At 67.5% G+C, this 57,671-nt stretch carries 44 protein-coding genes and 1 tRNA gene (2 of these 45 only partly in view); 22 read left to right on the plus strand and 23 right to left on the minus strand.

The features are described from left to right. From U743_RS05245 to U743_RS05270, 6 genes are all read left to right on the plus strand, one after another. Positions 1–7,139 carry the 3' portion of a type I polyketide synthase gene (locus U743_RS05245; RefSeq protein ID WP_043766107.1) on the plus strand. The gene continues 1,513 nt to the left of window position 1, outside the view, so 7,139 of the gene's 8,652 nt are visible here — the last part of the coding sequence; its start codon lies beyond the left edge, outside the window; it ends in the stop codon at positions 7,137–7,139. Between the two features lie 4 nt (positions 7,140–7,143). After that, positions 7,144–12,009, plus strand: coding sequence for a type I polyketide synthase (locus U743_RS05250; RefSeq protein WP_052367557.1), 4,866 nt, complete (start codon positions 7,144–7,146; stop codon positions 12,007–12,009). Positions 12,010–12,045: 36 nt separating this feature from the next. After that, entirely contained in the window at positions 12,046–13,650 is a 1,605-nt protein-coding gene (locus U743_RS05255; RefSeq protein ID WP_043766109.1) for an alkaline phosphatase family protein, read from the plus strand. 9 nt (positions 13,651–13,659) lie between these two features. Continuing rightward, positions 13,660–13,962 (plus strand): acyl carrier protein, encoded by a 303-nt coding sequence (locus U743_RS05260; protein ID WP_052367558.1) that lies wholly within the window; start codon positions 13,660–13,662, stop codon positions 13,960–13,962. Further along, entirely contained in the window at positions 13,959–14,825 is an 867-nt protein-coding gene (locus tag U743_RS17955; RefSeq protein ID WP_052367559.1) for an alpha/beta fold hydrolase, read from the plus strand. Before U743_RS05260 ends, U743_RS17955 begins: the two co-directional genes overlap by 4 nt. A gap of 68 nt (positions 14,826–14,893) precedes the next feature. After that, the gene (locus U743_RS05270; protein ID WP_052367560.1) at positions 14,894–15,733 is read left to right on the plus strand and encodes an extracellular catalytic domain type 1 short-chain-length polyhydroxyalkanoate depolymerase; all 840 of its coding nucleotides are present in this window, start codon (positions 14,894–14,896) and stop codon (positions 15,731–15,733) included. A gap of 64 nt (positions 15,734–15,797) precedes the next feature. Here U743_RS05270 and U743_RS19635 read toward each other — a convergent pair whose 3' ends face one another. The 15 genes from U743_RS19635 to U743_RS05345 form a co-directional block, all read right to left on the minus strand. Next, entirely contained in the window at positions 15,798–16,640 is an 843-nt protein-coding gene (locus U743_RS19635) for a CatB-related O-acetyltransferase (protein ID WP_084191379.1), read from the minus strand. Between the two features lie 133 nt (positions 16,641–16,773). Beyond that, complete coding sequence (locus tag U743_RS05280) at positions 16,774–17,667, minus strand: sulfotransferase (protein ID WP_043766111.1); 894 nt, start codon at positions 17,665–17,667, stop codon at positions 16,774–16,776. Further along, complete coding sequence (locus tag U743_RS05285) at positions 17,664–19,118, minus strand: hypothetical protein (protein WP_043766113.1); 1,455 nt, start codon at positions 19,116–19,118, stop codon at positions 17,664–17,666. The genes U743_RS05280 and U743_RS05285 overlap by 4 nt, the downstream gene beginning before the upstream one ends. A gap of 44 nt (positions 19,119–19,162) precedes the next feature. Then, positions 19,163–21,493, minus strand: coding sequence for an HlyD family secretion protein (locus U743_RS05290; RefSeq protein ID WP_043766116.1), 2,331 nt, complete (start codon positions 21,491–21,493; stop codon positions 19,163–19,165). Between the two features lie 97 nt (positions 21,494–21,590). Further along, a complete protein-coding gene (locus U743_RS05295; RefSeq protein WP_043766119.1) occupies positions 21,591–22,964 on the minus strand; it encodes a TolC family outer membrane protein in 1,374 nt (457 codons plus the stop codon). A gap of 112 nt (positions 22,965–23,076) precedes the next feature. Beyond that, on the minus strand, positions 23,077–25,335 hold the full coding sequence (locus U743_RS05300) for a CaiB/BaiF CoA-transferase family protein (protein WP_043766123.1): 2,259 nt from the start codon (positions 25,333–25,335) through the stop codon (positions 23,077–23,079). 29 nt (positions 25,336–25,364) lie between these two features. Beyond that, entirely contained in the window at positions 25,365–26,558 is a 1,194-nt protein-coding gene (locus U743_RS05305) for an SAM-dependent methyltransferase (RefSeq protein ID WP_052367562.1), read from the minus strand. A 73-nt stretch (positions 26,559–26,631) separates the two neighbouring features. Beyond that, entirely contained in the window at positions 26,632–27,726 is a 1,095-nt protein-coding gene (gene ychF, locus U743_RS05310) for a redox-regulated ATPase YchF (RefSeq protein WP_043766126.1), read from the minus strand. A gap of 24 nt (positions 27,727–27,750) precedes the next feature. Beyond that, positions 27,751–28,341 (minus strand): aminoacyl-tRNA hydrolase, encoded by a 591-nt coding sequence (gene pth / locus U743_RS05315; protein WP_043766129.1) that lies wholly within the window; start codon positions 28,339–28,341, stop codon positions 27,751–27,753. 18 nt (positions 28,342–28,359) lie between these two features. Then, a complete protein-coding gene (locus U743_RS05320) occupies positions 28,360–29,055 on the minus strand; it encodes a 50S ribosomal protein L25/general stress protein Ctc (protein ID WP_043766131.1) in 696 nt (231 codons plus the stop codon). A 681-nt stretch (positions 29,056–29,736) separates the two neighbouring features. Next, a complete protein-coding gene (locus U743_RS05325; RefSeq protein WP_052367563.1) occupies positions 29,737–30,690 on the minus strand; it encodes a ribose-phosphate diphosphokinase in 954 nt (317 codons plus the stop codon). Positions 30,691–30,777: 87 nt separating this feature from the next. Then, a tRNA-Gln gene (locus U743_RS05330) sits at positions 30,778–30,852 on the minus strand. Between the two features lie 22 nt (positions 30,853–30,874). Beyond that, positions 30,875–31,774 (minus strand): 4-(cytidine 5'-diphospho)-2-C-methyl-D-erythritol kinase, encoded by a 900-nt coding sequence (gene ispE, locus U743_RS05335; RefSeq protein ID WP_052367564.1) that lies wholly within the window; start codon positions 31,772–31,774, stop codon positions 30,875–30,877. Continuing rightward, on the minus strand, positions 31,771–32,385 hold the full coding sequence (gene lolB / locus U743_RS05340) for a lipoprotein insertase outer membrane protein LolB (protein ID WP_043766135.1): 615 nt from the start codon (positions 32,383–32,385) through the stop codon (positions 31,771–31,773). Before lolB ends, ispE begins: the two co-directional genes overlap by 4 nt. Continuing rightward, positions 32,382–34,178 (minus strand): tetratricopeptide repeat protein, encoded by a 1,797-nt coding sequence (locus U743_RS05345; RefSeq protein ID WP_043766137.1) that lies wholly within the window; start codon positions 34,176–34,178, stop codon positions 32,382–32,384. Before U743_RS05345 ends, lolB begins: the two co-directional genes overlap by 4 nt. 127 nt (positions 34,179–34,305) lie before the next feature. Here U743_RS05345 and hemA point away from each other — a divergent pair, with 127 nt between their 5' ends. The 10 genes from hemA to U743_RS05395 all read left to right on the plus strand — a co-directional run bounded on the left by hemA (position 34,306) and on the right by U743_RS05395 (position 44,594). After that, positions 34,306–35,565, plus strand: coding sequence for a glutamyl-tRNA reductase (gene hemA, locus U743_RS05350; protein ID WP_043766139.1), 1,260 nt, complete (start codon positions 34,306–34,308; stop codon positions 35,563–35,565). Between the two features lie 30 nt (positions 35,566–35,595). Further along, positions 35,596–36,687, plus strand: a complete 1,092-nt coding sequence (prfA, locus tag U743_RS05355) for a peptide chain release factor 1 (protein WP_043766141.1) — start codon at positions 35,596–35,598, stop codon at positions 36,685–36,687. A gap of 12 nt (positions 36,688–36,699) precedes the next feature. Continuing rightward, positions 36,700–37,539, plus strand: coding sequence for a peptide chain release factor N(5)-glutamine methyltransferase (prmC, locus tag U743_RS05360; RefSeq protein ID WP_043766143.1), 840 nt, complete (start codon positions 36,700–36,702; stop codon positions 37,537–37,539). 31 nt (positions 37,540–37,570) lie between these two features. After that, positions 37,571–37,984: a M67 family metallopeptidase gene (locus U743_RS05365; protein ID WP_043766146.1), complete on the plus strand. Its 414-nt coding sequence runs from the start codon at positions 37,571–37,573 to the stop codon at positions 37,982–37,984. A 57-nt stretch (positions 37,985–38,041) separates the two neighbouring features. Further along, on the plus strand, positions 38,042–39,745 hold the full coding sequence (locus U743_RS05370; protein WP_043771268.1) for a proline--tRNA ligase: 1,704 nt from the start codon (positions 38,042–38,044) through the stop codon (positions 39,743–39,745). Further along, complete coding sequence (locus tag U743_RS05375) at positions 39,711–40,310, plus strand: transglycosylase SLT domain-containing protein (protein WP_043766148.1); 600 nt, start codon at positions 39,711–39,713, stop codon at positions 40,308–40,310. Before U743_RS05370 ends, U743_RS05375 begins: the two co-directional genes overlap by 35 nt. A 154-nt stretch (positions 40,311–40,464) precedes the next feature. Beyond that, a complete protein-coding gene (locus U743_RS05380) occupies positions 40,465–42,777 on the plus strand; it encodes a penicillin acylase family protein (RefSeq protein WP_043766151.1) in 2,313 nt (770 codons plus the stop codon). A 164-nt stretch (positions 42,778–42,941) separates the two neighbouring features. Next, a complete protein-coding gene (locus tag U743_RS05385) occupies positions 42,942–43,658 on the plus strand; it encodes an outer membrane beta-barrel protein (protein ID WP_043766153.1) in 717 nt (238 codons plus the stop codon). Then, complete coding sequence (wrbA, locus tag U743_RS05390; protein ID WP_052367565.1) at positions 43,627–44,265, plus strand: NAD(P)H:quinone oxidoreductase; 639 nt, start codon at positions 43,627–43,629, stop codon at positions 44,263–44,265. The genes U743_RS05385 and wrbA overlap by 32 nt, the downstream gene beginning before the upstream one ends. Next, positions 44,262–44,594: a DUF2069 domain-containing protein gene (locus tag U743_RS05395; protein ID WP_043766159.1), complete on the plus strand. Its 333-nt coding sequence runs from the start codon at positions 44,262–44,264 to the stop codon at positions 44,592–44,594. Before wrbA ends, U743_RS05395 begins: the two co-directional genes overlap by 4 nt. Positions 44,595–44,862: 268 nt before the next feature. On the opposite strand, the gene U743_RS05400 is transcribed toward U743_RS05395, so the two are convergent. Both U743_RS05400 and U743_RS05405 read right to left on the minus strand, forming a co-directional pair. Further along, positions 44,863–45,528 carry an HdaA/DnaA family protein gene (locus tag U743_RS05400; protein ID WP_043766162.1) on the minus strand — a complete coding sequence of 222 codons (666 nt, stop codon included), beginning with the start codon at positions 45,526–45,528 and terminating at the stop codon, positions 44,863–44,865. Further along, positions 45,525–46,610: an AI-2E family transporter gene (locus U743_RS05405; protein WP_043766163.1), complete on the minus strand. Its 1,086-nt coding sequence runs from the start codon at positions 46,608–46,610 to the stop codon at positions 45,525–45,527. The genes U743_RS05400 and U743_RS05405 overlap by 4 nt, the downstream gene beginning before the upstream one ends. A gap of 103 nt (positions 46,611–46,713) precedes the next feature. On the opposite strand from U743_RS05405, the gene purM reads away from it, so the two are divergent. The 3 genes from purM to U743_RS05420 are packed head-to-tail and all read left to right on the plus strand — an operon-like array spanning position 46,714 to position 49,133. Then, on the plus strand, positions 46,714–47,745 hold the full coding sequence (purM, locus tag U743_RS05410; protein WP_043766166.1) for a phosphoribosylformylglycinamidine cyclo-ligase: 1,032 nt from the start codon (positions 46,714–46,716) through the stop codon (positions 47,743–47,745). Continuing rightward, positions 47,742–48,401: a phosphoribosylglycinamide formyltransferase gene (purN, locus tag U743_RS05415; RefSeq protein WP_043766168.1), complete on the plus strand. Its 660-nt coding sequence runs from the start codon at positions 47,742–47,744 to the stop codon at positions 48,399–48,401. Before purM ends, purN begins: the two co-directional genes overlap by 4 nt. Positions 48,402–48,404: 3 nt before the next feature. Then, complete coding sequence (locus U743_RS05420; protein WP_043766170.1) at positions 48,405–49,133, plus strand: DUF3108 domain-containing protein; 729 nt, start codon at positions 48,405–48,407, stop codon at positions 49,131–49,133. Positions 49,134–49,142: 9 nt separating this feature from the next. Here the strand turns inward: U743_RS05420 and U743_RS05425 are convergent, their stop codons facing one another. From U743_RS05425 to U743_RS05440, 4 genes are all read right to left on the minus strand, one after another. After that, complete coding sequence (locus U743_RS05425) at positions 49,143–50,486, minus strand: NUDIX domain-containing protein (RefSeq protein WP_043766172.1); 1,344 nt, start codon at positions 50,484–50,486, stop codon at positions 49,143–49,145. Positions 50,487–50,546: 60 nt separating this feature from the next. Beyond that, positions 50,547–50,933 (minus strand): RNA-binding S4 domain-containing protein, encoded by a 387-nt coding sequence (locus U743_RS05430; RefSeq protein WP_043766174.1) that lies wholly within the window; start codon positions 50,931–50,933, stop codon positions 50,547–50,549. Between the two features lie 13 nt (positions 50,934–50,946). Continuing rightward, complete coding sequence (locus tag U743_RS05435; RefSeq protein ID WP_232226726.1) at positions 50,947–51,714, minus strand: phosphoadenylyl-sulfate reductase; 768 nt, start codon at positions 51,712–51,714, stop codon at positions 50,947–50,949. 67 nt (positions 51,715–51,781) lie between these two features. After that, positions 51,782–52,216: an FxsA family protein gene (locus U743_RS05440; protein ID WP_052367566.1), complete on the minus strand. Its 435-nt coding sequence runs from the start codon at positions 52,214–52,216 to the stop codon at positions 51,782–51,784. Between the two features lie 99 nt (positions 52,217–52,315). Here U743_RS05440 and mltF point away from each other — a divergent pair, with 99 nt between their 5' ends. Then, entirely contained in the window at positions 52,316–53,698 is a 1,383-nt protein-coding gene (gene mltF / locus U743_RS05445) for a membrane-bound lytic murein transglycosylase MltF (RefSeq protein WP_052367567.1), read from the plus strand. A 174-nt stretch (positions 53,699–53,872) separates the two neighbouring features. Then, positions 53,873–55,363, plus strand: a complete 1,491-nt coding sequence (locus tag U743_RS05450; RefSeq protein WP_052367568.1) for a metallophosphoesterase — start codon at positions 53,873–53,875, stop codon at positions 55,361–55,363. 30 nt (positions 55,364–55,393) lie between these two features. Here U743_RS05450 and U743_RS05455 read toward each other — a convergent pair whose 3' ends face one another. Beyond that, positions 55,394–56,725 carry an MFS transporter gene (locus tag U743_RS05455; protein WP_043766177.1) on the minus strand — a complete coding sequence of 444 codons (1,332 nt, stop codon included), beginning with the start codon at positions 56,723–56,725 and terminating at the stop codon, positions 55,394–55,396. A gap of 132 nt (positions 56,726–56,857) precedes the next feature. Between U743_RS05455 and U743_RS05460 the strand changes: the two genes are divergently transcribed. Continuing rightward, positions 56,858–57,094: a hypothetical protein gene (locus U743_RS05460; protein WP_043766179.1), complete on the plus strand. Its 237-nt coding sequence runs from the start codon at positions 56,858–56,860 to the stop codon at positions 57,092–57,094. On the opposite strand, the gene U743_RS05465 is transcribed toward U743_RS05460, so the two are convergent. Beyond that, a protein-coding gene (locus U743_RS05465; protein WP_232226727.1) for a PHP domain-containing protein crosses the window boundary here: on the minus strand, positions 57,088–57,671 show its 3' portion. It continues 313 nt past the right edge of the window; 584 of the gene's 897 nt are visible here — the last part of the coding sequence; its start codon lies beyond the right edge, outside the window; the stop codon is at positions 57,088–57,090. The genes U743_RS05460 and U743_RS05465 overlap by 7 nt on opposite strands.

Genomic DNA, 57,671 nt, shown 5'->3' on the forward strand with positions numbered 1-57,671 from the left:
CGGATGATGTCTCCGGCGCCATGCTGGCTGCGCTGACCGCGCCGCTGGCCGAGCGCGGCATTCGCGTCGGCGGGCTGATGGGCACGGCCTATCTGTTCACCAAGGAAATCGTTTCCAGCGGCGCCATCGTGCAGGGCTATCAGGACGAGGCGCTGGCCTGCCGGCACACGACCAGCCTGGAAACCGGCCCTGGGCATGCCACGCGCTGCGTGGATACCGCCTTCGCCCGCGAGTTCTTCGACAAGCGGCGCGAGCTGCTCGCGGCCGGGCAGCCCGCCGAGGAGATCCGCGACACGCTGGAGGACATGAATCTGGGCCGGCTGCGGCTGGCTTCGAAGGGCCGCACGCGCAACGATGCTGGCGAGATCATCACGATCGACGCCGAGCAGCAGAAGCGCGACGGCATGTACATGATCGGCCAGGTTGCGACTATGCGCGATCAGGTCGTGAGTTGCGCCGAATTACACGAGAATGTGTCGGCACACGGCACGCAGCGCCTGCTCGACCTCGAGTCCGACGTCGAGGCCCGCCGCGAGGCTGCTTCGCCATCGGATGTGGCGGTGGTCGGCATCGGCACGGTGCTGCCCGGTGCCGGCGATGCCGACAGCTTCTGGCACAACGTGGTGGAGAAGGTCAGCATCATTCGGGAGGTGCCGCGCGAGCGCTGGGACTGGCGGCTGTACTTCGACCCGGACATGAATGCGCGCGACAAGGTGTATTCGAAGTGGGGCGGCTTCCTCGACGAAATCACCTTCGATCCGCTGCGTTTCGGCATCCCGCCGCGTTCGATGAAATCCATCGACCCGATGCAGCTGCTGTCGCTGGAGTGCACGGCACGTGCGCTCGACGACGCCGGTTTCGATGACGATTTCGACCGCGAGAACACCTCGGTCATCCTCGGTGCCGGCGGCGGTGTTGGTGACCTGGGCATGCAGTACGGCGTGCGTGCGGAGCTTCCGCGCTTCGTCGAGATTCCGGACGACGGCGCCTGGGAGCGCCTGCCGGAGTGGACCAACGAATCCTTCGCCGGTGTGCTGCAGAACGTGGCGGCCGGTCGCGTCGCCAACCGCATGGACTTCGGCGGCCTCAACTTCACCGTGGACGCGGCCTGTGGTTCGTCGCTGGCGGCGGTGACGCTGGCCACCCAGGAGCTGGAGGCGGGGCGTTCGAGCATCGCCATCGCGGGTGGTGTCGATACCGTGCAGGGGCCGCACGGCTTCCTCTGTTTTTCGAAGACGCAGGCGCTCTCGCCCAAGGGCATACCGCGGACCTTCGACAAGAATGCGGACGGCATCGCCATCTCCGAGGGCGTGGCCCTGGTCGTCCTCAAGCGCCTGGCGGACGCCGAGGCGGATGGCGACCGAATCTACGCCGTGATCAAGGGTGCGGCCGGTTCTTCCGACGGCAAGGCGCTGGGTATGACGGCGCCGCGTCCCGAGGGGCAGATACGCGCATTGGACCGTGTCTACCGCAAGGCCGGATTCGGCCAGGAGACGGTGGAGCTGGTCGAGGCGCACGGCACGGGTACGGCCGTCGGCGATCGCGCCGAGGCCGAGACCATCACGCGCAGCTGGCGCGATAGCGGTGCACCGGCCAAGAGCGTCGCGCTGGGCTCGATCAAGACGATTCTCGGCCACACCAAGTGCGCGGCCGGTGTCAGCGGCCTCATCAAGGTAGCGCTGTCATTGCATCATCGTGTGCTGCCGGCGCATGTCGGTGTGGAAGATCCCATCGACGTCATCGCGGCCGACGACTCGCCGGCCTATCTGCTTGACGAGCCGCGGCCCTGGCTGCGCAGCGCGGATCATCCGCGGCGCGGTGCGGTCTCGGCTTTCGGCTTCGGCGGTACGAACTTCCACGCCGTGCTCGAGGAATACCGCGGCGGCTACGCCGTGGCCGAGCCGGTGGGCGCGCGTCGCTGGCCCTGGGAACTCTTCGTCTTCCGCGCCGCTGATGCAGCGGCCCTGCAGGCCCAGGTCGAGAAGCTGGGCACGGCGCTGGCCGCCGGCGATGCGCTCGGCATCGCCGAGATCGCACACACGCTGGCCGCCGAGGCCGAACAGGTGCCGGAGGCTTCCTGCGTGGCGGCCTTCGCTGCGGACAGCCATGACACGCTGCGCAAGCAGGTCGAAGCGCTGCGCGCGCATCTGGCCGAGAACAAGGCATTGCCACCGGGCGTGCGCTGTAATCTGCAGCGCCGCACCCGCCAGCGGGTAGGGCTGCTGTTCCCCGGCCAAGGCGCGCAGTCGGTTGGCATGGGGCGCGAAGTTGCGCTCTACCGCGGCGAGCTGCGTGAGGCGCTGGAGTATGCCGACGCCGTGCTGGGCGGCAGCCTGCATGCACCCTTGTCGAGCCTGATGTGGCCCGAGGCTGCCTTCAACGATGCCGCGCGCGAAGCGCAGCAGCAGGCCATCACCAATACCCGGCACGCGCAACCCGCCATCGGCGCGCTGTCGCTGGGTTATCTGGACTTGTTGCGACGGCTGGGTATCGCGCCGGATGCGGTTGCCGGCCACAGCTATGGCGAGTACACCGCGCTGCACGCCGCCGGCGTTATTGATCGCGACGCCTTCCTGCGGCTTTCGGCGGCGCGTGGCGCAGCCATGGCCGATGCGGCCGGCGACAACGCGGGCGCGATGGCGGCCGTGCAGGCCTCGCGCGAGCAGGTCGACGCGCTGCTGGCCGACGCCGGCCGTGTCTGGGTGGCGAATCACAACGCTCCGGAGCAGGTTGTCATCTCCGGCGAAGCCGATGCCGTGGATGCGGTGATCGAGAAGGCCAAGCAGCAGCAGCTTCGTGCGACAAGGTTGCCGGTCTCCGGTGCCTTCCATACCGAGCTCGTCGCGGCCGCACAGGCGCCGCTCAGCGCGGCCATCGACGCCACCCACTTCAGCGCCCCGCAGTGCAAGCTCTACGGCAATCACGGCAGCGCGCACTCGCAGGATCCGGCGGCGATCGTCGAGCAGCTCAAGGGCCATCTGCTGGCGCCGGTCGAATTCGTCAGCGAGCTGCAGGCGATGGCCGATGACGGCATCGACTGCTTCATCGAATGTGGCCCCAAGGCCATCTGCGCCGGCATGGCCGGCGCGACGCTGGCCGAGCAGGATGTCGCCGTGGTGAGCCTCGACGGGCAGGGCGGCGGTTTGCGCGGTCTGCTCAACGCCGTTGGCGATCTGCTTTGCGCCGGCGTCGACGTGCCGGTTACGCGCTTGATGGCTGACCGCGGTATCGCCCGGCATTCGCTGGCGGCACTGGCCGGCCTGCTCAAGCCGGCCGAGGTGCCCGCCACGGCCTTCTATCTCTCTGGTGGTTGTGCGCGGCCGAAGGACGATCCCGAGCGTCGCGCGGGCAGCGAGCCGCCGCTGACGCTGGAGCGCCAGCAGGCGGTGCGCGAACGCGCCAAGGCCGCCGCGGCGACGCCGGCAGCGCCTGCAGCCGCGGCCGCAGGCGAGCCGCAGGCTCCCGCAGCACGGCCCCAGGCACCGGCGATGCCAGCGACCCCGACCGCGGCCGATGCCTCCGGCTTCGGGCAGGAAGCGCTGGCTGCCTATCAGCAGACGATGCAGCAGTTCCTGCAGTTGCAGGAGCAGGTCATGAGCCGCGTGCTCGGCGGCCAGCCCGCGCAGCCCGCTGCCGGTCAACCCGCCATGCCGGCGCAGACGGTCGCCGCCGCGGCCGCGCCGCAGGCGGCGGTGCCAGAGGCTGCGCCGCAGCCGGCAGTGCAAGCGCCGCCGGTCGCGGAAAGCCCCGTGGCGCCGGCACCGAGTGCGCCGGCCGAGCCGGCTTTCGACGCCAAGGCCGCCTTGCTGGCCCTGGTCGCCGACCGTACTGGCTACCCCGAAGACATGATCGGCCTCGATGCCGATCTGGAAGCCGATCTCGGCATTGATTCGATCAAGCGGGTTGAGATCGTCGGCGCTTTCGCCAAGGAAGCACCGACCGCTATTGCCGGGGCCATGCAGGCGGATATGGAGCGCTATACCAGTGCGCGTTCGCTGACGGCGCTGCTGGCGCAGCTGCCCGAAGTGGCGAGTTCCCCGTCGGGCGCGGCTGCCCCGGCAGCAGCTCCGTCGGCGCCCAGCTTTGACGCCAAGGCGGCACTGCTGGCACTGATGGCGGATCGCACCGGCTATCCGGAAGACATGATCGGCCTCGACGCGGATCTGGAAGCCGATCTGGGCATTGACTCGATCAAGCGGGTCGAAATTGTCGGCGCCTTCGCCAAGGAAGCACCGGCCGCCATTGCGGACGCCATGCAGGCGGATATGGAGCGCTTCACCAGCGCGCGTTCGCTGACGGCGCTGCTGGCCGAACTGCCGGAGGTCGCGAGTGCTCCGGCAGCGACCGCGAGCGCGGCGACAGCAGCGGCCGCGGCCACGTCGAGCGACTTCGACGCCAAGTCCGTGCTGCTGGCGCTGGTGGCTGATCGCACCGGCTATCCGGAAGACATGATCGGTCTCGACGCGGATCTGGAAGCCGATCTGGGCATCGATTCGATCAAGCGGGTCGAGATCGTAGGCGCCTTCGCCAAGGAAGCGCCCACGCGCATGGCCGAAGCCATGCAGGCGGACATGGAGCGCTTCACTGCTGCGCGCTCGCTGACGGCGCTGCTCGACGAGCTGGCGGCGGCCGGCGCCGGTGCGGCGCCGGAGGGCGCTGCTGCGCAACCGGCGGCTACCACGGCGCCTGAAGCGACCCCAGCGCAAACCGAGGCTGGCAGCGACGGTGTCGCGCGCTATGTCATTCGCCCGCGCCAGATCGCGCCGGTGCAGGATGGCGTGACGCTGAGCGGCAATCTGCTCATCCTCGGCGAGGCCGAAGGCGGGCCGAATGTGCTGGCGTTGCGGGCACGCGCCGAGACAGCTGGCCTGACCGTCGTCGTCATAGACGCTGAAGACGAGGCGGGCATCGCCGAAGGGCTGGCCGTCCTTGATGGCCCAATCGCGGGCGTCGCGTTGCTGCACGGTTTGCAGCCGGCCCCGGCCGAGGGGATGGACGCGCAGCTGGATGCCGGACGTCACGCGGTGGGCGCCGCCTTTGCCTGCCTGCGCGCCTTCGGTGAGCGCGTCGCCGGCCTGCGGCTGGTCGCCGCCACGCGGCTGGGGGGCACGCTGGGGCGCGACGCCGTATCCGATGGCGCGCCGGTTGCCGGCGGTATCGTCGGCCTGCTGAACTGTGCGCGTCAGGAGTTCCCGGATGCGCATCTGCGTCCGGTCGATTTCAATGGCCAGACGCCCGAGAGCATTGCCAATCTGCTCATCACCGAGCTGGGCAGCACGGAGCAACTCCCCGAGGTCGGCTACGTCGGCGATGCGCGCTATACCTCCGCAACCGTGGCCGAGCCGCTGCAGGACACGCGCTTCGCGCCGCATCTGGAGCCACAGGGCGATTGGGTCGTGCTGGCAACCGGTGGTGCGCGCGGTATCACGGCGAGTATCCTGCAGTCGCTGGCCCTGCCGGGCATGACGATGGTGCTGGCAGGCCGCAGCGCCCGACCGGAACCCGAGTCGCCCGAGCTGGCGGCTGCCGGTGACGAGGCCGCGCTCAAGAAGTTGCTGCTGCAGCAGGCGCGCGCGGCCGGCGATATGCCGAAGCCGGCCGAGATTGACCGTGCCGTGGCGCGTGTTCTGGCCAATCGCGAGATCCGCTCCGCGCTGGAGGGGCTGGAGGCCGCCGGCGTCACCGTCGACTATCGCGCCATCGATGTTCGCGACGGCGAAGCGGTGCAGGCGCTGGTCGACGATGTTCATCAGCGCTACGGGCGTCTCGACGCCGTGCTGCACGGCGCCGGCATCATCGAAGACAAGCTGCTGGTCGACAAGACGCCGGAATCCTTCGAGCGCGTTTTCTCGACCAAGGTCGATTCGGCCGTCGCGCTGGCGAAGGCGCTGCATCCCGAGTCCTTGAAGCTGCTGGTCTTCTTCACTTCGGTGGCCGGTCGCTACGGCAACCGCGGGCAGTCCGACTACGCGGCCGCCAACGAGGCCCTCAATCGCCTCGCCTGGCAGCTCTCGCGCCGCTGGAAGCAGACGCGGGTCGTGTCTCTGAACTGGGGGCCGTGGGATGCCGGCATGGCGACCGAGGCCGTCAAGCAGGCATTCCGCAGCCGCGGGGTGATCCCGATCCCATTGGATGCCGGCTGCAAGTACTTCCTGCAGGAGATCAGCTACGGGCCACGGCACGAGGTCGAGGTCGTGGTCGGCGAGGGGCCCTGGAACGCTGCGGAAGGCGGCGTGCCGGCCGATGCGCGGCCGGCGCCGGGTTCGGCGCTGCTGCGCGGCGAGCTGCGCATGGGCAGCGGCGGTGCGCTGGAGCTGGAACAGACTGTCAGCCTGGAGAGCGACCCCTGGCTGGTCGATCATCAGCTCGACGGCATCGCCGTGGTGCCGGCCACCGCTGCAGCCGAATGGCTGGCCGCCGTGGCCGAGGCCGGCTGGCCTGGCTGGCAGTTGCACGAGTTGCGCGATCTGCGTGTGCTGTCCGGCATCCGACTGGATGACAACCAGCCCAAGCGCATTCTGCTGCGCGCCCGGGCTTCCAGTCACTCCGATGCCGGCGGGCAGATCGTCAAGCTCGAGATCCTGGATCCCGAGAACAAGAATCGCGCCTGCTACCGCGCCAATGCGCACATCGTCGAGCGCCTGCCGGAGCCGCCCGAGCTGCCAGCGGACATTGCGGCGCTGGGTGCCGATGCGCAGGCCAAGCCGGCCGGCGAGGCATACGCCGACTGGCTCTTCCACGGCCCGCGCTTCCAGCGCATGCAGGGCGAGCTGCAGCTGTCCCCGCAGGGGGTCGATGCAACGCTTGTTGCGAGCCACCCGGAGGAGTTCGGTCTGCCGGGATCGGGCTGGATTCTTGATCCGGCGCTGCTCGACTGCCTGCCGCAGTTGGCCTGGGTGTGGTCGCGGCACTGCCACGACACCTCGGCGCTGCCCACCGGTGTCGGCAGCATCCGCCGCTTCGCGGGTGCGTTGCCGGGCGAGGGGCTGCGCGTGATCTGGCGGGCGCGGGATGACAGCAGCGCCGAGTACACGCACTACGACGCCTGGGTCGTGGATGGTGGTGGACGGGTCCGGCTGGTCTTCGAGAACGCCGAGAGCAATGCCTCGAAGGCGCTGAATCGGTTGGCTGGCGCCTGACGCGATGAATCAGATCTCTGCCGACATCGCGATTGTCGGCGTCTCCGGCTGTTATGCCGGCGCCGCCGACGTGCGTACCTTCTGGCAGAACATTGTCGACAAGGTCGATGCCGTCGGCCCTGCCGATGCGGAATGGACGGGGCCCTATCTGGACCCGGATAGCAGCGAAAACGACCGGATCTATACCAATCAGGGCGGCTTCCTGCGCGATCTCGCGGAGTTCAATCCAGCCGAGTTCGGCATCATGCCGTCCTCGGTGGACGGCGGCGAGCCGGACCACTATCTGGCGCTGAAGCTCGCGCGCGACGCGCTGACGGATGCCGGTTATTCCCGTGGCGGTTACGACCCGGAGCGGGCCGGCGTCATCCTCGGCCGCGGCACTTACGTCAACCGCGGCTATTCCACGGTCATGCAGCACGGCATGGTCGTGGATCAGACCCTGGAAGCGCTGCGTGCTGCGCGCCCGGATATCGGCGAGGAGGAGCTGGCCACGGTGCGCAAGGCGCTGAAGGCGCAGCTGCCGGCCTTCAACGCCGAGATGGCGCCGGGCGTGGTGCCCAATGTCACCACCGGCATGATTGCCAATCGCCTCGATCTCATGGGGCCGAACTACATCATCGACGCCGCCTGCGCCTCCTCGCTGATCGCAGTGGAACTGGCGGCACGCGAGCTGCACTCGGGCCGCTGCGATGTGCTGCTGGCTGGTGGCGTGCAGGCGCACACGCCGCCGCAGCTCTTCATGATCTTCTGCCAGATCAACGCCCTGTCGCGCGGCAAGATCCGGCCCTTCTCCAGCGCGGCCGGCGGCACCCTGCTCGGCGAGGGCGCCGGCATGCTCGTGCTCAAGCGCCTGGCCGACGCCGAGGCCGATGGCGACCGCATCTACGCCGTGATCAAGGGCCTGGGCACAGCAAGCGACGGCCGCGCCAAGGGGCTGCTGGCGCCGCGCTTCGAAGGCGAGGTGCTGGCCCTGAAGCGCGCCTACGAAGCCTCCGGCGTCGATCCGAAGAGCGTCGGGCTGATCGAGGCGCACGGCACCGGCATTCCGCTGGGTGATCAGACCGAAATTGCCTCGCTGGGCGAGATCTTCGGCGCCCGCAGCGGCCACGCGCCGCGCATTGCGCTGGGCTCGGTCAAGTCGATGATCTCGCACTGCATTCCGGCGGCGGGCAGCGCCGCACTCATCAAGTCCGCGCTGGCGCTGCATCACAAGGTGTTGCCGCCGACGCTCTGCGACGAGGTGCACCCGGATCTGGGGCTGGAAGCCACGCCCTTCTACGTCAACAACGAGACGCGGCCCTGGGTGCACGGTCTGAGCACGCCCCGGCGTGCCGGCGTCAACGCCTTCGGCTTCGGCGGCATCAATGCCCACGCCGTGCTCGAGGAATACCGACCGAGCGCCAGGCCGGGTCAGGTCGCGGTGCCGGCGCCGGCGCAGTGGCATGGCGTATCGCCGGAGCTGCTGCTCTTCGCCGCTGCCGACAGCGAAGCACTCATCGCGCAGATCGACGCCGTCGTGACGCGCCTGCAGGGCGAGCCGCAACCCGTGCTCGGCGGGCTGGCACGCACGCTGGCCGCGCAGGCCGAGGCGGCCGCTGCCGAACACGGCGCCGACGCGCAGCGACTGGCCCTGACTGCCACAGATAACGCGGATGCGATCAAGCAGCTCGGCAAGGCCCGCGAGCGGCTGAGCGAGGGCAAGGCCAGCTTCCGCACGCGCGGTGGCCTCTGCGCCGGCAGCGGCGCCATGCCGGGCAAGCTGGCCTTCGTCTTTCCCGGCGAGGGGGCGCAGTATGCCGGCATGCTGGGCGATCTGGCGGTGGCCTATCCGCAGGTGCGCGAGTGGCTGGATTTCCTCGACCGCACCTTCGGCGACAGTCGTGGCTACCGGCCCAGCGACGCCATTCTGCCGCCGCCGACGGGCCTCAGTTCCCAGCAGCGCGAGGCGCTGGGCAAGCTTCTCTACGACATGGATCTGGCCTCCGAATCGGTCTTCGCCGCCAGCCAGGCCCTGCACGGGCTGCTGCGTCAGGTCGGGGTGACGCCGGCCGTGATGCTCGGGCACTCCACCGGCGAGAACAGCGCGCTGGTGGCGTCGAACACGGTGCGCGCCGGCGACATGGAAGCCCTGGCCGGCATCTCGCACGAACTCAACGGCATCTATCGCGATCTGGAGGCCGCCGGCAGCATCCACAGCGGCAGCCTGCTGACCGTGGGGGCGCTGGAAGCCGAGGCACGCAGCAAGGCGCTCGGCGATCTGGGCGAGCGCCTGATTCTCGCCATGGACAATTGCCCCAATCAGGCTGTCTATTTCGGCGCGCCGGAGGATGTGGCGGCCGCGCACGAGCAGCTCAGCGCCGCCGGCGGCATCTGCTCGGAGTTGCCCTTCGGTCGCGCCTATCACACCAGCTGGTTCGAGCCCGTGGAGACCGCCTTCCGCGCCTTCTACCAGAAGCTGGACATGGGCCCGGGCGAGGTGCCGCTCTACAGCTGCAGCACCGCTGCCCCCTTCCCGGAGACGCCGGACGCGATCCGCGACACGGCCTGTGGACAGTGGTCGCGGCGCGTGCGCTTCGTCGAGACCGTCGAGCGCCTCTACGCCGACGGCGTGCGCGTCTTCGTAGAGGTCGGTCCCAGCGCCAATCTCAGCGCCTTTGTCGGCGATATCCTCAAGGGCCGCGAGGATGTCGCGGCCATCGCCACCAACAGCCGGCGCCAGCCGGACTGCAAGCAGCTGCACGGCGCGCTGGCGCAACTCTGGGCGCTGGGTTGCCCGATGCAGCCGAGCGGGCTCTTCGCGCACCGCGACCTGCCCGAGGAGACCATCGCGCTGCCGAAGGTGGACAAGAAGCCGCGCCTGTTCCTCAAGCTCAGCATTCCGGCCGTGCAGCTCAAGCCGGAGATGCTGCCGGCACTGCCTGCGGCCGCACCGGCGCCGCCTGCCACGATTGCCGAAGGCGCTTCGCCTGTCGAGGCGCCCGCCGCGGAAGCGGCCGTGCCGTCGTCGGCTCCCGCGCCGGCGCCAGAAGATCCACGCTCGGCCTGGGTGCGCAGCCATTTCGATCTGATGCAGCAGTTCCTGGCGACGCAGCAGCGTGTCCTGGCCGCGGCCGGCGGTGATGCCGCGCCAGCGCCGACCGCTCCTGACGCCGCTGCGGCCGACGGCTTTCCGCTGCTCGGCGAGGTCGTCGAGCGCGACGCAGACCGGCTGGTCATGCGTCGTGTCTTCGACCTCGACTCGGATGGCTTCCTGCGCGACCACTGCCTGGGCGAGCCGCCGTCGCCGGCCGACCCGAGCCTGCTGCCGATTCCGGTGATGCCCTTCACCTTCTCGATGGAAATCCTGGCCGAGGCCGCCGCCGAACTGGCCGGCGCGGGCGAGCGCTTCATCAGCATGGAGGCTGCGCGCGGGCATCGCTGGCTGGCGCTGGAGGACGGGACACTGCCGCTGCGCATCGTCGTCGAGCGCGAGGAAGTCGGTAGCGTCTACGGGCGTGTCTTCCTTGATCGGCCGGACAGCGCCGTGCCCGGCGGCATCCTGGTCTTCGAGGGGCGCGTGCGCTTCGCGGCGGCCCCCGATGTGGCGCCGGCGCCGATGACATGGCAGGGCAGCGCCGAGAAGGCGGCCGTTGCCAATCCCGAGGGTGCGCTCTATGCCCACGGCATGTTCCACGGCCCGCGGCTGCAGGGCGTCAAGCGGCTGCTGCGCTGGGCGCCCGAGGCCATCGAAGCCGAGCTGGAAGTGTTGCCCACGGCCGACTACTTCGCGCATACGCAGGCGCCGCGCTTCTGCTTCGACGCCGCGCTGCTGGACGCCGCCGGTCAGCTCGCCGGCTACTGGCTGAGCGAGAACTATGGCTGGCGGCACAACTGCTTCCCCTTCCGGGTCGGCGCCTTCCACGTCTATGCGCCGGCGCCGGTGGCCGGCACGCGCATCATCTGCCGCGCTGCCATCGGCATGACCGGCGAGCAGTCGCTGTCCGCGCAGTTCGATCTGATCCTGCCCGACGGCGAGCTCTACGCGCGCGCCGAAGCCTGGGAGGACCGCACCTTCGCCATTCCGCAGCGGCTCTTCGACTACCGGATGGCGCCAACCACGGGCTTTCTTTCGGAGCCGGCGCCGATGCCGGCGCCGGATGGCTGGGTGATGCGCCAGGTGCCGGCTTTCGAGGACGACTTCCTCGACGGCGGCGGCGGTATCTGGAAACAGATGCTGGCGCATCTGGCGCTGGGCCGCGACGAGCGCGCCAACTTCTATGCGCTGCCGGCCAAGGGCAGCCGACGCACGGAATGGCTGCTCGGTCGCATCGCTGCAAAGGAGTCCGCACGGCTCTGGATCGGTGAGCACTACGGGATCGAGCTGGCCAGCGCCGATATTGCGGTAGGGACCGACGAGCTGGGCGCGCCGCGGCTGTCCTGCCCGCAGCTCGGCGAGCGGCCCGCGCCGACGATCAGCATTGCCCACTCACAGGGGCATGCCGCGGCCTGCGCGGCGCCGCCCGGTATCGCCCCCGGCATCGATTACCAGCGAGCCGAGCGTGTGCGCATCGACGATGTTGCCGGCGGTGGCCTGAGCCGGACGGACCTGCAGGCAGCGGGCCGCGATGACGAGCACGCCATTCTGGCACTCTGGACGGCCAAGGAAGCTGCGGCCAAGGCGTTGCGCAGTGGTTTTCAGGGCCGTCCCGGCGACTGGCGCGTAACGCGTGCCACGCTCGACTCGGATGGCAACGGCAGCGTGGAGATCGCCTACAGCGGTCAGACGGTGCCAGTGCTGGTGGCGCGGGTCGCGCCCGAGGCCGGCATGGCGCTTGCTGCTGTTGCAGCCGGTGCCGCGGAAGCTTTGCAGAAGGCGGGTGCTGCCCGCTGATACCCGACACATACTCAGGCAGAAGATCCCACTGACATGACGCAGACATCGACGCTATTCATCGGCCTGGACGGTTGCACCTATACCGTGCTCGACCATCTCACCAGCGAGCAGTCCGGCGTGGGGGTCGTCATGCCCTTCATGAAGAAGCTGATGGAGGAGGGCACGCGCGCCAAGCTACGCAGCACGCCGAACCCGCTCACGCCGCCCGCGTGGACGACGATGCAGACCGGGCGCGGCCCGGGCGTGCACGGCGTCTTCGACTTCATCCGCTCCGAGGATCACGGCGGCGAGGTCTACTGGACGCTCTACGACAGCCGCGATATCGATGCCGAAAGCATCTGGCAGATTGCGTCCCGGCAGGACAAGAAGGTCGCCTGCCTGAACTTTCCGCTGACCGCGCCGCCGCCGGAGAACATCAACGGCTGCAGCGTTCCCGGCTTCATCCCGGCCAAGCACATGCGCCGGAACACGCATCCGCGCGAGCTCTTCGAGCGCATGAAGCAGGAGATTCCGGGCTTCGACCCCAAAGAGCTGGCCTGGGACTTCGAGTCCGAGAAGCAGGCCATGGAATCGCTCGACGAGGACGCCACCGAGAACTGGGTGCGCTACCACCTGCCGCGCGAGGAGCAGTGGTATCGCGTCGCCGATTTCGTGCTGCGCAACGAGCAGCCGGATCTGCTGGCCGTGATGTTCGACGGCGTCGACAAGATCCAGCACCAGGCCTGGGAGTTCCTCGACCCGGCGCTGATTCCCGACAACCCGACGCCATGGCAGCAGCGCATGCGCGATGTCTGCGTCGAGTATTTCCGCAAGCTCGACGGCTTCATCCAGGGGCTGGTGGAGGCCGCCGGGCCCGAAGCGCGCGTCTTCTTCTGCTCCGATCACGGCTTCACGGCACAGTTCGATCAGTTGCGCATCAACACTTATCTGGGCGATCTCGGCTACCTGAAGTGGGCCGAGAACGACGGCAGTGAGCAGGCCAAGCGCCGCGAGGCCTCCGACTTCGCCAATCTCGACTGGGATCAGACGCTGGCCTACTGCCGCACGCCTAGCTCCAACGGCATTCATATCCGCGTGGCCGAGAAGGAGGGCGACCCGGGTATCAAGCCCGAGGAGTACACCGCCTTCCGCGACAAGCTGATCGAGGATCTCAAGGCCCTGAAGAATCCCGAGGGCGAGCCGATGATCATCGATGTGCTCAAGCGTGAGGAATGGTTCCCCGGGCCCTACATGAAGCAGGCGGCTGATCTGACGCTGGTGCTGCACGACTACGGTTTCGTTTCCATTCGCCATCGCGAGCCAGCCGTGGTCAAGCGCGACCGCCCGGCGGGCACGCATCACCCGGATGGCATCCTGATGGCCTGGGGGCAGGGCATCGCCGCCAAGGGCATGTCGCCGCGCCGCCAGATCGCGGACGTGCCCAGCATGCTGTTGCACAGCATGGGGCTGCCGGTTCCCGAGGATCTGGAAGGCAAGGTGCCCAAGCCCTTCTACGATCGCGACTGGCTGGCCTCGCATCCGGTGATCACGGGGCCGGCGACGGTCGCCGCGGCCGGTCAACGCGACATCGAGGAAATGGACGAGGGCGAGAAACAGCAGATCATCGAGCAGCTTCAGATGCTCGGATATATGGAGTAGGCTCGCGCCATGACGACAACCAGCGAAACTACGATCCCACCCGAAGCGATCCTGGCGCGGCTGAAGGATGTGCTCGAGGACTTCATCGAAGACTGGGACATCGAGCTCGACGAGCCCATCGGTCGCGACACGCTGCTGCTGGGAGATCTCGAATTCGAATCCATCGACATCATCCAGTTCGTGGTTGCTATCGAGGAAGCCTTCGGCAAGCGCAAGCTGCCTTTCGAGCAGGTGCTCATGAAGGACGGGCGCTACGTCGATGATCTTTCGGTGGGGCAGATCACGGACTTCCTGCACCAACACTTCTCGTGAGTTTCGTGCAGGCCGGCGATGCCCGGCTTGCCTGGCAGCAGATGGGCGAGGGGCCGGATGTCGTGCTGGTGCACGGGCTGGCGGCCAATCGTGCCTTCTGGTTCGCTACGCTGGCGCAGGCGCTGCGCGATCGCTATCGGGTGACGATCTTCGATCTTCGCGGGCACGGCTATTCCAGCCGGCCGGAGCGCGGATACACGGCTATCAATATGGCCGGTGATATCGGCGCCATCGTCGATCAGCTCGATCTGGCGCCGGCGGCCATCGTCGCACACAGCTACGGCGGCGGTGCAGCGCTGGAGTACGCCCTGGCCGCGCCCGAGCGTGTGCGGGCGCTGTCCCTGCTGGATGTGCGCATCAACAGCCTACAGCCGAAGCAGTGGCTCAGCGACGGCGCCAGACTCAGCGCCTTCGAGAAGGAAATGGCGCGCGCCGACGGCCGCGACTGGGAGGCCGAGCCGCAGCTCGGACTGACCTTCCTGGAGTCGATGGCGCGGCTGCGCGTGCAGGGCTATGAGGCCAGCAACCGCGACGCGTTCACGCCCTTCGGAGAAGGCAAGAGCGGTTTGCGCGGTGCGCGTGCCTTCTGCCGGCTGATGGACGAGACCACGATGCGCGACGATGCGCTGGTGCCGGGCTCCGAGCGCGAAGCCATTGTGGGCCTGCAACCGCCGTTGCAACTTCTGTACGGGGAGAACTCGCACAATCTGCCGAGTGGTCAGGCGCTCTCTGCATGTCTGCCTGGTGCGGCCTTCGAGTGCCTTCCCGACGCGGGACATTTCTTTCCGCTCAGTCATCCCGATATGGTTGCGGGGCTGGTAGGCTCGTTTCTCGACAGTCGCATTTCGGAGTCCGCCGCATGAACGCTATTACTTTCCTGACCCGTGGGATGCCCGCCCTGGTGCTCGCGCTTGTTGCTGGCGCTTGCGCAATGGGTAATAGCGCCCCGGCGGAAGCGGCCGATATCTGCTCCAAGCGCGGCGAGGCGCAGAACGCTGAGCTTCGTCACGATAAGGAGGACCGTAGCTATCGCGCTTTCGTGCCGGATTCGGATGAGCCTCTGCCGCTAGTGGTCGCTCTTCACGGCGGCTGGGGAACCGGCGAGGCCATGGCGGATCAGACCAATCTCGACGCTGCCGCTCAGCGCCATGGTTTCGCCGTGGTCTATCCCAATGGTATCTGGCGCTCCTGGAATGCCGGAGGCTGCTGCGGCAAGGCCGCTTCGGGGAATGTCGACGATGTCGGATTCCTGCGTAGTCTCGTCGCGGATCTCGGTAAGCAAGATTGCATCGATGGCGATCGCGTCTTCGGCACTGGCTTCTCCAACGGGGCGATGATGGTGCACCGTATGGCCTGTGACGCGCCGGATGTCTTCGACGCCATCGCGCCCATTTCCGGGGGGCCGATGCTGGACAACTGCAAGGCCGATCAGCCGGTGCCGACGCTGCTGATGGTTGGGCGGGCCGATAAGCGCATCCCCTGGGATGGCGGAACTGTCGACGAAAGCTACCGGCCCTCGATCGCAGAGCAGGTCAAGAAGCTGGCCGGGCGCAATCGCTGCGAGGAGAAGACGACCAAAGTCTCCGGCGGCGGTGACTACTGCGAGCAGCGCGCGGGTTGCGGTGGCGCTGCGCTGCGCTGGTGCATCATCGACGGCGTCGGTCACCAGTGGCCCGGTGGTTCGACCATTCTCAAGCGCCTGCTTGGTCCCAATCGGGACGTCATCGACGCTTCCGATACGATCCTGCGCTTCTTCAAGCAGCAGTCCTGAATCTCGCACGTCGCATCTGCCCCGGCGATGGCCGGGTGAGCGCTGGCCGAGCGCGCGCTTTCGCCTAGCTGGCCATCCGCCGCGGTTGATCGATGTATTCGCTGCAATGCATGGAGTCGCCGGAAGGCTGACTGCCGTAGAGGGGCGCATCCATGGCCTCGATGCGGAAACTGCCTTCGTGCGGCGTGACCCGATAGGTGTCCGGCGCTAGGGTCTCGAGACGTCCTTCGGAAGCTGCTGACTCGAAATACTCGAGCGTAGCCTCGACGTTTGAGAAATCCACCCGATGCTTGTGCGGTGCCAGATCGTATCGCCACCACTCCAGCGCCAGGAAGCGCTCGACAATCGCTTCCTCGAAGCGCAGGCGTATAACTCGCGCCGGCGAGCCGATTGCGATGCTGTAGGGTGGGACATCCTTTGTGACGACCGCGCGCGCGCCCACGACGGCACCGTCACCGATGGTGACGCCGCGTTTCACGAATGCGCCCGCGCCGATGTAGGCCTCGTGGCCGATGATGGTATCCCTGGGTGCATCGGCGGCGTAATGGACTTGCTCGCTGCCATCCGGGGCCAGCCGCCCGAAGTCCTCGAGCTGGTACATCTTCGGTAGCTCGTTGGGCCGCGTGAAAGCGAAGGGGTGGTTGCTGAACCAGTCCTGCGGGTGCTCAGGGGGGCCGAGAATCACCGATTCGCCGATCTGACCATAGCGGCCGATCCGACACCGATACATGCTCGTGGTGACGAGGCCGTTGACGAGGGTGAATGCGCCGACGGTGCAGTCCTTGATACGTCGGGGGTCGAAGACATAGGCGGGACGTTCATAGAGCAGCGAACCCGCTATCGTCCTGCCCTCGACCACCGCCAGCCCGTAGTGCTTCAGGAGCGCGGTTCCACCTTCGTTGAACATTCCCTGTTCCTTTATCTACGCATCTATTAGACGGTACCGCGCACGACAGACTGGGACGTAGGCACAGGCGCCCGATGTCCTGTAGGAAAACGCTGATTGGTGGCGCGCCGATTCGCGGCGGCAGCGGGAGTGCTCAGCTGTAACCGAGCTGTCGGGCGAGTTGACGGACCTCGGTCGCGAAGCCGCTGTCACGACTCCACGGTGCTCGCTGACGTTCCGAGAGCGGTACGACCAGACCGCGGCCGTGTTCTGCTGGCATTTCGAAGCCGCCAGGCGCGCTCCGGGGCCCGCGGGCGGCGAAAGGCCCTCTTGGTGGGCCCATCATGAGAGCGATGGTTTCGGAGTCGCAGTGCCATCCCGTCCACGCGCATAGCGTCGCGAGAGCATCTCCCGGCGCGGCGTAGAGATCCTCCAAACGCAGGCTCCGCGTGCGCATGCCGTTCGCGGAGCGCGCTTGCAGCTCGCGTGCGATGGTGTCGTGTACGCGATACCACATAAGCTGCGGATCAATGCGCGGATTGTGCCCGCCGTGGTCCTTGTAGTCGGGCGGGATGTCGAGGCGTGCGCTGAGATGTTCCCGCGCATCCCGCGAAAAATGCAGAGGATGGCGTTGCAGGTGCAGGAATGCCCCCCATGGAATGGCATCGAAACAGCGATCGAGATCGGTGACGCGCAACGGGGATGCAGTGTCGTGCAGGATGACGGTGCGTGGTGCGCAGCTCTCGATGATCTGATCGAGCAGAGCCGCCGTCGTCCAGTCGGCCCGGCGCTCCAGGTAGGTCCGTGCCTGGGCGATGCCATCCTCGGTCTGTCCGCCGCAGTACAGCTCCGCGATGCAGCGCAACAGGCCGTCCGCGATGCGGTCGCTGGTGTGTCCGAAGAGTTGCAGCAGATCCGCGATACGTTCCGTGTGCATGAGATGCAACTCGGGCAGCGCGATTGCGGCGGGGTGGTTGCCCAGGGCCGCAGCGACGGTGGCTGCCCCGGAGTGGGGCGCAGAGAGAATGGTGAGGGGAGCGGGCGTCATGCCGTGCCCGGCGCGCGGTAGATCTCCAGGCCGCCGCGCGGATTCGGAACGTAGCGCCACCGGCCGTCGCGCTTTTGCGCGATGGTCGGGCCGAAGGGGTTCGCGGTACCGACAAAGAAGCCCTGCGCCGTCGATGCCATCGTCCGTATGCCCCAGTTGTAGGGGTTGCCGAATCCATCGCGCGTGACGGGGGACCAGCGGACGCCGTCCGGGGAACGCCAGAGCTCGCAGCCGCCGTAGTCGTAGCAGAGCTTGTCGATGCCCCAGCGCTGAATGAGCGTCGCGACATCCTCCGGCCAGAAGTGCCGGGGCAGATAGGGGAGCGTCATGGCCCAGCTGAAGGTGCCGGCGTAGAGCCAGCCGTCGTGCTCGCACATGCGCCAGATGTAACCACCGAAGAGGTTGTCGAACCCGGCGGAGTATCCCGAGAGGGGATAGCGCAGGCCGTCCGGAGTCAACCGCGACTGACCGACCAGAAGCTCCCAGCTGTCGTCGGGCCAGACACGCATGAGCTCTGCGGCATAGGGGCCGATGCGCAGCTTGCGGTGATAGCCGCCATTGAGCACACCGGTGCTGACGTAGAGAGCGCCCTTGAACACGCAGAGGCCCACACCCACCTCGTTGGCCGGTCCGCGCCACGCGCCGCAGTCGAGCACCTTCTTCCAGCGGTAGGGGGGCGGGCGGTCGTCGACGGTGCGCCAGAGCTGCATCCCGTTCGGGTTCACCGTACCGGCATAGAGATGGCCGTTGAAGTTAGCCATTTCGAAGACGGTGAGATTCGCCGGGTCCCCGAAGCCCTCCTCGCAGGTTGCCGTCCACTGCCCCGACGCAATGTCATCGGTAGCGTAGATAGTCGAGTTGCCGCCGACGCTGTCCTGCGAACGGCGTTCCAGCATGCGCTGCAGATTGATAGCGCCGGAGCTGGTCGGTGTCGTATGGATGCGATCGTTGAAGGGCTGCAGCGTGCGGAAGGAGCGGACACTGGCGTCAAAGGGCGGGCGCGCGGCCGGCGCGAAATTGAGGCCGTCCTCGCTACGCAGAATGTCCGGCGGGTCGCAGAGCAGCGGCGACCAGGAAGAGACATAGAGACAGGGCTTGGGGTCGCCCTTGCCCTGAAACACGGCCATTCCGCGGAAGCTGATGTAGCGCGGCCAGGGATTGCCGTCGCGTCCCTGCACCATGGGCGCGCGATACACGCGTCGCCACTGATTAATACGCGGGTTGTACCGCCAGATCTCGGTACGGCGCTCGACATCGCGGATGTCATCGGGGCAATCGACCGGCCACGGCGAGAGATCCGGCTTCGGGATGTTGATCTTGTTGGCGTGCATGGTCGCGCGCGAGATCCCGATGTAGAGATTGTCCTCGAACCAGGCCATGCTATGGGCATAGTGGTTGATACCATCGCCAAAGCCCGCGCGGCTGATCAGACGGAAGTCCGGACGGCGCAACCCGTCCTTCGACCGCGATCGAGGCGCTTCCGTCTCCTCGCTGCTCAGGGGAGCCAGGACCATATCTCTACCATCACGAGACGGGTGATCGCGCGCGTGAAGACAACGATGGCCGGGTAGACATTGCCCTCCACCTTGCCGCGGCCCGTCATGCCGGGCCTGAGATGCGAGCTGGCCTCGTCCAGCTCGACGCGCACGCGCACGACCTTGCCATGCTCGCTGTCCTCCACGTTCGGCGCGATGTGCGTGACTCGACCCGGAACCGATGTGGTCGGAGCTGTCCAGCTGCGAACATGGGCCCGCGCGCCTTCCTCGACTTCGCTGATCGTCGATTCCGGCATGCGCAGCTCCGCTATCAGCTGATCCTGGTCCTCGACTGTGGCCAGGATCTCGCCGACCTGCAGATAGTCGCCGCGGGCGAAGATGAGCGCGTTCGAGACAATGCGGCCAGCCATCGGAGAGCGTACGCGCGTGTGCTCAAGCTCCTGGCGCAGGAATACGAGCCGGGCACGCTCGCCCTCGATTTCGGCTTCCAGCGTGGCGCGTTCGTCCTCGCGCGCCTCGCGCCTGACCACGGCGAGTTGCTGCTCGGCTTCCGCCAGTTCCTCGCGCCGGACGCTGGCATTCGACAGTGCGCGCTCGTGCTCCTGCGGCGAAATGGCGTTGCGCGAGAAGGCGCGCTGTGCGCGGTCGGCCTCCGATTCCGCGAGCTCCAGACGTTCCTTGGCGGTGGTGACACGCTGTTCGGCCAGCGCGATCTCTTCGTTAGTGGAACCGGAATCGAGTAGCCGGAGCTCGGCTTCCAGCCTCCGGATTCGGGCTTCGGAAATCTCGACCTGGCTCTGCTGCTGCTCGTCGCCGAGGCGCACGATCTCCTGTCCCGCCTCGACCATATCCCCTTCGCCGACGAAGACCTCACGGACGTCGCCGGCGACCAGCGTGCGAATATCCGCGCGCTCGGCGGGCAACACCTCGACCCGTCCACTGGGCTCGTAGGTATAGGGAAAGAGCGCCGCCAGCGCGAGCAATCCCAGCAGCAGCCACTGCGGCCGGGTAGGCGTCTGCAGCCGCACGCGCATGGGTTCGATGCGCCCGCGGTCGGAGCGCATGCGTCGCGTCTGCTCCCAAACGATCATGCCCATGAGCGCGAGGAAGACGAGAATGCCCGTGCCGCCGTACTGGGCGCCCAGCCAGCTCGCCGGATAGATCAGCAACAGGGCGATCACGGCGACCATGTAGGCCACGATGGCCAGCACGTAGAGCCGCAGCGCCGAAGCGGGTGGCGGCGCCAGCTCCTGCCAGGGCCGCTCGAGGCCGAGAATCGATATCCAGGCCTGATCGCGCAGGTCGGGAACATTCAGCCGGTGCGCGAGCAGGAAGTAGCCATCGCGCCGTGCCAGCGGGTTCAGGCGCAGGAGGAAGCTGGCTGCCGACAGCACCCCGAGCGCAAGCAGCAGGTTGGGCAGGAAGGTGCCGCTCTGGCGCACCATCAGCCAGCCACCGATGGCCAGCACGAAGACCAGGAGCCCGGCGTTCAGCGGGCTGGCGATGATGCGCAGGCGCCCGGTGAGGTCCGCGCGCTCGGCCGGCCCCTCTGTGGCGGTCTGCAGGCGCGGCAACACACCCAGCAGGAAGTCGATGCCGATGACCGGTGGCTCTTGCGTGTAGCGGGCGATGGCAGCGGCACGAGCAGCCTGTGCGGTCAGATTGACGATGATCGCCGACAGCAGGCCGAGGAAAATCAGCCGGTAGGGCGCGACCAGTTCCACAGCGTCGCGCGCCGCATCGAGGCGGTTGTGCCAGAGCCCGAAGAGGGCGGCCGCCACCAGCACCCAGAGCATCCATTGCAGTGGACGATAGTAGAGCGTGACGTTCAGTAGATGGCCGAGCCAGCGAAAGGGGGCCGAGGGCAGCGTCAGGCCCGGTGTGCTGCTGTCTCCGCGCGCGCGGTTGCCCGAGCCGCCGATCGGCCCCTGGCGACCGGCGTTGGCCAGAGACCCCGGCATGCTGGACGGAGGGAAGCTCTCGCCCTCGTCGCGCGGATCGCGGTCTGACGGCTGGTCGGCGAGCTGGCGCGGTGGTGGGAGCGGCTCCTCGGTGCCAGCTTCCAGGAGACCGGTTTCGATCAGATCGTCCGTGAAGCGGCTGACGGTGCGTGCGTCAACCGCTGCTCCGAGTTCCTCCGCGGCGGCGCGGATGCGTGCTTGGTCGTCGCGATTGCCGTCGTGCAGTCGTGCCAGCACGAATTCGTTCGGTGTCAGGCGGTAGACCTGTCCCGACGGGGACGTGACGAGCACATGCGCGCGCGAGCCTTCGCCGCGGCTTTCACTGGCAGCGGGGCAGAAACGGATATAGCGTGATTGTTCGGGATTCAAGCCTTCTTCCCCTCGTGGAGCGCCAGATGTGCCTGCTTCGTGGCGCTGGAGCGCGCGCTACGGCGCTGTTCTTGTGTTGATGGCGTCTTCATGACTGTCAGCGCAGACTGCGGTTGAGGTCTTCGAGATCGGCGACGGTCATCACGCCGGCGGCGCGGCGCAGCCGAAGTAGATCCAGAATGTAGTCGTAGCGCGCCTGCGAAAGGTCGCGCTCCGCGCGAAAGCGCTCGCGCACGGCCGTCAGATAGTCCGCTGCCGTGCGTGAGCCGACATCGAAGGCGACTTGCGCCGATTCCTCTGCGGCACGTGTGGATTCGACGACGCGCTTCAGCGCTTCGGCCCGCGCGCGCGCTGCCTTTGCGTTGAGGAAGGCTTCGCGCGTATTCAGCCGCGCCTGTTGCCGGGCGCCGTCGGCCGTATGTGCGACCGCAGCGGCGCGTGCGCGCGCCTGCCTTACCCGCGATGCCGTCATGCCGCCCTGGAAGAGCGGCACGCTCAGCATGACGCCGATGCGCGCATCGTGATCCTCACGGGCGCCCTCGAAGCCGCCGTCCGCATCGAAATAGGTATAGGAACCCACCAGATCGAGCGTCGGGTAGTGATCACTCTGGGCGATTCGGGTATCCATCTCCGCCAATCGCAGGCGCACGGTTTCGCTCAGCAGATCGAGGTTGTGGCGCATCGCCCGCTCCAGCCACTCGTCCAGCTGTTCGTGCTCCATATCCGGCAGCTGCGGATCGCGCGGGAAGCGCGCCAGTTCGTTCACCGGTTCGCCGATCAGCGTTTCCAGACGCGAGCGCACGATCTCGATGCGGTTTTCGACGGTGATCTTGCGGGCGCGCACGCGGTCGAGCTGTGCCTGCACCGCCTTCAAATCCGTCTCTGCGATCAGGCCAGCATCGAAGCTGCCCTCGGTCTGCTCGACCTGGCGCCGGATGGCGGACTCCTCGGCCAGCACGAATTCACGCTCGTCCTTGGCTGCGAGCAGCGCGAAGTAGCTTTGTGCAGCCGAAAGCATCAAGGCGTGCCGTTCGTCGGTGAGCAGCAAGCGGGCGCGACCGACCTCCAGCTCCGAGCGATCCAGGCCGAGGAAGGCATCGAAGCGGAACAACGGCTGGCGCAACGTCGCCCCGTAGGCGGAGCGATCGAAAACGTCGGTCTCGTCGATCTCGCTGACGCCGAAGAAATCGCCGTCGATCGATTGGCGGACACGGTTGTAGCTGCCTCGCGCCTGCAGCTCTGGCAGCAGTGCTGCAAGCGCCTGGGGCTCGGCTTCGGCGGCGGCGCGGAAGTTGTCGAGCGCGGCCTGGTAGTCGGGATCATTCGTCAGCGCGCTGCGATAGACGCTCGACAAATTCTGCATCCCGGGCCGGGCGTTGTCGGCCTGCGCCGCCACCGTCATTGCGGCCAGAGCGAGCGGCAGGGCGACGAGCAACTGGCGCAGCGATGCGCTTGGGCCGGCGCGCATCATCGAGGTGCGGACGAGGGCCGAAGGGCCTCGTCAATGCATCGCCCGATGCCGGCTAAATATGCGTTCATCGCCCTGTCGCGCATTCTCCCTTCCTCTTCCGTTCTTGTTGCGGCTAGCGCTCAGTGTCGAAGGCTGTGCCCAGCGTCTCTGCCCGCGGTGTCTCGATGGGCGAGAGAGTACCGTAGTGTTCGGCAAGCCACTGGTTGTCGCGACCGAGCGCGGGACCAGGGTGCCGCAGCCCGCCGCTATCGCGCAGGAAACGGAAGGGTAGGCCGGGCAGGCGGATCCCCTGTGTTTCGAGGAACCACTCGCGCGCCGACAGGTGCGGGTCGCTGGCGAGATCGGCCGCGTTCATGACCACGCCCGCGGCGACGCCCGCTGTCTGCAGTTGCCGCATCGCCGTCATCGGGTCGCGCGCCTGCGTCCACTCCGCAATGCGCGCATCGATCTCGTTGTGATGCTGCCGGCGTCCGGCAGCATCGGCGAAGCGTGGCTCATCCGCCCACTGCGGTGCGTCGATGCATGCTGTCAGCGCCTGCCATTGACGGTCGTCCGCAGCGCAGATCGTGATCCAGCGGTCCTCGCCGGCGCAGGGGTAGCAGCCCTGGGGCGCATGCACGGGATGCCGGTTGCCGAGTATCTCCGGCGCTGCGCCGCTACCGCTGCAGTCAGCGAAGTATTCGCCGATGCTCCAGCAGCAGGTCTCGGTTTCGGAGAGATCGACCCATTGGCCGCCGCCGCCGCGCTGTCGGTGCAGCAATGCGGACATGGCCGCGGCGGCGCCGTAGATGCCGTTGATGACGTCCATCTCGCGCACCCGGTAGCTCGCACCGTCTGGTGCGTAGCCGGTCAGGGACTGCAACCCGCTGGCCGCCTCGATGCCGCCGCCGTAGCCCGCGTAGGTGGCATAGGGGCCGCTCGTGCCGAATGCGGACATGGAAATGAGAATGATGTCTTCGCGCAGCGCGCGCAGCTCGTCGAAGTCAAGACCGAGACGCGCCATGACGCCGGGTCGCGAGTTCTCGATGACGATGTCGCTGTCGGCGATCAGTTCCTTGCAGACGGCCAGATGATCGTCGCGGGTGAGATCCAGCGTTACCGAGCGCTTGTTACGGTGCAGCTGCCAGAAGCGCGCGAAATCATTGACCTTATGCGGGAATCCGCCGCGCATGCCATCGAGGCGCTGCGGATATTCGATCTTGATGACTTCCGCGCCGTAGTCGGCCAGCACGCGTGCGGCATGGGGGCCGGCCCAGTCGTGCGTGAAATCGACGACGCGTACCCCTGCCAGCGGTGGCGCGTCGCTCGTAGCGGGCGAGGGTGGGGGGGGAGATGTTTTGGCAGGCACATCGCCCGCAAAGGTGCGGAAGGGAATATCGGGTCCGCGGAAGGGACGACCGTCCGTCGTGTGCGCCTCTCGGAAAAAGCGTCGCTCCCGAAGTTGCGGGTCGTCCAGAGCTTCTTCCAGGGTCGCGAGCGGTGCCCATGAAAGACCGCAGCGCTGCCCCATGTGGAAGAGGCTCCACTTGTCGTGGTCGGCCAGGCTCGGCCGCAGCTGCGCCTCGAAGGCGGCCCGGTTCTGGAGACGCTCCGCCATCGAGCCGAAGGGAGAGGCGCCGAGTGCGGGATCGCCGATGGCGTCGACGACGCGCCACCAGTTGCGTGCCGGACCGCCACAGACGAAGACGGCGCCGTCGGCGCAGGGGTAGGTGCGCCAGGGGACGAGGGCGTGCTCGTCGTTGTTGCGGCGGGCAACCTTGCCGGTGTGCAGGTTCTCGGCCAGCGCGATCTCCGCGTTCTGCATGGCCGCTTCCTGCATCGACACCTCGACACCGTTACCGCGGCCGTCGTCCATCCGCCGGCGCAGAGCCATGAGGCATCCGATGTAGGCGTAGAGGCCTGCGCTGACCTGCGCGATACGAGGGCGTGCATTCAGCGGCTCGCGCTTGCCGTCGCCGGTGGCCTGCATGAGGCCGCTCATGGCGTAGAGCGTGATGTCGGTGGCGTGATGATCGCGGTAGGGGCCGTCGTCCCCGAAGGCGCTGATGCGACAATGCACGAGATGGGGATGCGCTTGCCGAAGCCGCTCTGCAGTAAGCGCGGTGTCCTGGACGGCGCTCGGACGACGGGCGTCGATGAGCACGTCGCAGTCGGCGAAGAGCGCGTCGTATGCCTGCGCAGGTGACGCAGAGGGTATGTTGTCGTCCAGCCCGTACCAGGCGGCCTCGAAGGCGCTGCCGGCGAAGCGCACGGCCGCCTGATCATCATCGGGCAGTGCGCGCACTTCGGCACCCATTCTGGCCATCAATTGCGCGCAGAAGCCGGCACCCGCGCAGTCCCCGATGCGCAGCACGCGAATGCCCGCGAGCATGGGGGCGAGCGTTGGCGAAGGTGACCCCGTCAAGACGGTAGTCCGGCGCCGCGGAGATATTCGCGCGTCAATGGGATACGCGCCTGGTCACGAGTCAGCTGCAGATGGAAGACCACCAGTCCGCCCCAGCGAAAGGTCGCTTCTGAGGCCTGCAGATAGAAGCGCCACATACGGCAAAAGCGATCGTCCATGATCTCGGTAATCTCGGGGCGGTTGTTCTGGAAGCGTTGATGCCAGTGTGCCAGGGTTTTGGCGTAGTGCAGACGCAGCACCTCGAAATCGGTCATGACCAGCTCGCTGTGCTCGACGTGCGGCATCACTTCGGAGGCGGCCGGGATGTAGCCGCCCGGAAAGATGTACTTGCGAATCCAGGGGCTGCCCTCATCGGGCGGACGGCTGCCACCGATGGTGTGCACCAGCGCGACGCCGTCGGGCGCGAGCAGATCGTGGACGCAGCGGAAGAAGGTCGCGTACTGCGGCCGTCCGACATGCTCGAACATGCCGATACTGACGATGGCGTCGAAGGGGCCGCGCGTGTCGCGATAGTCTTCCAGGCGGAAGCTGACGCGATCCGCCAAACCGGCCTCCTCGGCCCGTTGCCGGGCGATTTCCAGCTGCCGTTCGGAGAGCGTGATACCGGTGACGTGCACATCGAAGTGCCGCGCCAGATAGAGGGCGTTGCTGCCCCAGCCGCAACCGATGTCGAGCACGCGCGCGCCCGGTTTGAGATCGAGCTTGCGCGCAATCAGCGCGCACTTGGCCTCCTGAGCGGCCTCCAGGCTCATGTCCGGTTCCGGGAAATAGGCGCAGGAGTAGTGCATCTCCCGGTCCAGGAAGAGGCGGTACACGGGCGTGTCGATATCGTAGTGATGGCTGATGTTGCGGCGCGCGCTGATGGCGGTGTTCAGCTCGCCGAGGCGCGCGCGCAGGATGCGCAGGTAGCGGCCCCAACGCGATAGCAGCTGGTTGCTGTTGCGCATGGCAAACTCCAGCGCCGGCATCAGGTCGTCGTTTTCCGGTTCCCAGTGCCCCTCGACGTAGGCTTCCGGAAAGCGCATCCGGGGATCGCGCAGCACCCAGCGCAGCGTGTCGCGGGAATCGAAGCGAATGCGTGCACGGGGCGTGTCCCCCTGGCCGAGGGTGACGGTCTCGCCGTCAGGAAGGTCGATATCCAGTCTGCCGGCCGTGAATTTCCCGGACAGCCACTTTGCCAGCGGCGTCATCAGCTTTCTCCCCGATGGTCCCGGGTAAGGAAGCTAGCGTCGTACCGCCTCCGGCGCAAGCCGCAAGGCGCGCTCAGACGTTGAAGCGGAAGTGCATGACGTCGCCCTCGGCGACGCGATATTCCTTGCCCTCGAGTCGCCAGCGCCCGGCATCCTTGGCTCCGGCTTCGCCGCGATGGGCGACGAAGTCCTCGTAGCCGACGACTTCCGCGCGGATGAATCCCTTCTCGAAGTCGGTATGGATCACGCCGGCGGCCTGCGGGGCGGTGGCGCCGCGCTTGACGGTCCAGGCACGGACCTCCGGCTCGCCGGCGGTGAAGAAGGTCTGCAGGCCAAGCAGCTCGTAGGCGCCGCGGATGACGCGATTCAGGCCGGGCTCGGCCAGCCCGAGGTCAGCGAGAAACTCGTCGCGCTCGGCGTCGTCGAGCTGGGAAAGCTCGGCTTCGATGCCGGCGCAGACCGGCGTCACGACGGCGCCTTCGGCCTCGGCGTGGGCGCGCACGCGGGTCAGCAACTCGCTCTCGGTGCGCAGCCCGGCTTCCTCGACATTGGCGATGTACATCAGCGGCTTGGCCGTGATGAGGAAGAGCTCGCGCAGCCACGGTCGCTCGGCGTCCTCAATGGCCAGCGTGCGCACGGGTTGGCCGGCGTCGAGGTGGTCGCGCGCGCGCGTCAGCAGATCGGCGCGGGCGTGCGCCGTCTTGTCCCCCGCCTTCGCCACCTTGGAAGCGCGATCGAGGGCCCGGGTCACGGTGTCGAGGTCCGCGAGTGCCAGCTCGGTGGAGATGACCTCGATGTCGCGGATGGGGTCGACCGAGCCCGAGACGTGAATGATGTCGTCGTCCTCGAAGCAGCGCACGACGTGCGCGATGGCGTCGGTCTCGCGGATGTGACCCAGGAACTGGTTGCCCAGCCCCTCGCCCTGGCTGGCACCGGCGACCAGCCCGGCGATGTCGACGAACTCAACCGTGGTGGGCACGATCTTCTTCGGCTTGACGATCTCGGCCAGGTTCTGCAGGCGCGGATCGGGCACAGTCACGACGCCGACGTTGGGGTCGATGGTGCAGAAGGGATAGTTCTCGGCGTCGATCGCCGCGCGCGTCAGCGCGTTGAAGAGGGTCGACTTGCCGACGTTCGGCAGGCCGACGATGCCGCAGCGGATAGCCATGCTGGAGACTCGTGATCGGTGGTGTCAGATGCGGGCGGGATCGGTGTGCAGTCGCGTGCAGGCGCGGTCCCAGCCCTCGCGCAGCAGCAGGTCCAGTGCCTCGGCAGCGCGCACAAGCGCGTCGCCGATGGCATCGCCCTCCTCGCGTGTGGGGCGGGCGAGCACATAGTCGATGACCTCGCGCGCCTGGCCCGGGTGGCCGATGCCGATGCGCAGCCGCATGTAGTCCGGCGTGCCGAAATGCCGGTGGATGTCGCGCAGCCCGTTGTGGCCGCCGTGCCCGCCGCCGCGCTTGAGCCGTACCGTGCCGGCCGGCAGATCCAGATCATCGTGCGCGACCAGCGTTTCCGCGGCCGGGATCTTGAAGAAATCCGTCACCGCGCGCAGTGACTGCCCGCTGTGATTCATGTAAGTCATCGGCTTGAGCAGCAGCAGCTCGCCGCCGCTGATTGGCAGGCGGGCGCTCTCGCCTTGGAAGCGCTTTTCGGCTTTCCAGGACACGCCGGCACTTTCGGCCAGCGCATCAACGAACCAGAAGCCGACGTTGTGACGCGTCGCCTTGTAGCCGGCCCCGGGGTTGCCGAGGCCGGCGATCAGGCGCAGAGGCTGTGCCATGCGCTGACTCCGCGCGGATCAGCTCTTGTCGGCGTCGTCGTCGCCCTCGGCGTCGTCGCCCTGCTGATCGTCCTGCTCGGAGTCGCCTTCGGCGGCCTCGCCTTCGTCGCCACCTTCTTCCTCATCCTCTTCCTTCGCGATGCGCGGAACATGGATGGAGACGACGCCGGCGTCGTTCTCGTGCTTGAGCTCGACGATCTCGACACCTTCCGGCACGGTCAGGTCGGACAGGTGGAGGGTGTCGTCCAGTTCCAGCTTCGAGATGTCGACCGTGAGGTACTCGGGCAGGTAGCGCGGAAGGCACTCCACCTCGACCTCGTTGAGCATATGCTCGGCGACACCGCCGCCGGTCTTGACGCCGGGGGCGATCTCCTCGCCTTCGAAGTGCAGCGGCACGCGCACGCGGATGGCTTGGTCGGCCTGCACACGCAGGAAGTCGGCGTGCAGGACCTGCTTTTTCGCCGGGTGGCGCTGCACGGCCTTGATGACGACCTCTTCCTGCTGGCCTTCGATGTCGAGGGTCAGGATGTGCGAGTAGAAGGCCTCGTAGTCCATCTGCCGATAGATTTCCTTGTGCTCGACAAGGATGGACTGCGGCGGCTTGTTAGCACCGTAGACGATGGCCGGCGTCCAGCCGGTCCGGCGCAGACGGCGGCTCGCACCCGTTCCTTGCGCCTCGCGCGGCTTGGCAGCCACGACGAATTTTTCGGTCATGAAATTGCTCCGTTCGATGGAAAAGCCCCGCGTGCCCGCGACCAGGCCCCGCGAGGGGCGCGCAGTGTAGAGCAAGCGCGGGGGCGCGGCTAGTGCTGCGAACGCGGCGGGGCCATCCCTGGGGCAGGTGCGGATATCGCGTTGCATTCGTTCGCAAGTCCGAATAACCCAAAGTGCTCTGGGTTCCGCGCCTTGTAGCAAGGAGCTGCCGTAGGAGCTGTCGAGAACGCGCGGGTTCCTTTGGTTACGGCCAAAGGAACCAAAGCCATGGTGCCCGCCGGGTGGCCTGCCGCGGGTGAGCCCGACCGAAGTGCCGGTGGCACTTCGCAGTGGGCGAACGCCCGGACAAGGGGGTCCGGGCCGGGTCACTTAGCGAGGCAGGAGCCGAGCTTAGTGACTTCGGCGGTTCGGGCAGTAGCGCTTGTGCCGGATAGCTCCTGTGTTTCGGAGCCCGAAGATCGCCGCAGTCACTAGGCTCGGTCGTCCGGACCTCGCCAAGTGACCCTGGCTGGGCCTTCCATGGCCCAGCCGTGATGCGCGTTGCGACTTGCCACTGGCAAGTCGGTCGCGCATCACCCCTCAAAGGGCACGAATCGTTCGGGCTCGCCGCTTCGCGGCATCGCCAGAAAAAATCAGCGCAAATCTGCGGTTAGTTTCCAGCGCTAGTCGCGCCTCGGCGAATCAGTCTTGATACAGCGAGGACACCGATTCCTCGGCCGACACGCGCCGGATGGCCTCGGCCAGCAGGGCGCCGATGGAGAGCTGGCGGATCTTGCCGCAGGCGGCGGCTTTGTCGGAGAGCGGGATGGAGTCGGTGACCACCAGCTCGTCCATGGTCGAGCCGCTGATGTTCTCGACCGCCTTGCCGGAGAGTACGGCATGCGTGACATAGGCCACGACGCGCTTGGCGCCGGCGTTCTTCAGCGCGTCGGCGGCCTTGGCCAGGGTGCCGGCGGTGTCGACCAGATCGTCGACCATGACGCAGGTCTTGCCGCGCACGTCGCCGATGATGTTCATGACCTGCGACTCGTTGGCGCGCGGGCGGCGCTTGTCGATGATGGCGAGATCGGCGTCGTCCAGGCGCTTGGCGACCGCGCGGGCGCGCACCACGCCGCCGACATCGGGGGAGACGACGACGATGTTTTCGTACTTCTGGCGCCAGATATCGCCCAGTAGCACGGGCGTGGCGTAGACGTTGTCCACCGGGCAGTCGAAGAAGCCCTGAATCTGGTCGGCGTGCAGGTCGACGGTGAGCACGCGATCGGCGCCCGCGGTGGTGATGATGTCGGCGCAGACCTTGGCCGAAATCGGCACGCGCGTCGAGCGCGGGCGGCGATCCTGGCGGGCGTAACCGAAGTAGGGGATGACGGCGGTGATGCGGCCGGCGCTGGCCCGACGAATGGCGTCGGTGACCATCACCAGTTCCATCAGATTGTTGTTGGTCGGTTCACAAGTGGGCTGTACCACGAAGACATCGCGGCCCCGGACGTTGTCGTGGATTTCCACGCTGATCTCGCCGTCCGAGAAAGTGCCGACCGTCGCGTCGGCTACCGGCAGCTTCAGGTGCGCCGCCACGTCATTGGCAAGCGCCCGGTTGGCGTTGCCGGTGAAGATCATCAATTGGCCGTCAGTCATGCCTGCGCTGGGTTCCCCTGGTCGATATGCGGCCGACGCCTGTTGTAACGGTAAGGGCCGCACCAGCAAGGTGCGGCCCGCGTCGATTGGTTGGGGCGGATGGATTCGAACCATCGCATCACGGGATCAAAACCCGTTGCCTTACCGCTTGGCTACGCCCCATTACAGCGTCGTTGTATCCCTATTATCGCCCGAGCGCGCCCGGGCATGCCACATGCAGCGGCGAGCGGTTCTGCGCGCGGCTTACAAGGCTGCGCAGTGTCGCCGGCAACCGAGCCTGGAGCCGGCGGGCCGTGGCGCGATCAGGCAACAGCAGAAAGCAGGCGCCGCCGCTGCCGCTCAGATGGGGGCGCTGGTCGGCCAGGTCTTCGGCCGCGGCGGCTTCGGCGAGGGCGCGCATTGCCGTATCGACAGCGGGTGCGAGTGCGCGCGCCACCGGCTCGAAGACGTTGTCGCAGCGCCTGGCCGCGAAATCCTCGGCTGTCACGCGCGGACAATCGCGGCGAAGCGCTGGGTGCGCGTAGGCCGCGGCGGTGGAGACTGTCGCTTCGGGTAGCGCCAGCAGCAACCAGCCTTCTTCCGGGCAGGCCGGCTCGAGGCGTTCGCCGATGCCTTCGGCCCAGCAGGCGCGGCCGTACACGAAGACCGGAATATCGGCCCCCAGCTTTAGACCGATCGCCGCCAGTGCCTCGGCGTCCAGATCGAGTTGCCAGAGTTGGTTGAGCGCCACCAGCACCGTGGCAGCGTCGCTGGAGCCGCCACCCAGGCCAGCGCCGGCCGGAATGCGCTTGTGCACGGCGATGTCGGCACCAAGCCGGCAGCCAGTGGCGGCCTGCAGAGCTTGGGCGGCACGCACGCTCAGATCGTGTTCGAACGCCACTTCCACGTTCCCCTCGCTGCGCAGGATCTGGCCATCGGCGCGAGTCGTGATTTCAAGTTCGTCGCCCCAGTCGAGAAACTGAAAGAGGGTCTGCAACTCGTGATAACCATCCGCTCTGCGACCGGTGATGTGGAGGAAGCGGTTGATCTTGGCCGGTGCCGGCCAGCGCATGGCGCCGAAGGCGCCCTTGGCGGTGTCGTTCATTCCTGCGTGCTGTCTCGCTGCAGCGACTGCCAAGCGTCGATGCGCAGCAGGATCGTGCTGTCGGGTCCGTGTAGATGGATGCGGTACGGCAGGGCAATGCCGTCCTGTTGCGCGTAGTCGCCGTAGACGACACGCCAGCCGGATTGCGACAGTTGCGCCAGTCGTCCAGCCTCATCGAAGCCGTAGCTTGCCGCCACTCCGGGACGCGGCATGCCCAGCGCCCAATAGCGGAGGCCGGCCACCGGCAGCGACCAGCCGAGCTGCTGCCGCATCCATAGCTCCGGCCGATCGGTCTCGAACTGCTCGCCACTGCTGCGGATGCGCACGGCCTGGGGCGTGCCCGACAGGCCGACGGCGCCGCTGCCGAAGGGGCCGGCCGCGCGCGCGCTGAAGCGCTCACCGTCCTGGCTCCAGTTCAGGCGGGCGCTGCCGGTGGCGGCGTCGCTGCTGACGCGACCGCTGATGCGGAAGCCGCTGATCTCGGACAGAGCAGCGTGGTGAGCGATCCAGGCTTGGGTGCGTGCAGCGTCGGGTGGCGCGGTCTGTGGTGCGCGTGGCGTGGCGCAGGCCGCCAGCAGGAGCGCGGCGACGATCGGCAGCCAGCGTGTCATTGCGGCAGCAAGCGCTCGAGGGTCTCGCGCAGCACCGGATGGTCGGCATCGGCCTCGCGTGCCCGCTCCCAGACTTCGCGTGCTTCTTCCCGACGGTCCAGTGTCCACAGCACCTCCCCGAGATGGGCGCCGACTTCGGCGTCCGGGAAAGCCTGGAAGGCGCGCTGCAGGTAGTCGAGTGCGGCATCGGCATCACCACGCTTGAAGTGCACCCAGCCCATGCTGTCAAGGATGGCGGGGTCATCCGGGCGCAGGCGGAGCGCCTCGCTGATGAATGCTTCGGCTTGGTCGAGGCGCTCGTCATTGACCGTCAGCATGTAGCCCAGCGCATTGTGCGCGGCGGCGTTGTCGGGGTTCTCGCTGATGAGCTGGCGTAGCTGTGTCTCGGCGCCGGCCAGATTGCCGGCCTGCTCCAGTGCGAGCGCGTAGGCGTAGCGCAGCTCTTCGTCGCGCGGATAGGCGGCGACAGCGGACTCGAGTAGCTCGACCGCCGCCTCGTAACGTTGCGACCGGTAGAGGATCTCGCCCTCGGCGCGCAGCAGGCGCGGTGCCATGGCGGGGTTTCCTCGGCGCAGGCGGTGCAGCCGCTCGCGAGCGGCCTGGACTTCACCGGCTTCGGCATCCATGCGCGCCAGCTCCAGCTCGCCGCGAAGATCCTCACCGTTCTCCGCGGCGCGCTCGAACCAGCGACGCGCAAGCCCGCTTTCCCCGGTCGCGGCGGCAAGTCGGCCGAGTTGCAGAGCGGCTTCCCCGTGGTCGCCGTCGGCGTCCTCCCAGACGCGTGTCAGCGCCTCGCGCGCGGCGCTGACATCGCCGGCGTCGGCGGCCAGCCTTCCCAGCGTCAGACGCGCGTCGTTGTCGTCGGGATTGCTGGCGAGCAGCGCTTCGATCTGCGCACGAGCGGCCGCGGTCTCGCCTGACTGGAGCAGCAGCTCCGCGAAGCTCCGTCGAACCGATCGCGGGTCCGCTGTGGCTTCAGCGATCTCGTCGATGCGCGCCACGGCTTGCTCGCTACGCCCGTCACGGATCAGGGCGCCGGCTTCCAACAGCAAGATGCGGTTGCGCAAAGGGCCAGGCTCGCTTTGCGCAAAGGCTCGACCCGAAGCGTCGGCGGCACGTGCGTAGTCCTCGAAGCCGTAGGCGAGCAGGCCCAGGGCGTACAGCCCCTGGGCGTTCACCGCTTCATCCTCCGCGTGCTCGCTCACCGCGTCTTCGAGCAGTTGCATGGCGAGATCCTGGTGCGCGTCGAGGTCGGCAAGGGTGCGCGCGATATCCCGCAGCGCCGCACCCTTGTCCTCGCGTGCCTCCAGATAGCCGGAAAGATGCGTACCGGCTTCCTCGGCCTTGCCCGCTGCAGTGGCCAGGCGCAGCAGCAGGCCGTGCTGCTCGGCACCCGGCTCGCCGGTGGCCTGCCAGAGTCGGGCCAGCTCCAGGGCGAGGTCGTTGCGTCCGGCGGCGAGCGCTTCTCGGATGCCGCGTCGCGCCAGTCCCTTCTCGTTGAACAGCCGTGTGGCTTCCAGGAAGGCTTCTGCGGCCGCTTCGTGCTGGCCGCGCGCAGCCGACAGTTCCGCGACCAGTAAGCGCTCGTAGAAATGGGCGCGCTCACTGGGTTCGGCGCGCGCGCTTCGGTCGACGCGCGCGCGGAGCGTATCGGTGAGCACCTCAGTGCGGGATGTGGACTGCTCCGGTGCTTTTTGGGGCATGCCGGCGCAGCCGCCGATCAGCAGCAGGAGACCGCCGGCAAAGCCGATACGGAGGAGCAGGCGTATGGTGGCACGGAGTTCGCAGAGCATGGCCCGAGGATAGCGGATCGTCCGCGGCCGGCGTCGTGCGCGCCTTGCAGCTTCCGGCACAAAAGGGCGCGCCGCTTGAGCGCTTGCGGCTGCTGCCGGACAATAGTGCGGTGCAACAGGAATCATCATGGCGCTGATCGCACTCGGTCTGAGTCACCACAATGCCCCGGTGGAGGTGCGCTCCCAGCTCGCCTTTACCGAAAACGAAGCCGCGGACGCGCTGGCGCGACTGCGCGCGCGTGATGGTGTGCGCGAGGCCGCGCTGCTTTCGACCTGCAACCGCACCGAAATTCTGGGTGTGCTCGACCCGGCGGCCGAGGCCGTCATCCCGGCCTGGTGGTCGGCCGAGCGCGGCATGCCGGTGGAGCGTATTCGGCCGCATCTGCGCGTGCATCGCGATCTGGCAGCGATACGGCACAGCCTCCGTGTTGCCTCCGGGCTGGACTCGCTGGTCATCGGTGAGCCGCAGATTCTCGGCCAGATGAAACAGGCCTATGCGCTGGCCGAGGGCACGCAAACGGCCGGCCCGATTCTGTCGCGGTTGTTTCAGCACGCCTTTGCCGTCGCCAAGCTGGTGCGCACGCAGACCGAAATCGGTGCGCATCCGGTGTCGGTGGCCTACGCCGCCGTGCAGATGGCGCGCCGCATCTTCACCGATCTGAGCGATCAGACGGCCGTGCTTATCGGTGCCGGCGAGACCATGCAGCTGATCGCGCGGCACCTGCGCGCCCAGGGCGTGACGCGCATCATCGTCGCCAATCGCACCATCGCCAAGGCCGAGCATCTGGCGCGCGAAGTGCACGGCTACGCCATCGCGCTGGCCGACCTGCCGGAGCGGCTGTCGGATGCGGATCTGCTGGTCTCCAGCACCGGCAGCCGCGATCCGGTGGTGGCCATCGATGCGGTGCGCCACGCGCTGTCCAAGCGTCGCCACAAGCCGATGTGCATGATCGATCTCGCCGTGCCGCGCGATATTGACGCCCGCGTCGGCGGGCTGGACGACGTATTCCTCTATACCGTGGATGACCTGCGCCAGATCATCGCGCGCAACATGGATCTGCGCGAGCAGGCCGCCGAGCAGGCCGAGGCGCTGATCACGGATCGCGCCGAGGCCTTCAACCGCTGGCTGGAGTCGCGCGAAGTGGCCGGCACCATCCGCAATCTGCGCGGACGCGCGGCCGATCATCGGCAGGATGTCATGGACTGGGCGCGCCGGCGGCTGGCCGCCGGCGACGACCCCGAGGCCGTGCTGGAGCAGGCCACGCACACCCTGACCAACCGCCTCGCACATGCGCCTTCGCGCGCGCTGCGTGTCGCGGACCCGGTCGAACAATCCCTGCTCAAGTCCGCGGCGCGTAAACTCTTCGACCTTTCCGAAGACGACTAGCCGCCGCGGCCCCGCCGCCGGCGCACGCCCATGAGCCCGAATCTTCTCGACAAGATCCGCCGTCTCGCCGACCGTCGCGAAGAGGTCAGCGCCGAGCTGTCCGACCCGTCCGTGGCTGAGGACCCGCAGCGCTTCGCGCGGCTGGGTCAGGAGTACGCGCGACTTGAGGATCTGTCCGAGCGTTATGTGCAGTGGCAGCGCCTGAGCGAGGAGATTTCCAATCTCGAGGTGCTGCGCGACGACGCCGAGATGGGCGCCATGGCGCGCGAGGAGCTGGACACGCTGCGGCCGCAGATCGAGGCGATCGAGGAGGAGTTGCTCGGCTTCCTGGTGCCGCCCGACGAACGCGACGAGGCCAACGTCTTTCTCGAGATCCGCGCCGGTACCGGTGGCGACGAGGCCGCCATCTTCGCCGGCGATCTCTTCCGCATGTACAGCCGCTACGCTGAGACGCGTGGCTGGCAGGTCGAGATTCTGTCGGCCAGCGAAGGCGAGCATGGCGGCTACAAGGAAGTCATCGCGCGCGTCGCGGGCAACGGCGTCTTCTCGCGCCTGAAGTTCGAATCGGGCGGGCACCGCGTGCAGCGTGTGCCGGAGACCGAGGCCGGCGGCCGTATTCACACCTCGGCTGCGACCGTGGCCGTCATGCCCGAGCGCGCGGAGATGGAAGCCATCGACATCAACACCGCAGACCTGCGCGTGGATACCTACCGCTCCAGCGGCGCGGGCGGGCAGCACGTCAACAAGACCGACTCCGCCGTGCGCATCACGCACCTGCCCACCGGCATCGTCGTTGAATGCCAGCAGGAGCGCAGCCAGCACAAGAACCGGGCGCGGGCGATGGCCTTCCTGCAATCGCGGTTGGAGGAAGCCGAGCGGTCGAAGGTCGAACAGGCCGAAGCCGATACTCGCCGCAAGCTGGTCGGTAGCGGCGATCGCTCCGAGCGCATCCGAACCTACAACTTTCCGCAGGGTCGGATTACCGATCACCGCATCAATCTGACGCTCTACCAGCTCGAGCGAGTGATAGCCGGCGATCTGGATCAGGTTATCGAGCCGCTGCATCGCGAGTATCAGGCCGACCAGCTCGCGGCGCTGGCGGGCAGTGATGACGCCATTTAAGTCGGCCGCCGTATGAGCGAGAGCGTCGATCTGCAGGCCATGTTGCGCGCCGCGCGCGAGCAGCTCGCCGGCCGCAGCGACAGCGCCGGTCTCGACGCCGAACTGCTGCTCGCCGCCGCGCTAGGCAAGCCGCGCAGTTTTCTCTACGCCTGGCCGGATCATCAGCCCACCAGCTCGGTGCGCGAGCGTTTCGCCGACAGCATCAGAGCGCGCGCCGCCGGCCAGCCGGTGGCCTACACGCTGGGCAGCAAGGAGTTCTTCGGCCTTGATCTCGCAGTGACCCCGGCCGTGCTGATCCCGCGTCCGGATACCGAGCTGCTCGTCGAGCAGGTGTTGGAACGGCTGGACGCAGGCAGTACGGCGACCATCGCCGACCTCGGCACCGGCAGTGGCGCGGTCGCGCTGGCGCTGGCGCGGCATCTGCCGGCGGCGCGCGTATTGGGCACCGACAGCAGTGCCGAGGCGCTGAAAGTGGCGCGCGCCAATGCACGCGAGCTGCGGTTGGAAGTGGACTTTCTGCGCGGCGATTGGTGCGCGCCTCTGGGCGACGCCAGCGTCGACGTGCTCGTCGCCAACCCACCCTATGTCGCTGAAGGCGACCCGCATCTTGCCGAGTTGGCGGCCGAGCCGTTGGCGGCGCTGGTGTCGGGGCCGGAGGGGCTGGACGCACTGCGCACGATTATCGGGCAGTCTCCGCGCGTATTGCGCACCGGCGGTTGGCTGGTGCTGGAGCACGGCTTCGATCAGGGCGGGGCCGTGCGCACGCTGCTCGCCGAGGCCGGTTTTTCGGGAGTAACCAGCGCGCGCGACCTTGGCGGCCACGAGCGCGTCAGCCTCGGCCACCGGCCTTGAGCAGGATTCTTAAGGGGAGACCATCGGGACCATGAGCGAAACCGTCGCGCTGCCGCGCAGCCTCGCCATCCAGCTCATGCAGGAGGCGCAGAAGTCGTCCGAGGAGGAGGTCTGCGGCCTGATAGGGCACGCTGACGACGCTTGGCGTGTCTATCCTGTCGCCAATGCAGCGGCCGAGCGCAGCCGCGCCTTCGAGATGGACGCCGCCGGCCTGGTCGCCGCGCAGCGCGCCATGCGGCAGGCCGGTCAGTCGCTGTGGGGCATCTACCACTCGCATCCGCACAGCGCGGCGACGCCCTCGGCCGCCGATCTCGCCGAGACCGGCTACCCGGAGGCCGTGCAGATCATCATCTCGCTGGATGTCCGCGGTGTGCTGCAGTTGCGCGCCTGGCGTATCGCGGGTGAGGCCGCGCGCGAGCTACGCCTGGAAGTGCGCGACGACTGACAGCGCCCGCACGCCGCGCAGCTACAATGCAGGCCCATTTGCCGAGTGACCGACGTCATGCGTTTTTCCGGAATGCTGGTGCCCACGAGCCGCGAGACGCCGGCTGACGCCGAGCTCGTATCGCATCAGCTCATGCTGCGCGCCGGCCTCATCCGCAAGCTCGGTTCCGGGCTCTACAGCTGGATGCCGATGGGCTTGCGCGTGCTGCATCGAATCACCGCTATCGTCCGCGAGGAGATGGATCGCGCCGGCGCGCAGGAGGTGCTGCTGCCAGCGATTCAGCCGGCCGAACTCTGGCAGGCCAGCGGTCGCTGGGATGTGATGGGGCCGCTGATGCTCCGGCTGAAGGATCGCCACAAGCGCGACTTTTGCTACGGCCCCACGCACGAGGAGGTCATCACCGACCTTGTCAAGCAGGATGTTCGCAGCTGGAAGCAGCTGCCGATCAATCTCTATCAGATCCAGACCAAGTTCCGCGACGAAACGCGGCCGCGTTTCGGCCTGATGCGCGCGCGCGAATTCATCATGAAGGATGCCTACTCCTTCCACGTTGATGGCGAAGGCTTGGCGCGTGAGTACGCCAATATGCGCGCCACTTATCAGCGCATTTTCGACCGGCTGGGTGTGGATTACCGCGTCGTACAGGCCGATTCCGGCGACATCGGTGGTACCGGGTCCGAGGAGTTCCATGTGCTCGCAGGCGCTGGCGAGGACGCGCTGGCCGTGTCGGACGCCGGCGACTACGCTGCCAACGTGGAGGCTGCCGCCTGCGCGTCTCCGGGGCCTCGCCCCGCGTCGTCCGCCGAGGCAGAGGAAGTCGCCACCCCTGGCAAGGCCACCTGCGAGGATGTTGCTGAATTGTTGGGCATTCCCTTGGAGACCACCATCAAGCTGCTGGTGGTCGAGGGCACCGACGGCGGCCTGCTGGCACTGGCGTTGCGCGGCGATCACGAGCTCAACGAGGTCAAGGCCGAGCGCCACCCCCGGATCAAGAGTCCGTTGAAGCTCGCGGAGCGCGAGCGCATCAAGGAAGTCTTCGACTGCGAGGCCGGCTATCTGGGCGTACGCGATTGCCCGATTCCGGTCATCGCCGACCATTCGGCTGGGGCGCTTGCCGACTTCGTCTGCGGCGCCAACCGGGTCGACTATCACTTGCGTGGCGTCAATTGGGGGCGTGATTGCCCGGAGCCCGAGGTTGCCGACCTGCGCAATGTCCGCGAAGGCGATCCCAGCCCCGACGGGCAGGGCAGCATCCGCCTGCTGCGCGGCATCGAAGTGGGCCATATCTTCCAGCTCGGGGACAAGTACTCGAAGGCGATGGAGCTGACGGTGCTCGATGCCGGCAGCCAGTCGATCACCCCGGTCATGGGCTGCTACGGCATCGGCGTGTCGCGCATCGCCGCGGCCGTGGTTGAGCAATGCCACGACGAACAGGGCATCTGCTGGCCGCAGGCGATCGCGCCCTTCGAGCTGCTGATCTGCCCGATCGGGCTCGATCGTTCCGAGGCCGTGCGCGATGCCGCCGAGGCGCTGTACGAGGCGGCGCGCGCGGCCGGCATTGAGGTGCTGATGGACGACCGCGGCCTGCGCCCGGGCGTCATGTTCGCCGACAGCGAGCTACTGGGCATTCCACACCGGGTGGTCGTCGGCGATAAGGCGCTGGCGGACGGCGAGTACGAGTACCGCCGGCGCAGCGAGGCCGACGCCATCCGCATTCCGGCCGACCATGACGCGCTTATCGATCGCGTGCGCGCTGGCTAGCGCGTTGGCTCTGGCCGCGCCGGCTGCGCTAGTAGCAGCCGAGCGCGCCGAGCAGCGCGAGGCGCAGCGCGAAGATCCCGCGCTGCGCGCCGCGCTGGCGGAGGCCGTGGCCGAATCGGACAGCTTCGCGCACCCCTTCGACGCCGAGGTTTGGCTGCTGGACATGGCGCAGCGTCTGGGCGACCGGATTCCCGACCAGCAGGCGCGCCTGCGTCTGCTGCGCCAGGTGCATGCCGAAGCCAAGCGCGCGGAAGTCCCGCCGGAGATGGTGCTGGCGGTCATCCAGGTGGAATCGAACTTCGAGCGCTTCGCGATCTCGCATGCCGGCGCACGCGGGCTGATGCAGGTCATGCCCTTCTGGCTGGAGGAGCTGGGGCGGCCGGAGGACAACCTCTTCGACGTCGCCACCAATCTGCGCTACGGCTGCACGATTCTGGCGCATTATCTGGAGGTGGCCGACGGGCGCTGGTACGAGGCGCTGGCGCGTTACAACGGCAGTACCGGCCAGCGCTGGTACCCGGACCGGGTTTTCGCGGCGCTGCATACGCGCTGGTCGAAGCAATAGGGCGACTCTGCGGAAACACCGCATTCGGCATTTGGAGCGTCCAGTGCGCAAGTGCCCTCGCTTGCGGCCTCTCGACGCGCCTCCCTAGCGGCGGATTGTCGGGCGTGGCACTGTAGCGATCAGCCCCTCGCGAGAAGAGGGCAGGGAGACCGCGATGCTGCGCTGGATGTCACGCCTGCTGGCGTTGATCGTTGTACTTGTGCTGGCCGTCGGTGCCAGCGCTGCGCTGCTGCTCTGGGCGAGCCTGCCGATGCAGGAGGGCAGCCTGAAGCTGCGCGGCCTGGGCGCACCCGTCGAGATCCTGCGCGACGCGGACGGCGTGGCGACCATCAGCGCAGCCAGCCGCATTGACGCGGCTCGCGCCACCGGCTTCCTGCACGCCCAGGAGCGCTTCTTCCAGATGGATCTCGCTCGCCGCAGCGGTGCCGGCGAACTCGCCGCGCTGCTCGGCCCGCGCGCGCTGCCCCTTGACCGTCAGCGCCGTATCTTCGAGCTGCGAGCTCATGCGCGACGCGAGCTGCAGGCGCTGCCGCGCGCCGAGCAAGATCTTCTCTACGCCTATGCCGACGGCGTCAACGCCGGTCTGGGCGCGCTGCGCGCGCACCCCTTCGAGTATCTGCTGCTACGACAGACCCCCGAGCGTTGGCGCGCCGAGGACGCGCTGCTGGTGGCCGGGGCCATGTACTTCATGCTCACCGACTCCGACGCCAGCCATGCCCTGCAGCGCGCGCAGCTGCTGGCGGCCGGCGGCGAGGCGCTGCACGATTATCTGTTGCCCGCTGCCACGCCCTGGGATGCGCCGCTGCAGGGCGAGGCGGCTCCGCTACCGGAGCCGCCCAGTGCCGGGGTTCTGGATCTGCGTGCCATGCCGGCCGAGCGCTTTGAGGGCCAGCCCGCGCGCACGCGGCGGATTTCCGGCCTGGGCAGCAATGCCTTCGCGGTCGCTGGCGAGCGCACGGCCACGGGTGCGGCGCTGGTCGCTGGCGACATGCATTTGGGGCTGTCGATACCCAACACCTGGTACCGCTTGCGTCTGCGCGTAACCGGCGAGGACGCGCGCGACGCCACGGGTGTGACGCTGCCCGGTCTGCCATTGATCATCTCGGGCAGCAATGGACGCGTGGCCTGGGCCTTCACCAACAGCTACGGCATCTGGTTCGGGCGCATCCGTGTGCCCGCGTCGGCCGTGCGCGAGCGCGAGCTGACGCTGGCGGTCGCTGGCGACGAGAATGCGACGATGCGCCTGCTCGAGAGCGATCACGGGCCGGTAGTGCCTGGTCTGCGAGAAGGCGAATGGCACGCGCTGCGCTGGCTGCCGGTGCGGTCCGGCGTGTCCAATCTCGATCTGCTGGGAATGGAGACGGCGACGGACGTCGAGGGAGCACTGGATGTGCTCAATGGATCCGGCATCCCGCCCCAGTCGGCCGTGGTGGGGGGTGGCGATGGCCGTATCGCCTGGACCATCGCCGGTCGCATTCCCGCGCGCGCTGGGAGCGCGGCGGAGCTGCCGCTGGCCCCGGAAGCGGTCGACAGCTGGAACGGCTGGCTGCCGGACGCTGACTATCCGAGCATTATCGATCCGCCCGCAGGCCATCTTGCAAGCGCCAATGCTCGGATGCTGGCAGGTGAAGCGCTCGCGCGGGTCGGTGATGCTGGCACGGCACTGGGCGCCCGCCAGAGCCGCCTGCGCGAGCTTGTGGCGGCTGCCGACAATCTCGATGCCGCCGGTGCCCTGGCCATTCAGCGCGATGTGCACAGCGACTGGCTGGAGGCGTGGGCCGCCGAGCTGGAGCGCCTGCTCGATACCTCGCAAGCCGAGGCGCGTGCCGATATTGCCGCACTGCGCGCGTTGATGGCGGACTGGCAGCCGGAGGCGCGCGTCGACAACCGCGCCTACAGCCTCGTGCGGCGCTGGCAGACGGCCGTACACGAGCGCGTCATGCATGCGCTCACCGCACCGGTGCGGGCCGAGTACCCCGACTTCGTGCTGGACGCCTTTCCGGTCAGCCAGGCTGCCGTGCTGGACGTCGTGCAACGCCAGCCGGCGCATCTTCTGGATCCGCGCTTCGACGCCTGGCCGGACTTCCTGCTGGCGGCGCTGGACGGCGCGCTGGACGCAGACGCCGAGGCTGCGCCGGTGCGCCCCTGGGGTGTCTACAATCAGCTGGACATGCGACATCCCTTGTCCGGGGCGTTGCCGGGCCTGGGTCGCCTGCTTGACATGCCGGCTGAGCCGCTACCGGGCGATGCCGATGTCGTGCGCGTGCAGGGACCGTCTTTCGGGGCCTCCCAGCGCATGGCGATCACCGTCGGCGCGGAGGGCGAGGCGATCTTCCACATGCCGGGTGGGCAGAGCGGGCATCCGGCTTCACCGCACTATCGTGCCGGGCACACGGACTGGGCAGTCGCGCGTGCCGCTCCGTTGTTGCCTGGGCGGGCGGTCGCCCGCCTGGAGTTGCGGCCTTGAGCGGCTCGGCCGGATGTAGAAAAGCGCGGCTTGCTTTAGGCTTGGAGGCTGCGGTGCGCGGGGGAGATGCGCGGTCGGCTCCGCGAGCGCGGCAAGCCGGTGCACAGTCAGCGCCGACGCAACAGCTTTGTACAACAATGATCGGGATTCCAATGGGAGGTTCCATGCGCAGCATCAGCATTGCTTCAATCGCCGGCCTGCTCGCAGCCGGGTTCAGTTCCGCCGCCACCGCGCAAGAGGCGCATCAGGGGATGTCGCCCTTCTCCTCGGTGGACGCCTTTCTGAGTTATTCCGATCTGCAGAGCGATGGCGGCGGGAGCGTGGATATCGACGACGCCGATATCGGCGGTGGCATGCGGCTTCGCATGGGTTTCGGCGATCTGTTTTTCATCGACGGGGGCTTCAACAGTGTCAGTGTCGACAATCCCGAGCTGTCGTCGGGCGGCTCGGCGCAGGATGTTTCGGTGCGATTCCGTGAGCAGCACATTGCCGGCGGCCTTCGTTATGCGCTATTCGATGACGCACTGGTTCCCTACGTCACCGTGGGTGAATACCGTCCGCGCATTCGGGTCAGCGGCCCGGACGGCAGTGAGCGCGTATCGGATTCCAGCATGATCTTCGGCGCCGGCGTGCACTACACGGTGATGACGGCGCTGCACGTGGTCGCCAGCTACCGCCGCGCGGATGACCTTGATGTGGGCGAGTTCGAGGAGGTCGAAATCGGCGGTGCCTATCAGTTTGCCCGTTCGCTGGCGATCTTCGCGACCTACCGCACAGCCGATATCGAGTTCGATGGCGGTGGCGCCTTCGAACCGAGCGACATCCGCCTCGGCCTGCGCTTCAGCTTTGATGCAGAGGGCGACGACGAAGACTTCTACTAGAAGCCCCTTCGTGCCCCGCATCCTCGTTGTTTATTACTCGCGCACGGGCGGCACCAGGCGGCTCGCGCGCGAGGTGGCGCGTGGCGTCGACAGCTGCCGCGGAGCGGAGGCTCTGCTGCGCACCGTCCCGCCGGTGACCACCGAGGTCGCCGGCAGGGCGGATGCCGTGCCGGACGACGGGCCGCCCTATGCCACGCTGGAAGAGCTGGGTGACTGCGACGGCTTGTTGCTCGGCAGCCCTACGCGTTTCGGCAACATGGCGGCCCCACTCAAGCACTTTCTCGATGGCAGCTCGGCGCTGTGGTTGTCGGGGGCGCTGGCGGGCAAGCCGGCTGGCGTATTCACGTCCACGGCGAGCCTGCATGGCGGACAGGAAAGCACCTGTCTGTCGATGATGCTGCCGCTGTTGCATCACGGCATGCTGATTGCCGGTCTGCCCTATAGCGAGCCGCAGCTGACGAGCACCCGCAGTGGCGGTACGCCCTATGGCGCTTCGCACTGGGCGGGCTCCGAGGGCCGCGAGGCCGATCAAGACGAGCTGGCTCTGGCGCATGCCCTGGGCGCGCGGGTCGCCGATATCGCCGTGCGCCTGGGAGGCCGCGCATGAGTCCGGCGCGTGTGGTTTGGGTCCTCGATCTGCTGCTGCTGCTCGGCCTGTTGGGCAGCCTCGCGATGGCCGGTCCGGCTGGCTGGCTGGCGGCCGTGCCCCTGCTATTGATGCTGCCCTGGCTGATTCGCGGACGCCCACGCGCGTTCGCGCTGCTGAGCCTGTTGATCGTGCTCTACATCGGCGGTGGCTTGGCCTTCCGCGACACCGGCGCCGGTATGACCGTCGCCTGGCTGGGTGCCGGCCTCTTCCTGGGCGCGACCGCCTTCGTGCGTTTCACTGCCGTGGAGCGGCGGCGGGCGGCGGACCGGCAAGGCTCGGCGCTCTAGCGCGGGTTACGAACCACAGAATCGCAGATTGACTCAGATGGCTCGGCTGGAAGGCCCTCGACTGCGGTTTCGCTCGCTCGGCATCCATGCCGAGCGAGCCCTGCGCGCGACGCCCGCCTCGGCCACCCTCAAGGGCACGGATCGCGCTGGCTCGCCGCTGCGCGGCATCGCCAAAGCATTTTTCAGCCCTGGCCAGTCGTCCGGGTGAATCGATGACTCCAGCCTCGCTTGCCTTGTGATGGAGCGGTTCTTCTGGCCAGCGCGTCGTTCAGCCTTCGCCCAGCACCATGCGCACGAAGGGCGCCGTGATGCGTCCGCGCTTGGCGGCCAGTGCGGCGATGTCCAGCCGTTCCAGCGCTGATTCCAGATGACCGGGGTCGCGTCTTTCGTGGCGTAGCAACCAGGCCACAGCGGTGTCGCTGATGTGCAGACCGCGTTGCTGCGCGCGCGCTTCCAGCCAGCTGCGCAGCGATGTCTCGTCCAGCGGCCGCAGTCGGAAGGCGCTGCACTGCGTGAGCCGCGTCTGCAGGTCGCGCAGCAGCTCGGGTAAGTTCTGGGTTTCACAGCGCGCCGCTACTGCCAGCGGCAGCCCCTGGCTGCGCCGACTGTCGAGCACCCGCAGCAAGGTCGTTGCGGCCTCGGGGCGCCCGCTCAGCGCCTCCAGGTCATCGACGCCCAGCCAGCTCACCGACTCGGCGCCGGCGAGGCTGTCGCTATCGCTGATCATGTCCGCAGGCAAGTAGAGCGCACCCGGCTCGCTGCGCGCGCGGGCGCGCAGCAGATGCGTCTTGCCGCAGCCGGGCGGGCCGTGCAAGTAGAGGCAGCCAGTGTCGTAGCGCAGGCTGTGCAGGGCGGCGGCGTTGTCGCCGATCACGAAGTGTTCGAAGCCGGGCGGCCGGCGCGCTGCCATGGCCAGCGGTAGCTGCCCGCTCACGGGGGTGATTCCTCCGGCGCGTCGTCGCTGCCGACGTAGACTGGGCTGTGCAGCCAGCGCTGCTTGGCGTGGCGCATCAGCACCGAGATGCCAGCAGAGGCGGGCAGGGCCAGCAATACGCCCACGAAGCCGAAGAGCTGTCCGCCGGCCAGCAGCGCGAAGATTACCGCCACCGGGTGAAGGCCGATGCGGTCGCCGACCAGCATGGGCGTCAGTACCGCGGTCTCCAGGATCTGGCCGACGCCAAAGACGAGCAATACCCAGAGCAGGGGCAGCAACGCCTGCTCCTGGAAGAGCATGGCCACGACGGCGGCACTGAGCCCGACGATCAGCCCTAGATAGGGCACGAAGCTGACCATCCCGGCGACGATGCCGATGAGCAGCGCCAGCTCCAGACCGGCCATCCAGAGGCCGGTGGTGTAGATGAGCGCCAGCGCAGCCATTACCGTGAGCTGGCCGCGTAGGAAGGCAGCGAGCACGGTATCCGTCTCGGTGGCGATCTCGCGGATCTTGCCGACGAAGGGGCGCGGGATCATGCCGTCGATCCAGGCGATGAGGCGGTCCCAGTCGCGCAGCAGATAGAAGGTCACCACCGGCACCATCAGGATGTTGACGAGGACGGTGAGCAGCGCGCCGCCGGACTGCGTTGCCTTGGATAGCAGCTCGCGCGCGATGCTGCCGGCTTGCTCCCAGTTGTCGCTTACCAGCTCGCGCAAGCTCTGTGCGTCGATGCGGCCGCCATCCGGAATTGTGACGCCGAGGGTCGGCAGCGCCGTTTCCTGCAGCCATTGCAGATATTCTGGAAGGCGCTGCAGAAAGGTCTGCAGCTGTTGTTGCAGCAAGGGAAGCAGCAGCGCGATGGCTGCCAGCGAGCCGAGCGTGATGGTGCTGAAGACGATGACAACGCCACTGGTGCGCGATAGGCGCAGGCGTTCCAGACGGTCAACGAGCGGGTCGCCGAGATAGGCCAGCGCCGCGCCCAGTACGAAAGGCAGCAAAATTGGCGTCAGCAGCCAGAGCACGAGCAGCAGGCCGGCGCCGGCACCGATCCAGATAAAGCTTTCCTTGCGTTGCGGATTCACGGAGACGCTCCTCCCGGCCAATAGGGGGTGTACCAGCTGTCAGCCGGCGCGGCTGCAATAATAGACGTCCATTGTCCCAATCCGCGCGAATGGCGCGGCCATCATGAGCCAGACACCGCTTAGCTATCGCGATGCCGGCGTCGATATCGACGCTGCCGACGACCTCGTCAAGGATATCAAGCAGCTCGCCGCGACGACCCAGCGGCCAGAAGTCATGGGGGGCGTCGGCGGTTTTGGCGCGCTGATGCGTCTGCCCAGCGGCTATCGCGATCCGGTGCTCGTCTCCGGCACCGACGGCGTCGGCACCAAGCTGCGGTTGGGTATCGACCAGGGTCGCGTGCGTGGTCTGGGTATCGACCTGGTGGCGATGTGCGTCAACGACATCCTGTGTTGCGGCGCCGAGCCACTCTTTTTTCTCGACTATTACGCCACCGGTAAGCTGGACCCCGCCACGGCGGCCGAAGTGATCGCCGGCATCGCCGACGGTTGCCGGCAGGCCGGCTGCGCGCTCATCGGAGGCGAGACGGCCGAGATGCCCGGCATGTACGGCAGTGGCGACTTCGACCTGGCCGGCTTCGCGGTGGGTGTGGCCGAGGCCGACGCCATTGTTGATGGCCGGCGCAATGTGCAGGCCGGCGACGTGCTCGTCGGGCTGGCCTCTTCAGGCCTGCATTCCAACGGCTTTTCGTTGGCACGCGCTGTCGTGGCGCGGCAGGGAGCAGACATGGACGAAGAAGTCGATGGACATGCTCTGGGCGATCTGCTGCTGGCGCCGACGCGCATCTATGCACCGGCGGTCAAGGCGCTGCTCGGCCAGTTGCCAGTGCATGCCATGGCGCATATCACCGGCGGCGGCATCACCGAGAACCTGCCACGTGTTCTGCCGGAAGGTTGCGGCGCCGAAGTCGATCCGAATACCTGGCAGCGTCCGGCCATCTTCGACTGGCTCGCCGACAAGGGGCCGGTGACGCCGGAGGAAATGCTGCGCACCTTCAATTGCGGCATCGGATTCGTTTTCGCGCTGCCGGCCGATTCGCTCGATGACGCGCTGCAGCGTTTGCGCGACGCCGGTGAGGCGCCCTGCGTTATCGGAAAGGTCGTGGAGGGCGAAGCCGGAGTCCGTTACAGCGCATGAGGGCACGTCTCTGCGTCCTAGTCTCGGGCCGCGGGCGCAATCTGCGCGCGCTGCATGCTGCATGCGCGGATGGTCGCATCGATGCGGATCTGGTGCGCGTTGTGTCCAACCGGCCGGATGCAGCCGCTGTCAGCTTCGCGCGCGAGCAGGGCATCGAGGCGGTCGTCGTGGACAACCGCGAATTCGGCACCCGCATGGCCTTCGACGCGGCGCTGGGCGATGCCATCGCCGCGGCCGACCCGGACTGGATCGCGCTGGCCGGCTTCATGCGTGTGCTGAGCGACGGGCTGGTGCAGCGCTTCGCCGGTCGCATGCTCAATGTGCACCCATCGCTGCTGCCGCGTCACCGAGGGTTGCACACGCACCGTGCGGTAATGGCCGCGGGTGAGCGTGAGCACGGTGCCAGTGTGCACTTCGTTTCGCCCGAACTGGACAGCGGCCCCGTCATCATTCAGGGGCGGTGCAGCGTGACCGCGGATGATGATGAGGACACGTTGGCGCAGCGCGTGCTGGAGACAGTCGAGTTGCGCATCTACCCCCAGGCCGTGGCCTGGGCCTGCGCGGGACGACTGCGCTGGCGCGGCCGATCGGCCGTGCTGGACGATCGCGCGCTGACCCGGCCCCTGGACCTCACATCCTTGGAAGAGGGCTTCTAGCACATGCGCATTCAGCAATGGATTCAGGCAGCGACGCTGGCGGCTGCCGCCGGCGGAACGGCTGGCACGGCAGGTGCCAGCGAGCCGCCCCTCGACGCGCTGCCTACTTTCGAGGCGGTCTATGCCGCTACCTGGAAAGGTCTCAAGCTCGGCGAGATCGTGCTGGAACTCAAGCGCGAGGGCGAGTACTGCTATCGCTACCGCTCCACTGCCAAGCCGCGTGCCATGGTCCGCATGTTCTACGGCGAGCCCCAGGAGACCAGCCATTTCTGCCTGGTTGACGGCGAAGTGAAGCCCGTTCGCTTTGTTTATGACCACGGCGAGGACAGCTTCGAACTCGACTTCGATAGCATCGAGGGCGAGGTGCGCGGCGCCGGGCAGACGCGCGAGCTGCCGGACAACGCGCAGGACCGCTTCGGCATGCATCAGGCCGTGCGCGCCTGGATCATGAGCCAAGCCCCCGAGCCGCCGGAAGGCGACTACGTCTTCACCATGGTCGAGGACGACCGCATGGCCGAGTACACGCTGCGCGTGACCGGCGAGGAGCAGGTGAAGGTTCCGGCGGGGCGCTACGACAGCTTTCTGTTGGAGCGTGTCGACGACCGCAAGATCAACCGTTTCTGGGTGGCTCCTGATGCGGCCTACATGCCGGTGAAGGTGGAGACGGGCCGCGACGGCAGCATCCAGCTGAGCATGGAGCTACAGCGCTTCACGCCCACCAGCGGCGACTGAGGTAGCGGCTCAGGCCGCCAGTCGTCCCTCGGCGCGCAGCTTGTCGAGGTGCGCCTCGATATTGACGCGTGCCAGCGGCATCAGAAAGTCGGGCGTGCTGCCGCCGTAGATGCGCTCGAGCATGCTGTCGACGTCGGCGCCGGCAGCCTGCATCTCCAGCACCTGCTGCTCGCGCATCTGGCGGTGCGCCAATGTTTCGCGCAGGCGGTAGGTGCCGCCCACGGCCGGGCCGTGCGAGGGAATGACCACGGCCGGGTCGAGAGCGATGACGCGCGCCAGCGAAGCGAAATAGGCGGACATGTCGCCCTCTTCGCCGCCGACGACGACGGTGCCGACCCCCTGGACGAGATCCGAGACCATGCACCAGGCGCGTGAATCAGGCATGGGGGCGAGCTGTCCGGCGTCATGGCCCGGCACGGCGATGACGCGTACCGGCTCTCCCTGCCAGCGGCCGACGATGTCGCCTTCACCCACTGTGCGTACGTCGATGCCCTCGAACCAAGCTGCGCCCTCGCGCGTGGCGATACGCGCCCGTGTGTCTGCCGAGCACAGCAATGGCACGCCACGCTCGCGCGCCAGACGATTGGCGCCTTCGCGATGGTCGGGGTGGTGATGGGTGAGCAGCACAGCTGCCAGTGGCCAGTCGGCGATGGTGTCGCGCAGCTTGGCGTAGTGCTTCTCGCCGGCAGGCGAGGGGTCGATGAGCAAGCCGCCGCCGGCCGCGTCTTCGATATACAGACAATTGGTGTGCTGCGCCGGGGGGATGGTGTTCGAGGGCACGGCCAGAAGATGCAGGCCGCCGATGGGCGCGATCGCGGCGAAGCGGTCGGCGTCCTCGAATCCGGCCGCCAGCTCGGGCGCCTCGCGCGCCGCTGGATCGTCGGCCAGCGCTCGCAGCACCGCCAGGGTGGGCGGCGCGCACAGTAGCTTTCCGCTTCCCCATTCCGCGAGCCATTCGCGCGGATGCCGCCACTGCGCCTCGGTGATTTCCTCGGCTTCGAGTTGTAGATCCGGCGCCGTTCGAAGGTCGACACGGTAGAAATGGGTGGCGAAGCGGCGCGGGATGAAGCTCGGAGTGATGGCGTGCCCGATGGCCGCCATGTCGGCGACCAAGTGGTCGGCGAGCAGGCCGGGCAGGTCGATACCCACTTCCTCATGCACCTCTCGCGCCAGCGCGCGCTGCGCGGCGAGATCGCCGGTGTCCTCGGGCAGGCGGTCAGCATCGTCCACCTTGCCGCCCGGAAAGGCCCAGTAGCCGGGAAAGGCGGAGAGTGACTCGCGCCGGCGCACCATGAGCACGCGCTCGTCATGGACCAGAACGCCGGCGGCGGCGTCTTTAATCGCGGAATTCATGCGTGCCTATTGCGCCTTGGTGAGGAGGAGCTTCGAGGGTAACGCAACAGTGAGCCGGCCTCATCGCCCCTTCAGACGCTGCAGCGCGCGGCGCTCCTTCTTGTCCGGACGGCTGTCGGGTACCGGCACGTGGCTGGCGCGGGCCTCGGCGCGACGCGCCTCGCGCTGCTCGATGCTTTCGGGTGTTTCCTCGTATAGGCGCTGCGCTTCTGGCGCGCCGCGGCGCTTGTCGTCGAGGTCGCGCACGACGACTTCCATCTCGACGGAACCGCGGCGAATGCGCAGGCGCGCGCCTATGCGCACGGGCTTGCCGACCTTGGGGCGCTCGCCGTCGTAGCGCACGTGCCCGGCTTCGACAGCGTTGCGGGCCAGCGAGCGCGTCTTGAAGAGGCGCGCGGCCCAGAGCCACTTGTCGAGGCGGACGTCGCCGCCTGCCGGCGCGCTCATCGCCTCAGCGTCCTCAGAGGTGCAGCCCGCACTCCGTCTTGGCCTTGCCCTGCCAGCGGCCGGCGCGGCCGTCGCCCTTGACGGTGCAGTGCACGCAGCCGATGGACTGATAGCCCTCCGCGACCAGCGGGTGGAAGGGCAGCTCGTGCTCGGCGATGTAGGCGTCGCGCTCCTCGCGCGTGACGTCGATCATCGGGTTGAACTTGAGGATGCCGCGCCGCCACTCGAAGATCTCCATCTCGGCACGGTTGTCGGTCTGCCAGCCCATCAAGCTGGAAACCCAAACCTGATAATTCGGCTTGACCGCTTCCAGTGGCTCCACCTTGTTGATGGCGCAGCAGAAGTCGGGGTCGCGCTCGTAGGTCTTGTCCTCGCGCGTAAACTGATGCTTCCAGTCCTCGGCGCGCAGGGAGAAGACGCTCAGACCGAAAAGCTCGGTGAGGTACTCCTTGTAGGCCAGCGTCTCGGGAAAGTGATAGCCGGTGTCGATGAAGGCGATCTTCTGCTCCGGCTGCACGCTGTGGATGATGTGCAGGAAATAGGCCGAGGTCGCGGCGAAGGAGGAAGTCACCAGCACGCGCTCCAGGTCGAAATCCTGATAGAGCCGATGCAGGCGCTCGCGAAAATCCAGCGGTGCGTAGTCGGCATTCAGCTGCGCAATGCGCGCATCGCTGGGTGCGTCCGCACGGAGCTCCGCGGGCGGCGCCGGGGCGGGTGCCTCTCCGGTCAGCTCGGCGAGCGGGATGGCGGTGGTTTCGGCGTCGCGTTCCATGCTGCGCATTGTAGGGATTTCGTGGCGCCTTAAAATATTTTTTGCGCAACATCTTTATTGATATGCAATACAGCTATTAAAGATCGTCGCGATCGATGCGTTCGTGCGTGCGGATTTCAACAAACTCGCCCTCGATGGTCACCGGCTCGTGGAGATCGGGGCGGGTGCGCCGGACCGTGGCGTCAGCCGCGCGCAGAGCGGGCGCGCGCACGAAGGGGAGCAACAGGAGTAGTCCGGCAGTATCCGTAATAGGTCCCGGCAGAATGAGCAGCAGGCCGGCCAGCATCAACAACAGGCCGTTGAGCATGTCGCGCGCGGGCAACTCATTTCGGGCCATCGCCGCCTGTATACGTTGAAGCGCCTTCCATCCGCTGATCCGGATAACGATGATGCCGGCCGCTATGCTGCCGAGCATCCACAGCAGCAGGAAACCGCTCCCGATCTGCTCCGCGATGCGCGCGCTGAGAAGAATCTCGAAGACGAGCCAGAGGAGGAAGATAATGAAGGGCATGTTGCCGCCAGCAAGGGTCTCGACACAGCCTAGCAAGTCGGCGTGGCCCTCAGGGCGGTCCTGCTACCGTGCGAGCGGATTCAGTGGGGGACAGATGTCATGACCATCACAAGAACATGCGCACGCATGTTAGCCATCTCGGTCGCCTTAGCGGTCGCAGCATGTGGCTCGGAGGGGCAGGACGCCGGGGCGCCAGTTCAGCAGACGAGCTTGGCCGCGCCGTCAGAGAGCCAACCGCTCATTGTGGCGACACGCAACGCTGCCACCAGCTACATGATCGATCGCAACGAACAGCCTATCGGTCCGGAGTTCGATCGAGTCACCGCCTTTGCCGAGGCGCAGGGTTGGCGCTTGCAGTGGGAAGTCCGCAGCTCCACCGCCGGGGTTCTGGAGGCACTGGTGCACGGTAAGGCGCATCTGGCTGCCGCAGGCCTGTCGCGTACGCCGCAGCGCGACGAGCGCTTCGTGGCGAGCCGCTCCTATCGCAAGGTTAATGAGCAACTGGTCTGTCAGCGAGGCAGCGTGCACGCCGATAGTCTTGCTGACTTGCCCGACGACGTGATCGTTCGCGTAGCAGCGCATACCAGCTATGCCGAGGCTCTCGGTGAATTGCAGGAAGAGGGAGTGGGGCCGAGCTTCGAGCTTACGGACGCCATGGGCACCGAGCGGCTGCTACAGGAAGTCGCGAAGACCGGTGCGATATGTACGGTGGGCGATTCCACCATCGTGGCCGTCAATCGGCGCGTCTTCCCGAATCTGGATGTGGTGCTCACCATTGGCGAGCCGCGCGAGCTGGTGTGGTACGCGCATCCGGCTCATGAGGGTCTGGCCGAGACGGCTTCGAGCTGGATGCAAAGCGAGGAGGCGGCCAGCGTCGCGCAGCGCATCGATCATCGCTACTACGACTACATTGCCGAGTTCGACTTCGTCGATCTGCGCGCGCTGAGTCGCAGCGTTGTGAGCAAGCTCCCGAAATATCAGCCCTTGTTCGAGGAAGCGGCGCGCAACACGGAATTCGCGCCCGACCTGCTTGCAGCGCTCTCGTACCAGGAATCGCACTGGAACCCGGAGGCGAAGAGCCCGACCGGCGTGCGCGGCATCATGATGCTGACCCAGGCCACGGCAAAGGAGCAGGGCGTCGACGATCGCCTCGATCCGGAGCAGGCCATCCCCGGCGGCGCGCGCTATCTGGCATGGCAGCGCAACCGGCTCCCCGAAGAAATCTCCGAGCCGGACCGGAGCTATCTGGCGCTGGCTGCCTACAACATCGGCCGCGGGCATCTGCTCGACGCCCGCCGTCTGGCGCGCAGGCTCGGGCGTGATCCCGATTCCTGGGCGGAGATGCGCGAGGTGCTGCCGCTGCTCACCGAGCCGAACTATTACAAGGATCTGCGCTATGGCTACGCGCGCGGCTACGAGCCGGTGCACTACGTGCAGCGCATCCGCAACTACCGCGACGTCATCTCCGTGCACTTCGACTAAAGGTCTCCGCACAACATCGCTTGTGATATCTACTTGAGAGCCTCGGGTGCTCAAGATGGCGACGGTAGCGGGTGCGCCGAGTTCTCCAAACTGTCATCTAATCTTCATCATCGGCCGCGACACTCCGCGCCTTTGAATTAACGGGTTGGGGCGCGAGTGAAGGATCGAGGCCTGATGCCGGCCATGCGGCGCCGGCAGATGTTGCGCGCGGGAACAGGTGCGGGTGCCACGCTCTTGCTGCCACCGCTGTTGGGTGGCTGTGGTGGCAGCGAATCTGCCGAGGGCTCGGCAGGGGCCGTGAATGAGGAGGCGCGCGATATCGGTGGCTTCAGTGAGGCCGGTGAGCCGCTACCGCGCGGCATCCACGTCAGCTTCAGCGACGATCCGCGCAGTACGCGCACGCTCACCTGGTTCACCGACACGACGCGCGATCCCGGCACGATGATCGAGTACGGTCCGGTAACGCCGGATATGGACGCCGAGGCGATCCGCAATGCCCCATTTCCGGCGCGTGCCAAGGGCGACGTCGATCCCGTCTTCGACGTCGACGCGCTCACGCATCGCGTGGTCGCGCATGGGCTCGATCCGGAGCTACCCGTGCGCTACCGCGTCGGCGGCCCCGGCGCTTGGTCAAGCGTGCGCGTGTTGCGCGCCGCACCGCCCAAGCCGGATCGCTTCCGCTTCTGCCACTTCGGGGACTCGGGGGTTACGGCGCCCGCCGCCTGGGTGCGCGATGGCGTCATGGATATGGCGCCGGATTTCCTGATCGTTGCCGGCGACCTTTCCTACGCCGATGGCAATCAGCCGGTCTGGGACGAATGGTTTCAGCAGATGCAGCCGCTACTGGCGGGCACACCGATGATGGCCAGTCCCGGCAATCACGAGAACAAGGATGCCAACGGTCGCGGTTATCTCTCGCGCACAACGCATTTCTCGCCGCCGGGCTCGCGCGGCTGGTACAGCTTCGATTACGGGCGCGTGCATTTCGTCGCCTCTACCGGTGGCGCCTTCGTCGCCGACCTGCGCCTACCGGTGGAGATCCTCTGGCTTGAGCAGGATCTTGCGCGTGCAGCGCTGCGTCGTGCGGCGGGCGAGATCGACTTCATCATCTTCTTCAACCATTTTACGGTCTGGACCGATCAGGAAGGTCGTGGCCCCAACGATCCGCTGCTGGTGACACTGCTCGAGCAGATCGTCCTGCGCTACGGCGTCGATCTGCTCGTGGTCGGCCACGACCACATCTATCAGCGCTCGCACCGGATGGCCTATGGACGCCAGGCCGAGAACGGCTATGTGCAGGTGACGCAGGGCGCCGGTGGCAAGTCCATGCGCGGCTTCGATCCCATCAGCGACTGGTCCGCCGTCGCCGAGCGCCGCTTCAGCTTCTGCGAGTACGAGGTCGAGCCCGAGCACATCACGCTGCGCACCTGGGCGGTGGACGATGCCGACAACCAGCGTGGGCAGGGGCTCGAGTTGATTGACGAGTTGAGCATCGGCCTGCGCAACATGCTTTTGCGCAACAAGGCGGCGCAAACGCCGCGCCAGCGCGGTGAGTTGCTTTCGGACATCGGAGCGATCGAGAGCAATACGCTCCGACGCAACCAGCGCCCTTGCCCTTCCGATCATCATCACCATCATTTCCAGCGCAGGCCGCGGCCCGGCTGAGGCCGAGTGGTGCGTGGCTGGCTGCTCGGCCTAGCGCGGCTCACGCCAGGCTTCGGCGACGGCCTCGCCGCGCGCCGTGTCAAGCCGTGCCGTCGCCACCAGCGCGGCGCCGAAGAGCAGGATGCAGAAGACGATGGCGTCGGCCAGGCCGAAGGCCAGCTGGATCAGGCCGAGGCCGATCATGCCGAAGACGGCCGCCAGCTTGGAGACCATACCCCAGATGCCGAACATTTCGGCCGCCTTGCTGCGCGGGGTGAGCACGCCCACCAGCGCGCGACCGGCCGACTGCGACGAGCCCAGACTCAGCCCGGACAGCACGCCGGCAAAGAGGAAGACGTACTGCGCCTCCCAGACCAGCCCGAAGGCCGCGTTGGCCCAGTCGGTGAGCGCGCGGGTCTGCCAGATGGCGGCGATGGCGGCGATCCAGAGTAGGAGTGTCGCGATGTAGACCGGCTTGGCGCCGACCCGGCTCTGCAGGAAGCCGAAGGCGATGGCGCCGACGGTGGCCGTGATCTGCACGGTGACGAACATCGCCACGCGCACCGATTCGTCCCAGCCGATGATCTGTGCGCCATAGATGAAGGCGAAGCTGATGACGATGTAGATGCCGGCCATGACGAAAAAGACCGAGACCATCAGCCAGCTCAGGTCGCGGAAGCCACCGAGTCCGCGCACGGTGGCGTACACCCGCGCCACGCCGAGCGCCGTCCACGACTGACCGGCCGGCACGCGGCTGGCGCGGCCCCGCTCGCGCAGGAAGACGAAGGTGGGGATGGCGGCGACGAGGAAGAAGACCGCCGCGAAGGGGCCGACCCAGCGAATGGTGTCGAAATTCTCGGCCGTGACCTCGCCGAGAAACAGCAGGGCGAAGGCGGTGGCAACCAGGCCACCGATGTAGCCCATGCCCCAGCCTATCCCCGAGATCCAGCCCAGCGCGCGTGCCGGGCCCAGGCCGGGCAGGAAGGCCGAGATGAAACTCTCCCCGACGCCGTAGCAGAAGTTCGACAGTACGATCAGCAGCACGCCCAGCCAGACCATGCCCGGCTCCACCCAGTAGAGCATGGCGGTGGTCAGCACGGTGCCGACATAGCTGGCGAAGAGGAAGCGCTTGCGCGTGCGTGTGGCATCCATGACCGCGCCAGCCAGTGGCGCCGCGACCACCACCATCAGCGAACTGATCGCCAGCGCCAGGCTCCACAGAAGATTGCCCCAGCGGTAGTCCGGCGCGTCTCCGACGATGACGCGTGTGAACAGATCGCCGTAGATCACCGTGATGATCAGCAGCGTATAGGCCTGATTGGCGAAATCGAACATGCCCCAGCCGGCGATCTCGCGGGCGGGGGCGATCTTGCGCGTCACCATGCGGGGTTTCCGGGGCTGTGAACGGAGGGTGGCCGCCCGCTCAGTGGCGGTTCACCGCAGGCTGCTAGCTTAGCGGCTGTGACTGGCGCGCATTGCGCGGCCGGTCCTGTCGTCAATCAACAAGGAGTTGTCATGCGTATTCATCATCTGCTCGCGATTTCCGCCCTGGCCACCTTTGGGCTCGCCGCCTGTAGCGAGGACAAGTCCTCAATGGAAAAGGCCCAGGATTCGGCGCAGGAAGCCATGGAAGAGAGCGGCGAAGCCATGGAACACACTGGCGACGCGATGCGCGAGGGCGCCGAAGACATGAAGAAGGACGCCGAAGAGGCCATGCAGGACGACGAGAACGGCAGCAGCAGCGGCTACTGAGGGCGCCGCTCCGCTGCCGCCGGGGGCGTTGCCTGCGGCCAGCGCGGGTGCGTCCAAACCGGCGGCAGTCCTTCCGGCAGCCGGGGCAGCGTGCCGAGTCGGATCCAGCGCTGCTCGGGGTCGTGAAAATCCGATCCGCTGGAGGCGTACAGCCCGCATTCGCGGGCGGTACCGAGCAGCCGGGCGGTGGCATCCGGGTCGCGCGCCGTGGTACTGATCTCGAGGGCGTCGCCGTCGGCCTCGACGAAAGCCCGGAGGATGCGGTCACGCCCGCTGTGTGTCTTGGCGTAGCGCAGCGGGTGGGCGAGCACGGCGATGCCGCCGGCGGCGTGCAGCGCCGTAACCGCTTCCGCCATGCTCGGCCACTCGGCACGTACCGCCGCACCGCGACCGTCCGCCAGATGCGTGCGAAAGGCGCGCTTGAGATCGCGCGCAACGCCGCTGGCTACCAGCAGCCGCGCGAAATGGGTGCGCGTCAGGCGGTCATGTCCGGCCAGATCGCGGCAGCGCGCCAATGCGTTGTGCACGCCGGCGGCCTCCAGCTTGGCGGCGATCGCTTCGGCGCGTGCCTGCCTGA

The organism is Algiphilus aromaticivorans DG1253 (assembly GCF_000733765.1).
GTDB lineage: Bacteria > Pseudomonadota > Gammaproteobacteria > Nevskiales > Nevskiaceae > Algiphilus > Algiphilus aromaticivorans.

What these genes read in the sequence shown, in the direction of transcription:
- U743_RS05365 (WP_043766146.1), top strand. Translation starts at nt 37,571, where the DNA reads ATGAGCGAAACCGTCGCGCTGCCGCGCAGCCTCGCCATCCAGCTCATG.
- U743_RS05255 (WP_043766109.1), top strand. Translation starts at nt 12,046, where the DNA reads ATGACGCAGACATCGACGCTATTCATCGGCCTGGACGGTTGCACCTAT.
- U743_RS05430 (WP_043766174.1), bottom strand. Translation starts at nt 50,933, where the DNA reads ATGAGCGCGCCGGCAGGCGGCGACGTCCGCCTCGACAAGTGGCTCTGG.
- U743_RS05280 (WP_043766111.1), bottom strand. Translation starts at nt 17,667, where the DNA reads ATGACGCCCGCTCCCCTCACCATTCTCTCTGCGCCCCACTCCGGGGCA.
- ispE (WP_052367564.1), bottom strand. Translation starts at nt 31,774, where the DNA reads ATGAACGACACCGCCAAGGGCGCCTTCGGCGCCATGCGCTGGCCGGCA.
- U743_RS05455 (WP_043766177.1), bottom strand. Translation starts at nt 56,725, where the DNA reads ATGGTGACGCGCAAGATCGCCCCCGCCCGCGAGATCGCCGGCTGGGGC.
- U743_RS05425 (WP_043766172.1), bottom strand. Translation starts at nt 50,486, where the DNA reads ATGAATTCCGCGATTAAAGACGCCGCCGCCGGCGTTCTGGTCCATGAC.
- U743_RS05440 (WP_052367566.1), bottom strand. Translation starts at nt 52,216, where the DNA reads ATGCCCTTCATTATCTTCCTCCTCTGGCTCGTCTTCGAGATTCTTCTC.
- pth (WP_043766129.1), bottom strand. Translation starts at nt 28,341, where the DNA reads ATGGCACAGCCTCTGCGCCTGATCGCCGGCCTCGGCAACCCCGGGGCC.
- U743_RS05270 (WP_052367560.1), top strand. Translation starts at nt 14,894, where the DNA reads ATGGGTAATAGCGCCCCGGCGGAAGCGGCCGATATCTGCTCCAAGCGC.
- prfA (WP_043766141.1), top strand. Translation starts at nt 35,596, where the DNA reads ATGAGCCCGAATCTTCTCGACAAGATCCGCCGTCTCGCCGACCGTCGC.
- U743_RS05250 (WP_052367557.1), top strand. Translation starts at nt 7,144, where the DNA reads ATGAATCAGATCTCTGCCGACATCGCGATTGTCGGCGTCTCCGGCTGT.
- U743_RS05450 (WP_052367568.1), top strand. Translation starts at nt 53,873, where the DNA reads ATGCCGGCCATGCGGCGCCGGCAGATGTTGCGCGCGGGAACAGGTGCG.
- U743_RS05385 (WP_043766153.1), top strand. Translation starts at nt 42,942, where the DNA reads ATGCGCAGCATCAGCATTGCTTCAATCGCCGGCCTGCTCGCAGCCGGG.
- hemA (WP_043766139.1), top strand. Translation starts at nt 34,306, where the DNA reads ATGGCGCTGATCGCACTCGGTCTGAGTCACCACAATGCCCCGGTGGAG.
- U743_RS05305 (WP_052367562.1), bottom strand. Translation starts at nt 26,558, where the DNA reads ATGACGCCGCTGGCAAAGTGGCTGTCCGGGAAATTCACGGCCGGCAGA.
- U743_RS05300 (WP_043766123.1), bottom strand. Translation starts at nt 25,335, where the DNA reads ATGCTCGCGGGCATTCGCGTGCTGCGCATCGGGGACTGCGCGGGTGCC.
- U743_RS05395 (WP_043766159.1), top strand. Translation starts at nt 44,262, where the DNA reads ATGAGTCCGGCGCGTGTGGTTTGGGTCCTCGATCTGCTGCTGCTGCTC.
- U743_RS05320 (WP_043766131.1), bottom strand. Translation starts at nt 29,055, where the DNA reads ATGACCGAAAAATTCGTCGTGGCTGCCAAGCCGCGCGAGGCGCAAGGA.
- mltF (WP_052367567.1), top strand. Translation starts at nt 52,316, where the DNA reads ATGACCATCACAAGAACATGCGCACGCATGTTAGCCATCTCGGTCGCC.
- U743_RS05460 (WP_043766179.1), top strand. Translation starts at nt 56,858, where the DNA reads ATGCGTATTCATCATCTGCTCGCGATTTCCGCCCTGGCCACCTTTGGG.
- U743_RS05325 (WP_052367563.1), bottom strand. Translation starts at nt 30,690, where the DNA reads ATGACTGACGGCCAATTGATGATCTTCACCGGCAACGCCAACCGGGCG.
- U743_RS05435 (WP_232226726.1), bottom strand. Translation starts at nt 51,714, where the DNA reads ATGCGCAGCATGGAACGCGACGCCGAAACCACCGCCATCCCGCTCGCC.
- U743_RS05295 (WP_043766119.1), bottom strand. Translation starts at nt 22,964, where the DNA reads ATGATGCGCGCCGGCCCAAGCGCATCGCTGCGCCAGTTGCTCGTCGCC.
- U743_RS05420 (WP_043766170.1), top strand. Translation starts at nt 48,405, where the DNA reads ATGCGCATTCAGCAATGGATTCAGGCAGCGACGCTGGCGGCTGCCGCC.
- U743_RS05375 (WP_043766148.1), top strand. Translation starts at nt 39,711, where the DNA reads ATGACGCGCTTATCGATCGCGTGCGCGCTGGCTAGCGCGTTGGCTCTG.
- purM (WP_043766166.1), top strand. Translation starts at nt 46,714, where the DNA reads ATGAGCCAGACACCGCTTAGCTATCGCGATGCCGGCGTCGATATCGAC.
- wrbA (WP_052367565.1), top strand. Translation starts at nt 43,627, where the DNA reads ATGCAGAGGGCGACGACGAAGACTTCTACTAGAAGCCCCTTCGTGCCC.
- prmC (WP_043766143.1), top strand. Translation starts at nt 36,700, where the DNA reads ATGAGCGAGAGCGTCGATCTGCAGGCCATGTTGCGCGCCGCGCGCGAG.
- ychF (WP_043766126.1), bottom strand. Translation starts at nt 27,726, where the DNA reads ATGGCTATCCGCTGCGGCATCGTCGGCCTGCCGAACGTCGGCAAGTCG.
- purN (WP_043766168.1), top strand. Translation starts at nt 47,742, where the DNA reads ATGAGGGCACGTCTCTGCGTCCTAGTCTCGGGCCGCGGGCGCAATCTG.
- lolB (WP_043766135.1), bottom strand. Translation starts at nt 32,385, where the DNA reads ATGACACGCTGGCTGCCGATCGTCGCCGCGCTCCTGCTGGCGGCCTGC.
- U743_RS05370 (WP_043771268.1), top strand. Translation starts at nt 38,042, where the DNA reads ATGCGTTTTTCCGGAATGCTGGTGCCCACGAGCCGCGAGACGCCGGCT.
- U743_RS05345 (WP_043766137.1), bottom strand. Translation starts at nt 34,178, where the DNA reads ATGCTCTGCGAACTCCGTGCCACCATACGCCTGCTCCTCCGTATCGGC.
- U743_RS19635 (WP_084191379.1), bottom strand. Translation starts at nt 16,640, where the DNA reads ATGTTCAACGAAGGTGGAACCGCGCTCCTGAAGCACTACGGGCTGGCG.
- U743_RS05380 (WP_043766151.1), top strand. Translation starts at nt 40,465, where the DNA reads ATGCTGCGCTGGATGTCACGCCTGCTGGCGTTGATCGTTGTACTTGTG.
- U743_RS05260 (WP_052367558.1), top strand. Translation starts at nt 13,660, where the DNA reads ATGACGACAACCAGCGAAACTACGATCCCACCCGAAGCGATCCTGGCG.